The following is a 57,671-nucleotide window of genomic DNA, read 5'->3' on the forward strand; positions in this document are numbered from 1 at the left end:
TAGCCCGCAACTGTTTCATCGATCCCTCGCTTTGCTCTTGTGTGGTGTGCTCCTCGCGGCCTGTGGCAAAGAAGGTGACAAGGTCACTGGAAACCCTGTCCGCTCCAGCCCTCATGCGGTACCGCATGCCAGTATTCTGCTTACTGAGCTGCCGGAAATGCGACAAACCATTTACTTTGAAAAAGACAGCTATGCGCTTGAATCGGACAACCAACGAATACTGGACCCTATCGCGATTCGGCTGCGACAGCACCCCGATAGCTATGTCATCGTCATTGGGCACAGCGATGATAGTGGGACTGAAGAAGAGAATATTGTCTTATCTTACGAACGAGCTTTTAGCGTCGCGATCTACATTGCATCTGTTTTCGGAGTTGAAGAAGAAAGAATTCAGTTAGTTGCAGCAGGTGAGAGTGACCCGGTCACTGCTGGAAATACAGAAAAAGAGAGGCAGCAAAACCGACGCGTCGAAGTTCTTGCCCCACAGGTCATTGTCAGAACGCTGAGCCCGACATCAGAGCCCGCTTTTTGAAAGGAAATGATGGCAGCAGTCATCAAGAGTGCTGCCAGACATTTTACTGTTTTTTCAACGCCGGGAAGGCATACATTTTCTTCAGAATCGCAGCAACGCCATGCGGCAAGCCGGCCAATTTCTCTGCGAAACGGGCTTTTTCTGAATCGGTTGCCGTTTCATGTTCAATTCCCGCAGCGATATAGTTCGCCGGAAAGAGATAGTAGTTCGCTGCAATTTGCTGATCAATCGTTTCAGCCAAAGCTTCCGGCGTGTCCGCCGGCGACTGGATCACATCGCCAAAGCTGACGTGGATACGGCGTTTCTGGCCAACGATTCCCTGCACAATGCTCTCAATATCCTCGAACTCGCCCTTTTCGTAACGACCCAGCGTTTCTTTCTCATAAAGCTCTTTGGCCTTAGCCACATCACACGGATCATTCTCGTACGAAATCGCAACGGGGACAATCTTCAGGCCAGCCATAAATTCACTGAACGACTGTTTACGTTTCCGGCCTTCCATATAGAACATTTTAAGGATTGCAGGATCGGTTTTATCATCTCCGTCTTTTGCCCGACCTTCCTTCTGGGCGATCCAGATCGAATTCCCCGTTTCAAGGGAGTGAGAAATATAACCGGACAATAACCCCAGAGCTTTCATCATCTCTCGGGGTGCTTTCGCCGAACGCTTCACAATAAAGCTTTTATTGAGTCGCATCAGCTCTGTCGCACAAGGCTTTTTCAGCAGATTATCGCCAATGGCAATACGGACGGTGTTGAAATCATTTTTATACAGGCACCAGTTCACCATGGCCGGATCCATCGCGATATCGCGGTGGTTGGAGACAAATAAGTAGGATTGATTCGGATCTAGTTTCTCCAAGCCACTTTGGGTGACACCGTCACATGAATGGTCAATCGTCGCTTCCATATAACGTGCAACTTGCTTCTGCACGTCAGCCACTGTCTTCACATTCGACCATTTCCAGATCAGAAAGCGCTTGATTAAAGGGATCAGCAGCCACCCCAATACACCGGAAAATTGTGGAAAGCGATAGTTCAGAATCGCGGTTGTGAATTCTTTATCATTCACTAGACGCTCAATCGCTTCACTGACCTCTTCATCGTTGTAAGGTCGGATTTCTTTATAAATGTCGTTATTTGTTTGCACAATCATGTTTCATCTGTAATAAAAACCGCGCCATTTTACGCAGATTTATCGGTTTGCCCAATGACATGGCTCCAGATCACAAATGGTTGGAGGTCATACCACAATACAATGGATAGATTTCAGGCACCTTACCCCAGTTTTGAGCCTTGTGTCTGTTGTTAGCGTAGCAATTTCAGCCAAAAAAGCGCCAATTAAGGACAGATACCGGCGGTGTTATTGACGGTTTAGAGAAAACAGAACAATATGTGCGTGCTTTTTTGCCAGAGACTTACTATGAAACAAGCTATAGAATTTTCGCATACGCTTCAGCAGTTCCTCCACGTAGGCGCTCGTCGTAAGAGCCATATTTCCTATATGATTGTCGTTCATGAAGGTGCTGCGCTCATCCGGCTGGGTAAACAAGAATTTTTAGTACCCAAAGGCAAAGGATTCTGGATCCCTTTCAATTGTCTGCATGCCCTGACAGTGCTACCCAGCACACGCTATGACACCGTTAAATTCTCCGCTCGATTGACCACACCACAGTGTCAGGAAGCCGGTTTTTTCGCTGTAAGTCCATTAATTAAAGCACTGTTAAGTGAGTTACAACGTCACCAAAGCAAGCAAACTTTCCAAACAACACCAGGGGTAGAAAAAAACCTGCTGAACGTTATGGCCGATCAAGTCACGGCTCTGGCGGTCCATACAAACGCCATCAGTCCCGACCTGCCGCAGACAGAAATAGCTCAACTTACACGATTAATGAAAGGTGACAAGATCGCAGAGCCTTCAGCTTTGGATGTGCATCTGGGATGCTCGGTAAATGAGTTTGAAGCATGCTTGACCATGCGTGAAGCCCTGCGCTTGTCCCGCTCAGGTCGTAAATTGGATCAAATCGCCGAAGCGCTCAATATCTCCCCGCAAACCCTTGTCGCACTCGCACAACCGATCTTGGGCCACCCATTATCTTAGAGTGGCTCATCGAATGGTCTCGGTGACAATCGCGCCGAGATTCATTATTGGAAAGGGATTTCTACCTGTAAAAACAGATCGTCAAGATTTTCTTCGTGCCAGCGATAATCAACCCGAAACCTAGCAGAGCGACCATCCTCACCGCCAATACCCAGGCTCATTTGCAGACCATGGTTTCGAATCCATTGCTGCGCATCTTCAAGGGTCAGTACATCAACATCCTGGTATTTATCCGGCAGCCAAACACCGACGCCATAATAGGCTGATTTCGTATTTGAGGACAATACCGGGGACTCACTGTATCCGGACCAATTATCCCAAAATCCTTGTTCGCCCCGTTGTTCCTCCGCCAACGGCATAATTTTCTGGGTCGAGCGTTGACCTGCATCCGGGAAAGGAATCGCTTTCGCATGGCAAGGTTTTGAGTAAATCACTTGCTCCTGTACTGTCAATTGCAGAGATGCGTTTACAGACACGCTATTACAGCCCTGTGCCCACACCATGCCCATGGGCAACAAGCTGCCCCCTAACACGGCGGCATGGAAAATCCACTTACAATTCACCAAACTCATGCTTTTCTTACAACACTACAAACTACGGTTCCGGGTCATATTGAAAACGGTAACGTTCTCTGTCTTCGAGCATTTTAGCGACTCGTGGGGTCGTTAAATGTGAAACAGGCCTATTATTGACAATATTATCACGAATTTGAGTGCTGCGGATATTGACGGTTTCCGGACAGGCGAGTACCTGCCATTGGCTCAAAATCTCTTCTGCCTTAAAGAACTTCTCGAAATTCAAAAAGTTATCCGGCCCCACGACAAAAGTCAGTTGGTCAGCCGGCTGCCGCCGCTGCAATTCAGTTAATACGGCAAAAGTCGTGATGGATTCATTGCCTTTCGCCATCTCCTGCTCCATCCGGGATAACTCAAGATTCGGCAATCCTAGATCAGAAATAAAGGCCTCAACCAGATCACAACGGGCCTCAAAATCGATCATCACCTTGCCCCAAGCGTGTGCAAAACTTGGCAACAGCAGTACCCGGTCAAAATGTTTCAATCGCTCCAGTACAGTTTTATGACCTAAACTCGGCGGATTAAATGCACTGCCGAAGACGGCAATCGATGCTGACATAGCTAATATGGCCCTTTTTTATACCGATTTTTGATTTATTTGATTTTATCGTTTGTTCAGGATTGATCCTCTTAGAGAGTTATCGCATGATTTTGAGAAAGGTTTAATGCCAAGATTGAATTTTTTACAATTCGTCTGGCTATTTGATTAGAAAGCGGGCAAGGCCCTGAGGATTATCCCACCATGGAACAGCTTATTCGCGCGGAGATGCGCGTTTTACCAGAAATTGATGTCGATTTTGAAATTCAACGCCGTATCAGCTTCATCCAGAGTAAACTGAAGCAAACCGGTTGTAAATCCCTGGTCCTCGGGATCAGCGGCGGAGTCGATTCAACCTTGTGTGGGCGTCTGGCGCAGCTCGCCATCAACCGGTTAAACGATGAAAGCAACTCTCAGGACTACCAGTTCATCGCCGTGCGCCTGCCATACGGTGAGCAGCATGATGAAGACGAAGCCCAACTGGCGCTTTCCTTTATCCAACCGACCCACTCTGTCAGCGTCAATATCAAGAACGGTGTTGATGGCCTGCATAACAGTACGCTGGAAGCGCTAGAGAGTACCCCGCTGGCTTCGGAATGCCACCTCAAGCAAGACTTCGTCAAAGGTAATGTAAAAGCACGTGCCCGTATGGTTGCTCAATACGAGATTGCCGGCTTGGTGGGCGGTATGGTGCTGGGCACCGATCACTCTGCTGAGAATATTACCGGTTTCTATACCAAATTTGGTGACGGTGCCTGCGACTTAGCACCACTGTTTGGTCTGAATAAGCGCCAAGTTCGTCTTCTGGCTGCAACCCTGGGCGCGCCGGAAGTGCTTGTACAAAAAGTACCAACCGCAGATCTGGAAGAACTGGCACCGCAAAAGCCTGATGAGCACGCGCTGCTGGTTACCTATGATCAAATTGACGATTTTCTGGAAGGCAAGCCGGTTGAAGAAGAAGTTGCTGAACGTTTGGTCGAAATCTATCAGGCAACCCAGCACAAGCGCCAACCGATCCCGACCATTTATGATCAAGACTGATACCTATCTGAAGCGATATTTTCAGGTATCAGCAGTTTTAAGTTTTGATATTCAATAAAAAAGGGGCGTATAGCCCCTTTTTGATGTCGCAGCTCAGGATGCCTGGGAGCGACTCATTAAATTGTCCAATTCCCACCAAATTGCTTCACACAGTCCCTGACGATATACGGCCTGCTTAAAGCTCGAATGCTCTTCCTGATACACAGTGAAATAGGCTCTTTTACCATGCAAGCTGGCCCGCACATTCGCGAGCCGATCACAAGCTTTCACGATCAGAGCGATTCTGGCCGCTTCCTCGTCAACATTTAGCGCAGCCAGGCGCTGATGAATTTCCGCTTTTCGTGAATATCGATCGTCGAGTTTAGCATCACTGATATAGGCAACCGCATCCGCGACGATAGAGCCGAAATCAGCAGCCAGCTCATCCACACTGGTTGGCGTATCTTCAATGACATCATGGAGCTGGGCAACAACCATCGCATCAGTCCCGAACGGACTGGCAAGGTGAGAAACCGCTTCAAGGTGGACATAATACGGAACATTGCCATACATTTGGCCCTGATGCTTGGCTCTGGCTAACGTACGCGCTTTCAAGTACCGATTATTCATCCGTCCCCCTGCGTTAAAAACAATAGAAAAAATTACGTTTCAAGTGTATTTCAGCCTTGACGAATTTGCTAAGCCCTATTGATACAGTTGAGATTTTACGCACAATTTGATGGAAAAACAGGCACCGCTTGGTGCCTGTAAGAGGAACGTCCATCGCTGTTAATCAGCGTCTTCGTCGGTTACCTGTGCTTTTTGTTTCGCATCGGCTTCACGAATCTCATTCGCGACCATCATAATCGCCTGCCCACTGCTCATCCCCTGAGCCATGAGTTCATGGATTCGTTCAGCGGCTTGTTGCTGCTGCTCGTGCGTCAATGTTGGCGTATTATTCAGCATGACTGTTATTTCTACTCATGAAAAATGGAGCAACATTCTAGGCATAAACCGCTCTAATGTCACTAACCCGGTCGCCCGTCTACTCGCGGCCGAGTCAGGATCGGGGAATAAACCACCGTAAAGATCCCAAATGCACCCGCCCATAACAACGCTGACAGCACATATCCGCTAATTGCCATCGCCGGGAATAACATCAACAGTAGCGTGCGTGTCAAAGCCGAAAGCACAATCAGCACAAATCCTGCCACCATCCAACGCCGAATTTTCAGCGGGCGTCCGGTATGGCCCAGCGACACCCGGGCAATCATGGCCAGAATCATCGCACCTATGCCGCCGACCGTCAGAAAATGTAACGCGACGCTGTAACTAATGGAGCCAAACATTTGGTTCACGGCAAGGAGCAACAGGCCAAGGATCATAAACAGATAAGCAAAGTGAAGCAGCCACAATAGCGGTACTTTCAGCGTCGACCAGGTGCGCCAACGAGCAAACCGGATCAGGTTAAACACCCCTGTCGCGATTAACAAGCCGGGTAATGCGGTCTGACGAACCGCATCAGGGATGGGGAGCAACACACAGGCCAGCAACAGCCAACAAGGGAGCAGTGAGCAACGCTCGAGCCAGGTGACTCGGGTGATCTGCTCGGTTTGGGTACCGCGCCAGGTAAAGAAAGGGATCACCCTGCCCCCAACAACCAGTACAATCACAGAGATAGTGACAATGACCATCATGGATACGTTGTGCACGGTATCACTTGATACACCCATCGCTATCAAGTGAAAACGCGCATTGAGATAGGTCAGCAATAAGATCAAAGGCGAGAAAAACAAATTATTCCATTGCTTACGGACAACGATGGGCTTGGCCAGGAAATAAGCAGCCAGCGGCATCCACAATAAATCGAGCCCCATCCATAGATAGCTCGGGCTGGCAAAAAGTAACCCGGCCCGCGCAGCAAGCCAACAGGCAAAAATGCTGGCAAGGCGCCATCCTCTAACACCGGGATTACCGGTCCAGTTTTGTACCGCAGTCAGCAGAAAGCCAACAATAATTGCGCCGGTAAAGCCAAACAACATTTCATGGCTATGCCACCAAACCGGGTTGCCATACATTAAGCCGGATAGATTGATACTACCGGACCAGAACATTGCCCAGAGCAACATCGCGAGTACTGAAAATCCGCTCCCGGCAAGAAAAAACGGCCGAAACGCCAGACGGAACAACGGCGGAATTCGCTGCTCTTTGGCTTGGTCAATAATCTGCATCATGTGGCTACCTATCGAGTCACTTTAAACATGCATACATAATACACCTTAAAAGGTGTAATGAAAATACATCTTTAACAACAAATGGAAACCTGACGCCAGGAATCGCCTAGCAGATAAAACAATGCCACGCAGGCAAGGGAAACTTGCCGGCGTGGCATCATATTGACCAAGAAATCAATATTTCGGGTTAAAATCCAGGGTAGTCGACTGGACGGGTGATGCGCTGAATATCAAGAATTGCGATACTGCCTTGCCAGCGGCTCTCAATCAGGCCGACACTCAGCCAGTAGCGACCATCTGCGACATCAATCTCAGGTAAGGTTGTTGGTAAACGGCCATCGACATTTTCGGTCCACAGCGGTGTCCAACTGGTGTCATTGAGATCATACAGGCTCATCGACAGCACTTCCGACGGACAGGCCGGGTTAGGCAGGCCCCCCTGTTCGATTCGCCAGTTTTTACTGTCTTTCCAGCCAATCCGCTGCTTCGCCGAAGGCGAAGTCAGAACCACCCATTGATTGAGAGTCTCATCCTGGGCGGTCGTGATCGTCAGCTGATACAACCCTGCTTCAACAGGCGCTTCCAGCCGACGGGCTTCGGCATTGAAATAGCCTCCTTCAGCAACGCTCGGCGTCGCAACAATCAGATCCAGATCCGGCCAGCGCGATAGACGAACTTCTCTTAGCTCTGTTCGACTCGTCCCGTTGATCGAGAGCTTTAGCAACGTTTGATTCACACTTTGAATCACTTCCCGCTGAATCGCCAGGTTCGGTAACCAATCCGGCATGGCGACCTGAGACAGACTACGACCACAATCTTCCGTAATCGCCAGCCGCAACAACTGATTCAAGTTATCTTGCTGGGTTTCATCCGGTTGTTGTTGCCAGGCTTGGACAATGCTGCCAAAACTATCTGTCGTTTTACCTTCCAGTAAACGCTGATGAGCGACCGTGTAAACGTCCTGCCCAGTAAACCATCCAGCGGCAAAACTCGGTGCCGACAGCACTGAGTTCAAGAGCAGCAGTGAACAAGTGAAAGAGAGCTTTTTTTGCATTACTTCGATGATTTCATCCGGTAGCCGACACCTCGCAAGGTCTCAATTTCAATACCCGGTAACTTTTGTCGCAACTGCAAAATATGAGTATCGACCGTCCGCGTCGTCGGGTAATGATTATAACCCCACACCTGATCCAACAACTCATCCCGGGTAAACACGCGCCCGGAGTGCTTGGCCAAAAAGACCAATAGCTCGAACTCGGTCCGAGTCAGCACAATGACTTCTTCCCCTTGCCGCACTTCCCGACTGTCCAGGTCGATATCGATCTCACCGACAGAAATCACATTAGCGGCCTGTACCGGTTGTTCATCCCCACTACGTAAATGAACCCGGATCCGAGCCAGCAGCTCTTCTTCGGCAAATGGTTTGGTCAGATAGTCTTTCGCGCCAGAATCCAGGCCGTCGACTTTATCAGTAATAGACACCATCGCGGTGAGCAGGATCACCGGGACATGCTTACTCTCAAGCCAGCCATTCAGGTAATCTAACGAATCACCTTCAGGTAATTGGCGGTCTAAAACCACCAGATCAGCCTGAGACCATAAATCGGCTACTTTTGTTGCACAATCCGCGTAGAGGCATTCATAGCCTGCTTCTCGCAGGCTCTCGAGCAAACCAGCAGCTAAGTTTTGGTCATCTTCAACCAGAAGCAGAGTTTGATTCACACGGTATCTCCAAAATAAAAGTGGTAGGCGGACCTTGTAGTTTCATGCGTCCCCCCATTCTACGTATCATCGATTCTACGATTGTAAGACCTAGCCCCAAGCCTTTTTCGCTCACGAAGGGCTTTCTTAATCGAGCCCAGTCTTTCGACCCAAGCTGTCCCTTATCTTCAACTCTTACAATCAACTTTCCATCACGAAACGATGACGATAATGTGATTGGCGCAGTGCCATATTTCTGGGCATTGGACAATAAATTGTCGATACATGTACCCAGCCAATAAATATTGACGTAAACGGAACGGTCTTCATCCAACTGTAACGACACGTCTTCATAGGGTTCACTCAGGTATTCCATCCATTCATTAAAGGATTCAACCTGCTGAACACTTAATTCTTGCTGATTTGCCTGTAAATAATCTTTACTGGCCTCTGCCAGCTGGCGCAATCGCCTGGCGTCGTCAGTCAGCCGCCTGAACTCATCATATAGGCTTTCAGGCAAAGCATCAAAGTGCCGCCGAAAGCCTTCAACCGTCATCCCCAAGCTGGCAATCGGCGTTCGTAGCTCGTGCGTTAAGATCTGTAACACCAACATCCGCTCTTGCATGGCCCGGCGGCGGATCCGTAACCGGTAAACACCCCAGCCAACCAACAAGGTGATGTTGCCGACCAACAAGCCAACCAGCAGATAAAAGGTCAGCTGAGATTTATCTTCTTCCTGCCAGCAAATATTCCCGCTTTTGACCAGACAGAAGTCCGTTTGGTTCAACCGGATAAAATGCATGTCATATTTATTCAGCGCCAGCGACCAGGTCGGCTGATCATAAACATGGTATTCATTACCGTTTCGAATCCACAACTCGCCATTGGAGATAAAGGTTTTCGCCCCGGCAATGTAAACCTGGATTTCCTCACTACTCATCCGCTGCAACCGGCCCAATGCGGTGTTCGTCGGTGCCAGACCTCGCTCCTGAATATGCAAATAGCCGTTCAGCGACGCCTCCGCTTCCGGATGCTTTTCTATATACCGGAACGCATAACTACCACCGCCCGGATGAATATAGCCTGAACGGACAAACCAGCCCCGAGGTAAATTAGTGTTATTACAAATCGCCCGCGTAAAGACAACCGGATGCGTCACCAGCGGACTGACCGGCCAGGGCCCTTTACAGCTGATAGCATTGGCGTAAAGCCGTCTCAGGGATTTAAGCGGATATGCCGAAGATTGCGGTAATAAGCTAGATGGCAGCAGCAGAGGGTTGGGAAAACGACTTTGTAACTGCCTGAAATCATACGTCGCCAGGGGTTCACTGTTGAGCAACTCAGAACGGACTGCATCGATACGATCAGACAAGGTATCCGTTGACGCGAGGCTTCCCCCTGAAATCAACAGTGAAAACAATAAGGCATACTTTTTCATGTCGGCAAGTGTATCACTCAATTCAGGTGATATGTCAGCAAATTGTCATTCATCAAAAAGATTCATGCCCCTTTGCCCATAAAAAGTGCAATTGTCACGATTCCACTTTAAGAACAACGCATTAACCGCATCTTTTCCGCGATCAAAAAGGGAGCCCGAAGGCCCCCTCAAACACTTGATGAATGCTTGAATAACTTAGATATGCTCAAGGATCTTGTTACAAGACTCTTTCGCATCACCGAACAGCATTTGCGTGTTTTCTTTAAAGAACAGCGGGTTTTGAACACCGGCATAACCCGTATTCATTGAGCGCTTAAACACAATCACATGCTTGGCGTTCCAAACTTCCAGGACCGGCATTCCGGCAATCGGACTGTTTGGATCTTCCTGCGCTGCCGGGTTGACTGTATCGTTCGCACCAATCACCAGAACCACATCGGTCTCTTCGAAATCATCATTGATTTCATCCATTTCCAACACGATGTCATACGGTACTTTTGCTTCTGCCAACAGCACGTTCATGTGCCCTGGCAGACGACCAGCAACCGGATGGATCCCAAAGCGGACGTTGACGCCTTTCTTGCGCAGTTTCTCCGTGATCTCATGAACCGGGTACTGCGCCTGAGCCACGGCCATGCCGTATCCCGGTGTGATAATGACGGAACGCGCATCTTTGAGCATCTCTGCCACTTCTTCAGCAGAAGCTTCATGGTGCTCGCCCTGCTCTTCATCCCCGGTAGATGCTGAACCATCGGTCCCGAAACCACCGGCAATAACACTCACAAAGGAGCGGTTCATCGCCTTACACATAATGTAGGACAGAATCGCACCCGAAGAACCAACCAGCGCACCGGTCACAATCAGCAGATCGTTGGCCAGCATAAACCCAGCCGCAGCAGCAGCCCACCCCGAGTAGGAGTTCAACATGGAGACCACAACCGGCATGTCAGCACCACCGATGGAAGCTACCAGGTGATAGCCGAACGCAAATGCAATCAGGGTCACGACAATCAGTGCGAACATGGAACCTTCAGCGTTGACGAACATCATCAGCAACAGGAAGGAAACAATGACAGCTGCCAGATTCAACTTATGTCGGTGCGGCAGCATCAGCGGCTTGGACGAAATCAGTCCTCGAAGTTTACCAAACGCAACCACAGAGCCTGTAAAGGTAACGGCACCGATGAATACGCCGAGGAAGATTTCAACCAGATGGATGTTGAGCATCGCCCCGGTCAGGTCCCCATGATCCAGGAAGGTGTTGAAACCGACCAGCACCGCAGCCATCCCGACAAAGCTGTGTAAAATCGCGACTAGCTCAGGCATTTCGGTCATTTCAACTTTCTTGGCAAAATGGATACCAATCGCACCACCAATGATCATCGCCAGAATAATCCAGCCGGTGCCTTGCGCATCCGGACCGAAAATCGTAGCAATCAGTGCAATCGCCATCCCGGCGATCCCGTAATAATTCCCTGCGCGTGCTGTTTCCTGCTTGGAAAGTCCCGCCAGTGACATGATAAAAAGTACCGCAGCAACAATATATGCCGCTTGTACGATTCCTGCAGACATTTGTTACTCCTTTATTGATCTTTACGGAACATTTCAAGCATGCGCTTGGTCACGGTGAAACCACCAAAAATGTTGATGCTGGCAATCAGCACGGCAATAAATGCCAGGAAAGTCACCACCCCGATCCCCTGCCCAATCTGCAGCAAAGCACCAACAATGATAATGCCGGAAATGGCATTGGTCACAGACATCAACGGGGTATGCAGCGCATGAGTCACATTCCAAACCACGTAGTAGCCGACCACACAGGCAAGAACAAAGACGGTAAAGTGGGACAGGAACTCAGCCGGGGCAACATTCGCAACCCAACCAAAAGCGGCAATCCCCGCCGCCATCAGGCCGTACTTTTTCGCAGGCGAAACTGGCTCTTCTTCTTTTTTCTCAACAACAACTTCTTTCGTTGCTTGCTGAGGCTGAGCCACTGAAACTTTAATCGGCGGTGCCGGCCAGGTCACTTCGCCTTCTTTGATCACCGTCAGACCACGCAGCACTTCATCGTCAAAATCGATGTCGATCGTGCCGTCTTTCTCTTTACAAAGCAGTTTCAGCAGATTAACCAGGTTAGTCCCGTACAGCTGCGAAGATTGCGTCGGTAAACGACTGACCATGTCGGTATAGCCAATAATCTTGACGCCGTTTTCAGTGGTCACCACTTTATCGGCTTGCGTATACGCACAGTTACCACCGTTGGCGGCCGCCAGATCAACGATCACACTGCCAGGCTTCATCGAATCAACCATCTCCTGGGTGATCAATTTCGGCGCCGGACGACCCGGGATCAAGGCTGTGGTGATGATGATATCAACATCTTTAGCTTGCTCGGCGTACAAACGCTCTGCTGCCTTGTTGAAATCATCAGACATCTCTTTGGCATAACCGTCCCCGGTACTGGTATCTTCCTGAAAATCAACTTCCAGGAATTCCGCACCCATGGACTCAACCTGCTCTTTCACTTCAGGACGAACATCAAACGCGCGTACGATCGCCCCGAGGCTTCCCGCCGCACCAATCGCAGCCAAACCGGCAACACCAGCCCCAGCCACCAGAACCTTGGCTGGCGGCACTTTACCGGCCGCTGTAATTTGACCGGTAAAGAAACGACCAAACTCATGTGCTGCTTCCACGACTGCACGGTACCCAGCAATGTTTGCCATAGAACTCAGCGCATCCAACGCTTGAGCACGCGAAATACGCGGCACAGAGTCCATCGCCATCACATTGATTTTTTTACTCGACAGTTTTTCAAGCAACTCCGGGTTTTGCGCCGGCCAGATGAAGCTGACCAGGCTCGCGCCTTCTTTGATCAGTTCAAACTCATCAACTCCGGCATCCGGATCGGCCAAAGGCGCATTGACTTTCAGGATCAAATCTGACTGCCAGACTTCCTCTGTGGACACCACACTCGCACCCGCAGCTTGATAAGCCGCATCGTCGAAGCTTGCATGAATACCAGCATTGTGCTCTACCGCAACGCTGAACCCCATTTTTAATAACTGTTCGACCGTTTTCGGCGTCGCAGCCACTCGCGTTTCATTGGCGAGTATTTCTTTTGGCACACCAATTAGCATTATTATTCCCTGAACATTGGCAAAGAAGTTCTATTTTTGTATCCAACCCACTCGGTAATATCAAGTACCTTGTAGGAATAATACAAAACTTTCAAACATAAACGTCTCTATCGAACCCGGATGTTATCTTACAACCGAAATAAAAGAACGTTTAATACAGATGGACAGAGGTCAAACCTCAAATGAAGTTGGTAAATTTTCATCAAAAAGACGAATAAACTGCCAGTTCATTACAGGTAAACACTCAAATCATCCAAAAAAGTATTCTGAAACATCAAAATACCCGTTTTAAACACATCGAAGGGAGATGGCACAAGGCCAGAATTGTACGCTGCAACCAATCTTCCCTGATGCGCTATCCAACACGATTACTTCAGTTATTGCGCCTGCCTTATCAAAGCAATATGCCGGCGGCAGGTACCGACATATTTTTCACTCAAAAATCAGAACATACTCTCGCCGGTCTGATCAATGAACATTTTGGCTTTCTCGATCATGAAGATTTCCGCATCTTGCTTTGAAGCGAGCAGATCAGAACGAATGAAAGTATGGGTCTTCACCTCGCCATCAATTTCCTTACAAATCCGTCCCGCAATGCGGTACTGGCCATTTTCTGCGATCGGCTCAGGGTAAATCCGGTACCCTTCATATTCGACCGGCTCCGCTTCAACAACCTTCGGTTCTTTGTCTAATCCAAATAACTTTGAGAAAAAACCCACCTAAATATCTCCGTGGCTCGTACATATACTTTGGTATAATGCCATATTCTCATGAAAAGTAATTAAACGCAGATGAAAATCTCGCGAAAAACTCCACCATCATCACACACCCATCAGTTCAACATTTCATTAACACCCAGGAAAAATTTTACAAATAAAAAAACGCCAGCAGATGCTAGCGTTTATAAAATTAAGTGGCGAATGCTACCTTAGCGATATAATCCAATATCTTTTTGCAAGTGGGCAGGAAGCTCCGAAACGTTATATTGTTTAGGTGCAGACTCGCCGCCAAATAAAATATCCAATGCGTGTGCAATCAATCCTTTGATGTTAACCGCATAGGCCTTTTTCTCCATTACAACATTCGTAGCGATGGTATCAAAATTCAGTGCCTGTGCCATGATTGCCTCTCTTTGTTGTCATTCTGAACTGGAGTCATAATAACCGCTTCATTTTACTCGTAAAAATGACAATATTTCGATGTCAACATTAGATTTTCTAATTAGTTAACAGGCCGTTACAAGCATTTTCAACCCAACAAATAAACCATACACACAGATGAATAATTACCCACAAAACACGTCTTACGCTGAGATTTCAGGCACCCTCTTGCATTCATCGAATATTTTGTATAACAATATCGCAACAATCAATCAAAAGTTTAAACTATGCTAAGCCTGCTCTCGAAACACTCTTCATCATTACTGATTTTTGCAGCAATCATGGGCTTCCTCTTCCCGAGCGCTTCGGCTGAGTTGTTCCCCTTCTTACCCTACGTCCTTTTCTGTCTGATGTTATTCACCTTGATCGGGATGCATCAGGGTATGCTGATAAAATTGCTTGCAAAAGCAGAAATTTGGCTTTATGCCCTGTTCCATTCTATCGTCCTGTCTGTGATAAGTTGTACCATTGCTTTCCTTCTGGACGCGAGCAACTCGCTCTTACTGGCCATCTCAGCGGTTGCGGCCACAGGATCGTTGTTTGCAACCCCTGCGATTGCACGTTCAGTTGGGCTTGAGCCTTTAAAAGCGATGGCAATGACCATCGCCTCCACACTGCTGATGCCTGCCGTGCTGTATATTAACCTGCTGCTTTTTCAGGATGACAGTGTCACGCTCGATCTCAGCAGTTATATCCAGCGCCTGCTGATCTTTATTTTTGGGCCGATGCTGTTCTCTGCCCTCTGTTACCGGTTTGTGCCACATCAGGTTTTGCATCGTATCCACGGCAAACTATCCCAGTTCACCATCCTGTTGGTACTGGCTTTTCCCTTTGGACTCATCGGCTCGTTTCGTGAAACATTCGATCAATCAGTCAGCAGTGGCGTATTTTACCTGCTGACAGGCCTAGCGATTTGTGCGCTGTATTTTATCGCAGGCTATTTCTGTTATCGCCGCTTGGGTATCAACGATGGACTGTTAGCCGCGATAACTTCAGCTAATCGAAATACCCTACTTACTTTTACGGTTGCCGGCAGCTATCTTGGTCCGGATTTCCTGATCCTGATGGCCGCCATGCAACTGCCGACTTACTGCCTGCCGATGCTGGTCAAGAGCCTGTCACGACGCCTGAAAAAAGCGGAATCATTCAGCACGGCAGAGAGTACTGTACCTGAACATTCAGCCACAAAATCAGAGGTGAATTAGTCAACGCCCAGCTGTACACGAAGTCATCAGCCGGCTACTGAGTTCAAACTTATTACGTAAGATCAGCGCTTTCTCTTGCGTCAGACGAATGAGTTTTCTAAGATGCCAGAGCATTCTCAGGGCGGGGTGAAATTCCCCACCGGCGGTAGTTCAGGGTTCAAAAATGCCTGAAAAGCCCGCGAGCGCTTAATGACTTGAACGTGATTAAGGTCAGCAGATCTGGTTCAGTGTTTAAACAAGCATGATTCCAGAGCCGACGGTTACAGTCCGGATGAAAGAGGATCAGTGGAGGCTTATGCCTCAGCTATACATGACATACTGACGCTGAATTGCGTCGGCTTGCTCGCACCTATCTGTAGCACTATTTCAGTTGATCTGAAACGCTGAATTTCCATGCCCTGATTCTGGTATCTTTTATTTGGAGCTTTTTACCATGAATCAGTCTTTACTCTCCCCGATGGGGTCCCCATTTGAACGTGTTGAAGCCGGCTTACAGGCGATCCGTGAGGGCCGTGGCGTCCTGGTTGTCGACGATGAAGATCGCGAAAATGAAGGGGATATTATTTTTGCCGCTGAAACATTAACTCCAGCGCAAATGGCCATTATGATCCGTGAATGTTCGGGTATTGTCTGCCTGTGCCTAACCGAGGAGCGTGTCCAGAAACTCGCCCTGCCGATGATGGTTGAGAACAATACCAGCGCCAACCAAACGGGCTTTACCGTCACGATTGAAGCCGCAGAAGGTGTGACGACCGGCGTCTCGGCTGCTGATCGTGTCACCACGATTAAAACTGCCATTGCGGATGATGCAAAACCATCCGATCTCAACCGCCCAGGCCATGTCTTCCCGTTGAAAGCGAACCCGGACGGTGTTCTGGCGCGTCGTGGTCACACGGAAGCAACAATTGACCTGATGCGCCTGGCCGGCAGAAAGCCTTATGGTGTGCTGTGTGAGCTCACTAACCCGGACGGCACCATGTCACGCCTACCGGAAGTGATTGCATTTGGTGAGAAGTTCAATATGCCGGTGCTGACCATTGAAGATCTGGCCGCTTACCGACTAGCCAAAGAGGTTGCTAATTCGGAGCAACCTCAGGCTGTGACGGCTTAATCAGCACCAAAGCTCAAGCCGTGTTCTCATGCAACACGGCTTGTTTATCTGTTACCGCCACCACAAATCACAGCAGTTCTAAAGAATCCCGATAGCTATCTGATGAAGTAGATGATCTACTTTTTCATGACAGTAAATGGCCAAGTGTTTAATGAGATTAAACCCCAACGGCAGGAATAAAGTAAATCAGGATTGACCAGGCCGAAATCCAGCCCGTCACCATCGCAACATCTAACCAATCTTTGTTCATCACCCTTCTCCCTGTTGCCTTGTTCTGACATTCTTCTGACATTCTTCTGACATTGATATATATCGACCATCAATAGATTTCATTAAGGCTTTTTTTGCTTATTTTTTATTTCGCAAGGAAATACTGGCAATAATGGGAGATGGATCGAAAAAAGCGCCACAACCCTGACACTTCTGAACGATGAAACCCTGTTTTTCTGACGGTTATTCGACGCCCATCAATGATGGTGGCTGAGTACCTGTGCAACGGAGTCAGGCAACATCCTCCGAGCACTGACAAGGAATATAATGAATCAGTGACTCTTCCGGGGCCGTCAACGTCTGCCGTTCTGCCGCATAGTCCGCAAACGCATCTGCCATCGTCACTTCCAGCGCCTGTGGTTCAGCAATACAATCCAGTAAGGCGTCGTAACCCTCCTTTCCGGTTGCCGTATAACCGGACGAGATCGAGGTATATGTCACTTCATCTTGAACAGCAATCCAGTTGCCATTGCGGTACGTTTCAAGTTGCTCAATCCGACGACCAGCTTCGCCGCAACAGCGGTAGGTAAATCGTAAATTTGCTGTATATGGAAAGCTACCGGTTCCGGTCCCTTCGACCCCGTTATCAATGGCATTATTAATCGCACCTTCAAGCGCTTCCCGCACCCGGATCCCTTTGACCTGATAAACCATCAAGCCGATGGCAAACGGCAGTAGCTTACCGGCAATATCAGCAGAAGTGATCGGCCCCGGGTTCAGCGACGATCTCACGCCACCCGCATTGTGGATTGCGAAATCCACCTCATGGCCCATTTGGCGTCCCTTCCAGAGGAAACTATCGACCACCAACGGTGCAATATGACTCCCGCCGCGGCTATCTGGGATGCGGACGTGGCGCAGTGGCTCTCTAACTTCAGCAATATGCTGGGTCTGAAGTTCACGAACTGCCGGCCGGAACTGGGTGTTCAATACATTTTCAATGAACGGGTCCTTAGCACAAAAACGCACATTAGGCTGCGATTTCAGGTAGGCTTTTACGGCATCATGGATACTCTCTTCAAGGTGTTCACTGCGTGAAGCATCAACCGTAAACTGCCGGCCCAGCAATAGCTGGTTCACCCCACCCGCGCTGGCCACCGTGCCATCGGGGTTAAAATCCAGTTCCAGTTGCCCTAAAGCCAATGCGTTGCACCCAGCCTGAACAACACAGGTTCCGTCAACCATTCGGGCATACCCATCAGTGACACCGTAACCAATATTAGTGAAGTCACCTTGCATAGTATGGGTGTGGCCACCGATAATGGCTCCCAAGCCATCAACCTGCGTCGCAAGTTCCAGATCGCGCTCATAACCGAGGTGGCTCAGCAGAATGATTTTATTGATCCCTTGCTGGTGAATCGCGGCTATCGTTTTTGTCGCCACTTCTACCACGCCAAGAAAATCTGTATCCGGATCCGGATTGGCGATCCCCGCCATGTTTTCAATGGCCAGACCAAACAGGGCAACCGGCTCGCCAAACACCTCTTTGACGATATAACGGGCATGCCCGGCACGTTGGTCAAAAGCATAGACGTTGTCTTTATCGCGCAGCGGGTTTGGCTTCGTTTGATTTTCCCGGGACAAGTCCCAGTTTCCGGCCAATAACGGGAATTGAACCTGATCCATAAAATCAGCGACCGGCCCATTGCCCATATCCAGCTCGTGATTGCCTAGCGCCATTGCATCAATACCGATGGCATTGAGCAACTTGGCATTGGCGTAACCTTTATACAGAGAAAAGAACAGCGTGCCCTGAAAACAATCTCCGGCGTGGACAAACATGAACTCACGCTCTTTCAGATGGGCTTGTCGTTGAACATCCTTAACCGCTGAAGATACTCGGGAAAACCCGCCACAACTAGCATAAACCGATGTTTGCCCATCCAGAATGGACGCAGGCAGACTCAAAGAAATCGATGAAGGTTCAAAATGCGAATGTGTGTCGTTGATGTGGGCGATGGTAATTTTCGCTGAGCGGTTATTTGTCATATAGGCTAATGAACTCCGTATGCTGCTGTTGCTGCCTATGATAATACAATATGATGCAAATCACATAATTTCCTGCAACAATCTGTCGCTGAGGCTCTATTGATGATTATAGTTAGTCGAAGATAACGACAATTTGATGACAAGTGTGACTGGTTTGTCATGCCGGTATCCGGCTGAATGGCAAAGATGCGGATGACGTCCTAGAGAATGGTGATGAAATTCGATAGTACCGCGCGGGTACTATCGAAACGAGTTCGCTTACTGATAGCGACCGTGGCGCTGCAGAAATTCAATCTTATAGCCATCCGGATCCTGGATAAAGAAGAACTTAGCCAGCAATTGTCCTTCACGGAAAAACTCTTTAATGTCAGCAGGCTCATAACCAAAGTCAATCAGCTTTTCACGTTCCGCTTCCAAGTCGTCAACCGCAACCGCGATATGACCATAGCCGCTACCATGCGTATATGGCGCTTCAGTCCCGTGATTCCAGGTCAACTCCAGCTCCATATCGTTCTCTTCATTGCGCAGGTACACCAGGGTGAACCCCTCAAAATCCAGGCGCTCTGCAATATCCAGATCCAACGCGTCTTTGTAAAATTTGAGTGATTTATCCAGATCCATAACACGAACCATCGCGTGGATAATCTTAGCCATCTGACATCTCCAGTGGTGATTGTTGTTTTTCTTTCCCTTAAAGCCTCTGAATCCACAGATGAGCCTGGGGCAGTTCATTTGCCGGACTATAACAATCCCCTTTGCCGACAACAAGTGGTTGTCGGAAAATGGCGCTAATCACATGAAGGATAAAGACTTCTTTTCAAAATGTGAACTTTGCACCCCTGCTTCCCGATCGGGTGCTGTAAGCTAGAAGTAGAGGTGAGGTATGCATTTAAAGCGAATTGAAGTTTCCGGATTCAGGGGTATCAAGCGCCTGTCATTAACATTGAACGAGCTGACTGTACTCGTGGGCGAAAATGCCTGGGGTAAGTCATCGCTCCTTGACGCGTTAAGCATCGCGCTGTCGCCCGACGCCCAGCTTTATAATTTCAAATTTTCTGATTTTCACGTCGACTATGCCACCGGCCATACCAAAATGACTCAGTTGCAAATCGTATTGCATTGGGTGGAAGACTACCCCGGTGAGTATCAATTGCGCAAATACCGTGGATTCTCCCCTGTGTGGATCACAGATGCTGAAGACCGGCGTCACCTGTATTATCAAATCAACAGTGTCGTGAAAGACGATAAGATCACCACCTATCGTGATTTTCTCAACGACAAGGGAGAGCTGATCCCGTGTGATGAGACGGAAAAGCTTGCCCGTCATCTGATGGTGTTACACCCTGTCGTCCGGATCCGAGATGCCCGCCGGTTACGCAGCGAAGCTCACAAAGAGAACGGGCAAAACGGGAAAGAACGTGATGAACGCGCCCGGATCCAGCGCCGCCTCGATAATACCTGCGAGCGTCTGATGACCCGTCCCGGACATGTCAGCTCTGGCGAGCTCAAAAGCAGTATAAAAGCCCTGCGTAGCTTGATGGATCATTACTTTGCCTTTACCCCCCATAGCCGGGAGGCTAAGTTTGATCGCTCGCATTTCCCTGATCGGGCCCAGTATATGACCAACCCGCTTGATCAACTCACCCAGCCACAGATGACCAAACAAGGTCGATTAATCCTGATGGGCTTGCTCAACGCTTTTATTCGTGCCCGTGGTCCAGTCGAGCTGAAACGGATCTCCCGCCCCCTAATGATCCTCGAAGATCCGGAAGGCCGGCTTCATCCCACGCTATTGCACCAGGCATGGACATTTATGGCCAGCATGCCGATGCAAAAGATCCTGACCACCAACAGTGCGGATTTGACTACAGCCGTTCCCTTACGCTCGATCCGCAAGTTGATCCGTCAGCCGGATCGAACCTATGTTTACTCCATGGAGCAAACCCGGTTGAGCCGGGATGAAGAGCGACGGGTCACGTTTCATGTTCGGTTGCATCGCCCGAGTGCCTTGTTCGCCCGGGTATGGTTACTGGTTGAGGGAGAAACCGAAGTCTGGCTGTTTAACGAATTTGCCCGGATGAGTGGCTATAACCTGGCAGCGGAAGGCGTTCAGATCATCGAGTTTGCCCAGAGCGGGCTCAAACCTCTGATCAAAGTCGCACGCAGCTTGGGAATTGAATGGCATCTGGTGGCCGATGGCGACTTAGCCGGGAAAAAATATGCCGAAACAGTTCGCAATTTACTCGGCACAGATGCCGAGCGTCATCGCCTGACAGTGCTTCCGAACCGGGACATCGAACATTTTCTGTTTCACAATGGCTATGAACCGCTGTTCCGTCGGCTGGCTAATATGCCCGACAATAATCCCGCCTCACCGAAAAAAATCATTATGCGAGCCCTGAAGCGCCATGCCAAGCCGGATGTTGCTTTGGCCATGGTCGAGTACACCAGCGAGGATCATATTGACGACATCCCATTACTCCTACGCTGGATCCTCAAGCGTGTGGTAGCAATGTCACGAGGCATGGTTTAGCCGGGAAGCGCACCTTGAACCTACGACCGTTTCATAAAAGAAGCGCACAATGACGAAATACTGGACCGGCAAGCGCTACTGATCGCTATCGCTGGTCTGCTTTTCAAAAAACAGAGTGATGGTGCCGACCGTAACCCCCCATTTTTTCATCGTCGCGCGATTAAACACCCGCAGGTTATCCTGACGATACATCCAGTCATCAATGCTGATATCGTAAGTGGTTTCGCCAACCGGCACACGCAACACATATTGCCAGCGCAAGGCATGGCCAACCGATTGACCCGTCGCTTCACCGATCACATCCCCGGCACGCCCCACGTACTGACCACTGTCGAGGCCACGGTGAATCACCCAGGTCCGCTGTTGTTCCTCACCATCATCAAAGCGAAAGTCTTCATATAACGTCAGCTGATCTCCGGCGACCACACCGCGAATGTCAACCTCAAATCGCCGGGTCAACGTCCCCTGCCAGTCCTGCAACATCCCCCAAGCTTTCACTTGTCCGTCAAAGTAGTCATAGAGCTGAAAATCCGGGCTGGTTCCGCGGTAATCTTCAATTGATGAGGAGCACCCGGGCAAGCCGATAAAGCTCAGAAGCCCAATCAATACCACCCAGGCTTTCACGATTTTCCACTGCATAACGTCTCCTCAATTTACGTTATACCAATCAACTGACGACGTAGCTTCGGATAAGCGGTCTTCGGAGATAGCCAGATCTGAATAAATGATCGGGACATCTCCTTATCAGGCACTGTACCTATGATTCGGTTATCCTGATAGAAAACGCCGCCATCGCGATTAACGACAAAAATGAGCCGATCTCCTTTGCGGACATCCGGCCAGATATCAGCCAGCCGTGCCAGCCAGCGTTGACGCTTCTCTGCCGCGATCCCCAGGTGCTGCCACTGCTCATCGGTTGCTTCCAGTAAATCTTCCTGATCGATCTGACGCTGGTACTTGATGACTAACGCCAAGTCTTCCATCCCATGCTGATACTGACCACTTGGCGTTCTCAGCTCAGAATCGTAAATCACCCAAGGCCCCCACGTCAGCGTAGCATCCCCCACTGTTGGCCAGCTTTGCCAGGGTGTCATCGCCGCGGCCTGGAACCAGTACAGCAAACCAGCCACAATCAAAACACGCCTGACAATATGGTCCACGACAAAGCGAGCTGTACATTTCGTGTGAGCCCAGCCAGTTCGAATGAAACGATTCATAACGCCTCCTGTTTCGACACACCAGTAATACCAATCAAAGTAAGTGTTCAGAAATAGCGCAGGAAAAATGTTTGAGGACAAGGCAGAATTTTTGGATAAGTAGTTATTTTACAATCAAAAGTTCTAACGTCGTTATCGAGCATTTGAACAAGCTAGGATGACCCCTTATTTACTGCGATTGGTATAACTAAGCAGCTTCAACACCAACACGGAATACCCAAGCCAGCAAACCGTCAGAGCAGCCAGCGTTGGCAATATTCCCTGGGGCCAGGACACCGCACCCAGACGGTAACCGGCAAAATAGCTGACAACCCCGCCCACACCACCCAGCAAGACCACCAGCCCCGGGTGATAACGGAGCACAACCTCACGAATCATCCACACAAAAGTCCCGAAACCAAACCAGAGCAAGACCAGCCAAACCGGGATCCCCGGGGTATCAAACGCAAAAATGTCCAGCTGACTCAGGATAAAGTCCATCAAGATCCCGCAGAGCGCCAACGTTGTCGCAAATTTCCAGGTTGCCCGCCTCAGCCACCAGCTCATAAATAGCAACGCAACGAGAAGCCAGAGATAAGCGTTCTGCCCAATCACAGCGAGTAACCAGTACAGGTTAAACAACACACCAATCAAGACCAACTCACGGGTTGCCATCTTTCACCTCACCTTACTGACCCAACTGAAGTTCACGCGCAGCAGGTCACGACTCACGCCAGGCGGGCCGGCTGACCAGCAGTTGCACGGTACTGATACTGCGCTCTAAAAAACCGCCTTCGCAGTAACAGAAGTAATAGCGCCACATCCGAATAAAAGCTTCGTCATACCCTTGCCGGGATACAGCCTCAAGGCTGCCATTAAAACGCTGGTGCCAGTCCGCCAGAGTCCGGGCATAATCCATTCCAATATCTTTCAAATCCCGGATCACGAAGTCACTATTGGCTGTCATCTGTTGCGCCAGGACGGTCACGGATGGCAAGAATCCCCCGGGGAAGATATGCTTTTGAATAAAATCCACCCCTTTGCTGTAGCGCTCAAACCGCTGATCAACCATGGTTATCGCCTGCAATGCCAACAATCCATCCGGTTTGAGCAGGGACTGGCATTTTTGAATGTAAGTCGCCAGATATTCTTTCCCGACCGCCTCGACCATTTCGACCGATACAATTTTGTCGTATTGTCCGCTCAAATCGCGATAATCACTGCGCAGCAAACGGATTTGTTCGCTCAACCCTTCGTCTTCAATCCGCTGCCTGGCCCAGACATACTGAGCCTCAGAAATTGTCGTGGTAGTCACCCGGCAGCCATACTGTTTCGCCGCATAAATCGCCAGGGCGCCCCAACCGGTTCCTATTTCTAACAGATGATCCGACGGCGACAATCGTAGTTCTCGACAAAGTCGATCCATCTTGTGGATCTGAGCGTCTTCAAGTGTCGCGTGTTCGCTGTCATAAATCGCGGCGGAATAAAGCATGTTGTTGTCTAAGAAAATACGGTAGAAATCGTTGCCGAGATCATAGTGCGCCAGAATGTTTTGTTTCGCGGCCGCCTTATTGTTACGGCGGGTAAAATGCAGCCATTGATGACGCAAGGTGCTGAGCCAGCTCACCTTGGATTCAATCTGTTCCAGCACCGGCAGATTACGGGCAATCACCCGGATGACCTGAGTGAGATCCGGCGAATCCCACCACCCATCGATATATGCTTCGCCAGCAGCGATACTGCCGCCACCCAGGAGCCGCTGATACAATCCAGCATGGTGCACAATCAGCTGAGCCTGGCAGTTTGCTTCATGCTCACCGAAGAAGTGGGCTTCCCCTTGCTCGTCGACCAGCGTCAGCCCCGCCTCCTGCAATTGTTGTAGCCCTTTAAATATCACGTTTCGGGCTATCGCATGACGGCCTGAACGATTCAGTGCAAGCGGCTGTGATTCACTCTTAAACATGGTTATCCCTCAACGTTTGATTTCACGACGAACGCCGTGCTGCTTTCCGGTTTGTTCTCTCAGTTTTATTTCGCGTCGCATGACTATAAAAAGGCACCCGTTTCAGCCACAGCCGCAATGCCTGCCAGTAAATTCCCGCCACCACTTTCACCGTCTGAATCGGCGTTGATGCAAGTAGCCGCCATAGTGTCCGGGTGTTAAACGGCTGACGTTTCATCGCCATCGTGGCATCCAGCACTTTTTGCAGGCTGTGTTCAGATAAAATATCAATGTGAACAAACAAATGTTCATCGGGCGCTTTCAACTGCCATTGATAGCGTTGGGTGATCGGATTAAACGGCGAAACATGAAACGCTTTTTCGTGCTGCCAGGTTTTATCCATCCAGGTTGATTTGGCCGGAATGGCATAATAATGCCGTTCATTCCAAGGGGTATTACTGACCTCTGCCAGCACCCACTGCCATTGGTCCCGGGCGTCATAGAGGTAATACAGGTTCAGCGGACTGAAATAGAGACCGGCATACCGAAGCTGACAGAGCAGCATCACCCGCCCCTGCATCCGCTCTCCCGTCAGTTCAAAGACCTTGTCGATCACTTGTTGCTTCAGGGTACCGAGGCCCGGTTTTTCGTGGTGATCTCGTAAATGATGATCACGCAAGTAATCAGCCCCCCGGAAACGGGCCACATTCAGCAGACCGGTGCCAAATCCGGTGACCTGCTGCTGCAGTACGTCCAGCTCATCGAGATCGATCCACGGCATAAACATCGGGTAGCTGAAATTGTGGCTGACCGGGGTAAAACGGCGATGTCGAATACTGCCGACAAACAGGGCGCTGTTCATAACACCATTCCTGAGCTTTCAGGGTGGCCGGTCGGGTGCGGTTGCTGGGCCCGGGCTTCTACTCCGGCAACAACATCCAGCGCACTACGCACGCCATCTTCATGAAAACCGTTGTACCAATAAGCGCCGCAGAACCAGGTGCTCCGTCGCCCATTGATGACCTCGCGGGACTGCTGCGCCAGCATACTGGTGGTGGTAAACACCGGGTGGGCGTAGGTAAAGCGGCGCAGAATTTTTTCTTCCGCAATCTGACCACTCTGATTCAGGCTGACACAAAATGTTTCCGGCGCTGACAAACGCTGCAGAATGTTCATGTTGTAGGTCAGGCTGGCCAACTGATGTTCACGCTCTGCCGTTGGTGCACCGAGATGATAGTTCCAGGCCGCCCAGGCAGACTTGTTGTCGGGGAGCAAACGAGTATCGGTATGCAAGATGACCTCGTTATCCTGATATGCCATCGCCCCGAGGATCCGTTGTTCATCTTCCGTCGCATCGCCCAGTAAAGCCAGAGCCTGATCACTGTGGCATGCCAGGATCACCTGGTCATAAATATCGCTGCCATGCGCTGTGACCACTTTCACTTTGCCCTGATGACGAAAAATCTGCCGCACCGGATGAGAGAGCAACAAGCGCTCTTGGAAGGGGGCCACCAGCCGGTGGACGTATTCTCGCGAACCACCGGGAATCACGAACCATTGCGGCCGGTTAGTTACTTCCAGCAAGCCGTGATTACGGAAAAAACGAATAAAAAATTCCAGTGGAAACGCCCGCATGTCCGACAGGGTCGACGACCAGATCGCAGCCCCCATCGGCAAAATATAGTTTTCCGAAAAGTAAGTGTTAAACCGATTCTCCTCGAGAAACTCCCCCAGGGTACGGCAAGTCGCCGTCTTGAGGTCGACTTCGCGAGCCAGCTTGTTAAACCGCAAAATGTCGGCAATAAAGCGATAAAACCTGGGGTTGAGGTAATTTCGCTTCTGGGCAAACATGGATGAAAGGTTGTGCCCGTTATACTCCAGGCCATGTTCATCATTCTGTACGCTAAAGCTCATCTCGGTCGGCAAGCCTGCAATCCCCAGCTCTGCCAGCAAAGCCTCAAACCGGGGATAGGTCCGATCGTTAAACACGATAAATCCGGTATCAATGGCGTACTCCCCGCTGGGCAGGCTGACATCGACCGTGGCCGTATGCCCACCGATGTAGGCATTGGCCTCATACACCGTAATGTCATGATGGCGATGCAAATGCCACGCGCACGTCAGTCCGGAAATCCCGGAACCGATAATGGCTATTTTCATGATGTTTTCCCTGTCATTCGTTTGATGGCGGCGTACTGAACACGAAGCGGTAATAAAGCCAGCACTTTCAGCATCAGGCTAAATCGAAGTGGAAAATGGATCTCGTTTTTTCCCGCAGCGATCCCATGGCGGATCTTCTCGGATGCATACTGCACCGACACCAGCATCGGCATGGCAAAGTCGTTTTTATCGGTCAGCGGTGTTTTGACAAACCCCGGGCTGACCAGGCTTACTTTCACGCCACGCTGCGCCAAATCAATCGCAAGCGTCTTGGTAATATATGCAACGGCAGCTTTGGATGCGCCATAAGCCTCTGCACGAGGTAAAGGAAGATAGGAGGCCGTTGAGCCGACAATCACCAAATGGCTATTGGCATCAAACCGAGCCTGCAATGCTTCAATACAATTGAGCACCCCAAAAACATTGACCTCGAATACTCGCCGGCACAGTGCCACGTCAATCTGGCCATGCTCGATATACTCGCAAGTCCCGGCATTTAAGATGATGAGTTCCGGGAGTTGCGACACCCCCTCAAAAGCTTGCGTCACTGCCTGCAGGTCAGTCACATCAAAAGCCAGAGGCTGAATATTGGCACGGCTTCCGGCAAGTTCGACTAAACGTTCCTGAGACTGCCCGCATGCCAGCACCTGCCAGCCCTGCGCCGCATAATCTCTGGCTAACTGCGCGCCAATTCCCGAGCTTGCACCGGTGATCAATACCTGTCGCATGACTATAGCCTCGCTTTTATTTGACGAACCGCAGCGCCCAGTACCGGAACGCCCTCGTAAATCATTTCACCCATGTCGAAATAATCCCGATGACGGCTGATTTGGTTCTCCTGAATTTCAAGCCTCGAGCAGCCATGAACAGTACGCGACCGACCACCAGCTAAGCGCGGATGGCTAAAAATCATCTCCCACTGGACATAGGCTATTTGGCCATCGGTGAGGGTATCTCGGATCACAAACTGACATTCACGGACCGTACTGAACAGCCGGGTAAAGTAAGCATGAAGGTTGTCCCAGCCAATCACCTGATGCGCCGGATCTTCGAAGATCACATCCGGGTGATAGAGGTTCTCCAGAACCGAAAGGTGGTCTTTCGATAATTGACTGTAAACCTCAACAAATTGGTGGATAACATGATCCGGCTTGTCCATGGTGCACGCTCCTTAACTGGCGGCTTGCTTCATCGGCGTTCAGGCCTGTGCTTTTGCGGCCTTAAATTCCTCGATGGCCCTGAGCCGCGCCGCTTTGTGATCCACAATAGGTTTGGGATAATTCAAACCATTCGCCTGTGGCCATCGATGGGGCTCGTGGATATATTTATCCGGCACATCTTTGAGTTCATGTACCCATTTACGGATAAATTCCCCCTTTGGATCAAACCGTTCTCCCTGAGTGGTCGGATTAAACACCCGAAAATAAGGCTGAGCATCCGTTCCGGTTGAAGCTGCCCATTGCCAGCCGCCATTGTTCGATGCCAGATCGCCATCAATCAAATGAGACATGAACCACTGCTCACCGGCTTGCCAATGGATGAGCAAATCCTTGGTGAGAAAACTGGCGGTGATCATCCGCAAACGGTTATGCATCCAACCGGTTTCGCGTAACTGGCGCATTGCCGCATCAACAATCGGAAAACCGGTTTCCCCCTGCTGCCAAGCCGACAGCAACGCCTCGGATTCCTGCCAGCGCACATGCCTGGTCCACGGCTGGAAAGGCTGATCCCGGCTAATTTTCGGCCAGGCGACGATCAGGTGGCGATAGAACTCCCGCCAGATGATTTCGTTACACCAGCTAAACTCGCCACTGTCCGGCTCATCCAGACAAAACGGGTATTCCGCAAATAAGGCTGACAGGCACTGGCGTGGAGACAGTGCGCCTATTGCAAGATATGGCGACAGGCAGCTGGTGCCGTCGACCGCAGGAAAATCCCGGCGTTGATGGTAATCCGGCGCTTTCTCCAGACAAAAAGTCCGTAGGCGCTGGATCACGGCTTCCTCATCCACCGGCCAGTCCACGCTACTTTTTTCTGGGTATGTAAATGACACCGGTTGATCTGAGAACAACGCATCCGGCAAATTTTGCACAACCGGAGCCGGGCGGGCTTCCGGCTGGGGCGGTTGCTGGCGATATTGCGTTAACCACTGGCGGCGAAACGGCGTAAACACCTTGAACGGGTCGCCATTGCGGGTCAGTACCTCGCCGGGGGCAATCACACAATCATGATCAAACGCACTGAAGCACACCTGATGGCGGTTCAACAAACGGGCGGTTAAATCATCGCGCTGCCCTTCATTCCATTCATATTGCTTATTGGCAAAAACATGGTTGAGCTGATGTTGCTGGACCAACGCCAGCACTGCTTCCGGGATTTGATGAAAATCCGCTAATTCCAGTACAACCAGCGGAATATTCAGTGCTTTCAGTTGCTGACGTAACACCTCAAGCCGCCGCCGGATCAGATCCACCTGGATCGGGGACGTCTGGTGTTCATGCCATTGCATTGGCGTGGCAGTATAGAGTGCGATCACCCGCTCGCAACGCTGACAAGCCTCGCGCAACGCCTTGTTATCCACGACTCTCAAATCAGCCCGAAACCACACCAAACCACCAAGACCGGGCTGATGAGCTGACGGGCTCTCATGTACCGTTTGATTTGCCATGACGGCACTCCTCAACTTTGCTGAACCAGAACATCGTGGTGAATGGTGGCAATACTGCCCATCAACTGGATACTACAGTCAAGCTGACGCTGTAACGACACCAACTGGGACAACCCCTGCTGGCTGATCCGCTGCTCACCAAAAACAAATAAGGCCTCAACCTGAGATGCGGTCATGGCAGCACTAAGCCCCATTAACTTACTCTCCAGGTTCGGGAGAATTGTGACATCGTAACCCTTCTCTGCCAGCAGCCAGGCTTTTAGCCAGAGGCGGTAATGGACATGCTGGTCAAAGCTAATCAGGAAGCAGCGCTTCGCTGCGCGTTTTCTGGCCTTGGTGACTAATGCGAGGCACCGCTCGGTCATGGCAGATTGCCACAAGGCTTGCTGAATATTGGCTAACGGGTTATCAGCCCGCCCAATGGCCTGCTCAACCGGGTTCACCACCTGTTTGATAAAAAGCTCAGATGGATACTCCTTCATCAGCTGAGTCAGGAGCTGGTCCAGCTTTTTGCCTCGACAATCGAATAAAGCTGAAGTCACCGCCTCAAGGTGTTGTGCAGCCTGAGGTTCTGCTTGCGGTTTTTCCCCTTCGGTCGATTCATGCTCATCCAGCAATGGCCGCACCTTACTGATCGCCACGCCTTTTTCCAGCCAAACGACAATTTGACGGATTTTGTCGATATCTGCCTGCGAATACACCCGATACCCCTGCTCGGTGCGCATCGGATTCAGCAGTCCATAGCGACGTTGCCAGGCCCTGAGCGTGACCGGGTTTACCCCAGTCATTTCAGATACTTCTTTAATCGAAAAATATTGTTGTTCACAACCCATAACGTAACTTCAATTCCTCGGGATATGGATTTAAAAAGGTTTGCAACTGCAAATACGGATCAGGATATTCTTTGAGGTAATGCTGTATCAGCGCCAGCGGGGCCAGGATCGGCTGATTCCCCTCGCGATAACTCATAATCAGTGCTGCCAGCTCCTGCTTTTGCCCCTTGGTCAATGAGCGTTTGAAATAGCCCTGCAGGTGCATCAGCACATTCGTTTTATTGCTTCTGCTGGCGCGGTTTTTAATGGCATCCATAAACTGCTGACGATACTCAAGATAAAACTCATCCAGATCCCAGTCTTTGATCGATGCCACCATCCGGCCGAGCGCCTTATAAGCCGCCGGGCTGTGCGCCATCAGCACCAGTTTGTAGCGGGAGTGGAACTCGATAAAAGCATGGATAGATCGATGTTCCCGAAGCGACTGATAGAAATCATTCAGGGCATATATCCGGAAGACAAAGTTTTCTCGCAGAACCGGATCTTGCAGCCGGCCATCTTCTTCAACCGGAAGCCAGGGCATCCGCTGCATCAGCTCCCGCGTATACACGCCGACCGATCCGCCGGGCACCGTATTACCATTCTCGATATATAGCTTCACCCGCTCCATGCCGCACGTCGGTGACTTAGCACACACGATATAACCGCACAATGAATCAAAAGCGGGAATATGCTGATGGGCAAAAGATTCCATCGATTCGGTATAGTCGATCGACTTGTCTCTACTCGCAACCAGCCGCTCACTGCCATCGGATAATTGCAGTAGCTGAATCGCCGGACGAGGAACAGGCATGCCAATCCCAACTTCAGGGCAGACCGGTTTAAAGTCAACGTACTTAGCCAATTCATCCACCACAAAACGATTCTGTTTGTGGCCGCCATCAAACCGGACCTTTTGGCCAAGGACACATGCACTGATACCCACTGAGATAGCCATATCTAATCACCTTGTACAGAATAGAAACTTGTACAATAAAGCTAGCGCAACATCACGCCTTATACAAGATAATTTTTTGTATAACCATAACCTCTTAATGCTGTCATCAGTTGTTCTGTAAACGTCGCTTTGCGCAAACAGTTCAGTGGTGGCTGACTCAACCGCCACAACACCTCGGTCTGGTTAACACGACTTGATGAATTTATATTCCACCTATTACAGTGCTACGAGGATGGGATGAGTTAAGTTATTAGCATGGTGTGATTGATCCAAGATAAAAAAATACAAGCAAAATAATCACCTAAGTCTAAAATTTTAAGAGATAGGCATATTAGTGCGGTCGCATAAGCGACAGGTTTTGTAAAGGAGCTGACTCATGCGTTTATTTATCTGGGCACTGATATTGTTACCGACTCTATTCAATGCGGCAATCGCATCAAACCGGCAGCAACCTTCATCAGTGGTGTTCTACTACAACACCATTGACTCCGTTCGAGAGCTGATGAACTACGACCGGGCCGTCGTCACCCCGGCGCTGATCACACAGCGGCAAATCGACACCCTGCACGATGCCGGAACCCAGGTGTTTGCCTATCTCAGCGTGGGAGAATATGACGGCAAAAACCTCCCTGTTCAGCTGCAGGATGCTTCTCCGGTCCGTAACAACAACTGGCAAAGCCATGTCATGGATTTATCTTCCGACGCCTGGCAAGCACACTTGCTCGCATTCGCTGGAGAGCATCTGGCCAAAGGTTTTGACGGCCTGTTTCTGGACACGCTCGACAGCTACTACCTATTTGCCAAGAGCGAAACGACACAAGCCACTCAGCAGCAAGCACTGATACGGATCATTGATGCTTTATCCAAGCTGGAAGGGAACCCCAAACTCATCCTTAACCGTGGCTTTGAAGTCTTGGAACAACTGAACGCTCCCATCCAGGCTGTTGTGGCCGAGTCGCTGTATCACAGCTACCACCCGCTTGATAACAGCTACCATGACGTCAGCAAAACCGACACCGAATGGCTAAGCAAACAGCTCGCACAAGTCAAATCCCTCGGACTTGAGGCGATTGTGATCGACTATATTCCCGGCCAGGATCGGGATGCCCAGAAAGCAGCAGCGAAGCGCTTATTAGCTGAAGGCTACACCCCGTATATCAGCGACGGCATGCTGTATGAATTTGGTGTCAGCACCATCGTCCCGGTTGCCAAGCGGGTGCTTGGCGTATTTGACGGTACAGAAACGTCTTACAACCGTTCCTTGTGTCATCGAATGATCGCCATGCCACTGGAGTACAATGGCTACGTGCCCGACTGTCGGGACATTAATACCGTGAACTTTGAGCGTCTAGACAGCAACCGCTACGCCGGCATCGTCGTCTGGCTTGAAGAGAGTACCTATAACAAGCATCCCCGCTTCCAGCAGTGGCTGGCTCAGCAGCTTCATCAGCAACCGCTCCTGTTTCTCAAGTCTCTGCCGACCCTTGCCTCCCTCAGAGCCAAATTAGGGTTACGCGAATCCGGTGAGTTCAATCCCCGGGTCCAAATCACCCAGGGCCAGGACTGGCTGACTTCGCACTATCCACTGCGCTTCAGTCAATTCGAGACCTATCCGAAATGGGTCAGTACCCAACCCGCGGTTCAGCCGCTGATTGAAGCCACTGACGGTACTACAACCCCCGCAGGGCTCCTGTTCAAAGCCCCCTGGGGCGGCGCCGCTCTGCTGCCGCTGCCTGTCACGGTGTTGGCCAATCAAAAAGAGGCCTGGTATATCGACCCGTTTCGGTTGATCGATGAAACCCTCAACTTACCCCCGATTCCGGCTGCGGATGTGACCACTGAAACCGGACGGCGGATCCTGACCAGCCATGTTGACGGTGACGGTTTCCCCTCAATCGCCTGGTTCCCGGGTAAACCTTACACCGCTGAAGTGCTGATGGAACACGTATTCAAGCCCTATGCGATCCCGCAAACAGTCTCCGTGATTGAAGGGGAGATCAGCAAGGATGGGCTGTATCCAAAGATAAGTGCCGAGCTGGAAGCCATCGCCCGGCAGATCTTTGCTTTGCCCAACGTTGAAATTGCATCGCATACCTTCAGCCATCCATTTTTCTGGGATAACTCAGTCAGCGTTGAAGAAAAACAATACGGCGATCACTTGCCGATTCCCGGTTATAACGTCGACTACCGTAAAGAAATTATCGGCAGCCTGGACTACATCAACCAAAAACTAGCGCCCAAAGGGAAAAAGGCCAAGTTGATTTTGTGGTCAGGCCGAGCCGACCCGGATGAGAAAACTCTGGCCATTGCCGAGCAAGCCAACGTGCTGAATGTCAACGGCGGCAACACCTATGTAGTCCAGGGCAATCAAAGCCTTACTCAGGTCTCTCCAACCATTGCCTGGTACCCTTCCGCAGTACATGTCTACGCCCCGGTGCTAAACGAAAACCTCTACACCAATTTGTGGACGGAGAACTTTGACGGTTATCGCCGCGCAATTGAGACCTTTCAACTGTTGGGCAGCCCGCGCCGTTTAAAAAGCATCAGTATCTATTACCACATGTATTCCGGCGCCTATCCCGCTTCTCTGAAAGGGTTGACGGAAGTTTATGACTGGGCAATTGAGCAAAAAGCCACGCCGTTGTACTTAAGTGAGTATGCCAAACGAGCCCAAGCCCTGTATGAAACCGGTCTTGCACAAACCCTGAATGGTCGATGGCTGATCACCAGCTCCGGTGTGCGAAGTATTCGCCTGCCGCATGCCCTGGGTACCCCTGTGATGCAGCAAAGTTCCATTGCAGGCTGGGAGCACGGTGAGGATGGAAAATATCTGATCCTCTCGCAACCCAGAAGCACTTTGACCCTGAGCACTACAGGTGACACCGCGATCCGTTTGAAAAATGCCAACGGCCAGTTAATCCAATGGCAACGCAAAGGGGACGTGATTCACTGGACCCTGAAAACACATATTCCGTTGAAACTCGAGCTGGCCAATGCCTCAGCTTGCCAGCGCAACACTGAGGCGGCGCTGCAAGAAACTCAAGCGGACAACCTGATTCGTTACACCAGTCAACAAGCCGGACAATTTAGCGGAGAGCTACGTTGTCCATCGATAACACATACGAACTAACGGGCCGCGAAACCTTTACCCACTTGATGACGAGAAAGCAAATGGCGGTATTTCCTAAACGTCCATCCGACACCGGTAATCAGCCGAACTCCAGACTTCACCTGGTGAGTGGCCGGACATTAGTGATCTTAACGCTCACATCACTCTGGGCATTGTGGTTATTGGCACCAGATCAATCCATGCTGATCCGACTGATCACCCAATCCACCTCTCCCCAGGTGTCTTTGGCGTTTCTACAGGAAATCCAGGCCCGGGAGCCCGATAACCGAGCCGTCAGTAAACTGATCATCGAAAACTACTATCAAATGGGAGAACTGGACAAAGCGATTTCAGTCTCAGAATCAATGATTGACCAAGATAATTTGTCCCTCGACTGGCCGTCGCTTGCTACTTATGTCAATTTGCTCCAGGACAAATACTATCAAGCCAAAGCGACGGCTGGCGCAGCGCCGGACGTTGAAGCGAGGCTCCGGCAAGTTATTCATGGCATTGACTATATTCCGGATGCCAAACTGGCGAGAGACTTAGCTGACACCGCCATCTCTCTGTCAATGACGCAAAAAGGCTACGATTTTCTGGTGCCTCATCTGCAAAGCGGCCGCACCAATCGCCAGGAGCTCGTATCACTGGCCATTCAAAATTCAGACTACGACAACTCGCTCAAACTCCAGAAGGAGGCATTTAATCAGTCGGAATCACTGGAATCGGCGACAGCCTTACTCAATTTATACCTGACAACAGGACGTGCCGCGCAAAGCCGCGAGTTTATTGGCAATTATCAGGGACAACTGAGCGAAACCCCTGACTTTCTTCGCCTGACTATCGCTCACTCGACCCAAATAGGGAATCTAGAAACGGCGCTGAAACAGTCCGGCAAGCTTCTGGCTCTCATCCCCAGCACCGAACTCAGAGTCGCTACAGCAGAACTGGCCATCGCAACCGGACAGCTGGCACTGGCGACCACGCTACTGACTGAGGTCACCAGAGTGGATGACAACCCCGCTTATGTGGTTCGACTACATGATCTTCACCGCTGGCAAGGAAACATCGAGCAGGCCGCCCAGCTGAGTCAACGTCTACTGGCGATGGGACCGACTGAAGACCAAATCCGGGATGGAATTGCCGAAGCCCGGGCACTCGGGGATATTTATCAAGAAGGGATTTATTTCGACAAACTTGCATCCAACAACCAGCTGAGCGTCGTGGAATACGCCGACTGGCTTAATGCTGTGGAAAAATCCCAAGGAACGGATGTCGCGCTCCAAAGTGTACAAAACCTCGCTGCCCGGCGGCCAAAAGATCCCGAACTCATTGTCCATCAGGCACGCCTCTATGAATATCGCAGCGATCATTCCAAGGTCATCGAGCAATGGGAAAAACTCCAGTCATTACGTCGTCCGAGCCAGGCAGAGGCGATGCGGTTTGCCAATGCTTACATCATGAACCGGCAACCTGAGCAAGCGCTGGCCGTACTCACCGCTCCCAAAAACTGGCTACAGGCCGATGACGATTACCTGGAATCTGTCTCCACTCTGGCCTGGGAGACCAGTAACCGCCTTATCTCCCGTCAGGTTCAGGAGCAACTTATCGCCAGAACCAGCGGCAATATTGATGTCTATCGTTACCTGAGAACCCGCGATCCGGTCAAAACCAAAGAAGACATCGACAACCTGGTCAAACTATATCAGCATTCAGGCAATGCACAGCCTTTGCTGGCTGCCATGCAGGCCTCTCGTGCCAACCAGGATCAACCGACCTTTGCCCACCTGGTCGATCTGGCGACCCGGGATTCGGCGCTTACCGACCATATCGGGGTGTTACTGTATCGGGCGCAGCTGGCCAAAGATAACCAGGCGCAAGAACAAGCCGCCGATTTCTATCGGCAAGTGCTCCAACAGGCGCCTTACCATGATGGGGGGATTAACGGTCTGCTCTGGCTGGCCATCGAGGCCAACGACCAGGATGCCATGGCTTCACTGTATGATCGTTATAAGCGCTCATTGCAGGACAACGCAGCCTTATGGCTGAGCTTTGCCACCGCAGCACAGCAGATGGGCCAGTTGGAAGAAGCCGATCTCTGGTACCAGCAACTGTTGTTGCACAATGAGACATCCGGTGACATTGATGCTGCGGTCTTGCTGAACTACGCGGCTTTGCAAGAGCGACAAGGCGAGTATGCCAAAGCCCGCCGCCTGCACCGCTACCTCGCCAGTCAACTGAGCGACGAGCTGCTCTCGCTCGAAGAAGGCGACATCGCCTACCACTCCCTGGTGGCCTTATTTGTGGGCGAACAAGCGGCACAACAACTGGCGGAGCAAGCCCTGATCGAACAGCCTGATCAGGGCCATGCTGAAGATCTGTTCCGTTATTACCTGGCTGCGGGCCAGCCCGACAGCCTGATCGCCTGGCATCGACACACAGCGCTCAGCCGCTATACCCTGCCTGACTGGCAGCAACTGGCCATCGCCATTCAGGAGAAAGACCGGCCAACGATGGAGCGCCTGCTGGAACAGTCATCCAACCTACCCGAGGCTGATAAGAATACCGCCCTCCAGCTCACCGGACAATACGCCAAAGCCTGGCTGCACGGCGAGCAACAACTCGGGCAACTCAATGATCCCGAAGCGGAGCGTCAGCTACGCCGGGTCCATGTGGCCCAGCATCCGGACCAGACTCACAGCGTTCGCGCCCAGGCGACCCATCACGCCGAGTGGGATATTTCCCGCTATAGCCTCGACTATTACGCCCCACATCAGCAGGGGAATTGGCGTCTGGGAACCGACTTCCAGCGTGCAGACACGCCGGATCAGCTCAAGGGAATCAAGATGCAGGATGAAACCCGGCTGCGCGGTACCTATCAGTCCCGGCTACCCGATGCGCGTTGGTCTCTGGGATTTGACCTGGCGGATGGCTTAGGCGAACAGCGTCTGGGCTTCTCTACCAGCTACCTGCGCTCGTTGAATGATTACTGGGACATGTCTTTACAACTGGGTATCCAGATGCCGATTGAAGCCAGCCAACTCCTTTTTCTGACCGGGGAGGATAATACCGCAGGCTTCAGTGTCAGCTACCAGCCCACCCCCCGCGAATCATTGTCAGCACAGCTCAACTGGCATGATATTTCAACCCGCTATGGCGATGACATCGGCCAAGGCTGGGATCTCAGCTTACGTGCTGCAGAGCAGCTGTTTTTCAACGATCCAGCCTGGCAGATCTACGCCAGCTACAGTCTGCAGGATGTGAGCCTGAGCAACAATCCACTCAATGGGATCAATAGTCAGCATCAGAGGCCGGCCCCATTAGTCAGTGGTGATTTTATCGACGAAGAATATCAGCGCATCGCTATTGGCCAGCACCTGTGGCACGGCACACCAGGGCAGCCCGGACCGACCTTGCCTTCACCACGCTACTGGCTGGACACCTCAGTTGGTTACAACGTCACCACAAGTCAGCCGGATATCACCGTCACCGCTGCGCTTGGCTGGCAGTTGCTCGGCAATGATGAGCTTTATTTCTCGGCCGACTGGCAAAGCCAGGATAGAAATGGCGATGAATCTTTGAAACTGTCACTGGGATACTTCTATAGTTTTTAAAGGGATAAGCATATGAAAAAGAGATGGTTACTGCTATCAGCGCTGACACTGGGCGCCTGCACCAGCTACCAGGTACCCGACAGCCCGAATTTTCCGGCCAACAGCCGCTGGGTCATTATGCCGATGATCAATCACTCCAACACCCCGATGGCTGCGGAAAAAGCAGAACAGATCCTCAGTGCTCAGCTCTATGCCAAGGGGATCAACGCCAGGATTTATCCGGCCAGCGAAGTCAAGGATTTAGCCAGTATTTTAGACCGTAACGCCAAACGCAGAAATGCCCAGGCCTGGCTGGCGAACCAGAACGTCGACTATGTCATTAGCGGCTCGGTTGAGGAGTGGCACTATAAAAGCGGGCTTGACGGTGAACCGGCTGTCGGCATTACCCTGGAAGTTCAGTCTGCCCGGAGTAAAGCGACTCACTGGCGAGCCACGGGTACCCGTAGCGGCTGGGGGCGGGAAAGTGTCAGCGGCACCGGCCAAATCGTCATTGAGGAACTGCTTGACGGCCTGAACATCGAGCAACCATAACGAGTCACCAGAACGGAATCTGCCAATGAATACATTGCGCAACCGGATCATATCCGGATTTAAGCAAGACGGAGCCGCCTGGCTGGAAACGTTCATTGTTTCTGGCATCGCCACCTATTTATGGCTTCACTCCGAGGCGCTCACAGCATTATCACAAGAGCAGCACTTTTTCTGGCCATTATTTGGTCCGTTGCTCGTCGCCCTGCGCTATGGTTTTGCTAAAGGCTTTACTTGCGCCCTATTGATCACGGCCGGACTCGCCAGTGTTATGAATGCCAACGGCACGCTCTCGATGTATCCCCTGGCGATGGTCGTTGGAATGGCTTTAGTCACCATGATTGCTGGCGAATTTCATGACCACTGGCATGCCAAGACCCAGAAATACATCTTGGATCACCAGTATATGAAGCAGAAACTGGACAGCTTTACCCATAATTACCATTTGCTCAAAGTTTCCCATGACCAATTAGAGCAACGAACGGCTGGCCAGACCGTTAGCCTGCGTGCCAGTATCAGTAACCTCCATAAAATCGCTACCTCGCACAATTCAAACCGACTGGCACATATCGGGCATCCGCTGTTAAACCTACTGGCTGAAATCGGCGGATTGGAAGTGGCCGGGCTTTACGCAGTCAAACGAGGGAAGGTTGACCCTGTTCCACAGGCAACGATCGGCGATCATCATCAGTTGGTGGAAACCGATCCCATGCTACAGGACATGGTGAAGCAACGGACACTCTTGTCGGTTGCAAAACTGGCGTCTCACCGCGAATCCCGCTACCAGTTGTGTATCCCGCTGTTAGATACCCAGAAAACCCTGCAGGCTATCGTCATCGCGGAAAGTGCTAAGTTCTTTTTACAGACGCCTGCCAACAATGCTTTGCTCGCCCTGGTTGCCAACCACGCGGCCAACCTGATCAGCAACAGCATTGTCACGCCGCTCATTCAGCCGCAGCAAAGTGATCTGTTCCTCAGTTACTTAAGCCAGGCAGAACATAACCACCGCCAGCATAGTGTTGACAGCCATCTTGTCGTCTATACCGCAGCCAGCCCCTCGCAGAAAATGCGTTTGGAAGCTATCACCAATCACCGCCGTGGCGCTGATATCTACTGGCTCTGTCAGTCCCCGCAAGGAAAACCGGCACTGCTGGTGTTACTGCCACTCTCTTCAAAAGCCAATGCTCAGCAATATATCCAACGGGTTGAGCAATTATTTGGCCTGAACACCGGAACAACATCTGACTTTGGCATTCAGGGGCCGCTATCTGTCGCAAATGAATTGCCGCAAATCAAATCACTAATATACGAATATGGAAGGTTCGATGAAAATCTGGCTATTCATTCAAGCAGCCACTCTTGAGAGCTATGGCATTCATCTGCTTTTAGGCGAGAACTGGACAGCCACCAGTTGGTCCTCCCTCATCGCAGTGCATACGATCGCCTGTGCCAGCTGCACTATGGCAAGCTGGCTGATGCTGCCAGGCAATTACCGTGCCTCTCGGATTAGCACGGTTTCATTCCTGTTCGCGTTTCATTTTCTCTTGCCGGTGGTGGGAATGCTCGGGACCAGTTGTGCATTATTACTTGGCCTGCATTTTCCCAGAAAACAGCATCACATCAGTTGGCAGCAGAGTGAGGCGCTAGCCTTGCCCCAGAGTCCGGGCGATATACTCACCAATACCCCATTCGGCTCGGGCGCACTTCGCGACATTCTGGTTCATAATGACGATCCGGGACAACGCTCGCTAGCCGTCTCGGCCATCTGTCATCTTCCCCGCCAACAATCTGTGCCCCTGCTACAGCTGGCACTGAAAGATCTCTCGGATGATGTTCGCCTGCTCGCTTACGCTGCACTGGAAGGTATTGAAAGTGAAATTAACGACATGATTGCCAGCCATAAGAAAAGTTATGCGCAGCACCACAATGCTCAAACGTCTTTTGAAATCGCACAACAATACTGGGAACTATGTTATCTCGGTATTGCTGAAGGGATACTGAAAAAGCATTACCTCGAACAAGCTGAGTACTATCTCAATCAATCCGTCCAGAACAAACAACGCGCTTCCAGCAGTTTATTGCTTGGCCGGGTCTTGCTGGTGCAGCAGCGTCCGGAAGAAGCCGTCCCTTACCTGACCTATGCGATGGAAAACGGTTTACGGACCACGCAAGTCGCTCCCTACCTGGCCGAAGCCGCCTATCGCGTTAAAGATTACCGCAAGGTACGCAAGTACCTCGCCTATTTCCCTACGCAGCAAGGCGAAGTACTGAGCCAGATTAAGGAGCATTGGCTATGACCAAGAACGTTGACATCTGTCTGCTATTAGAAGGAACTTACCCCTATGTCCGGGGGGGCGTTTCCAGTTGGGTTCACCAGATGATCCAGGGCTTGTCGCAATATCGCTTTCATCTCATTTTTCTTGGCGGCAGCCCGGACGCCTATGACCAGCCTGCCTATGAATTTCCTGACAATGTCGTCGGATTTGAGACTCACTTCCTACTCAGCGATCCCGGCCGGCTGTCCCCCTCGCCCCGCTCCGGAAATGGTGAACTGTTTACGCAATGGGCACAATTCCTGTCTTATTTTGAAAAAGAAAAAAACCCGATCCCCAGTGAACTCTTGATTTCTATCTCCGATGCCCTGGGTCAAAAAAACAAGATCTCCATGGCGGATTTCCTTTACAGCCGTTCATCCTGGGAGGTGCTGACAGAGCGCTACCTCGACGTTTCCGCCAACAAATCCTTCGTCGATTATTTCTGGACTTACCGCAGTATTTACCAGCCCTTATTTACCCTGGCCCGTATTTCACAAAACCTGCCCGATGCCAAGCTATTCCATAGTGTCTCCACGGGATATGCGGGATTTCTGGGCGCATTATGTAAACAGCAAACCGGCCGCCCGTTGCTCATTACAGAGCACGGGATCTATACCAAGGAACGCAAAATCGATCTCTCTCAGGCCAGCTGGATTGACGATCGTCACAGCCTCATTGATATCAGTCTGCATAAAAAAATGGATCAAACCCGCAAAACCTGGATCCGCTTTTTCGAGCAGCTGGGCCTGACGGCCTACGACCAGGCAGACCACATCATTTCCCTGTTTGAAGGCAACCGGCAACGTCAGCATAGCGACGGTGCCCCCAGCGACAAAACACAAGTGATTGTGAACGGCATCAACCTGAGCCGATTCGACTCCGCCTATGCGAGGCGGCCAGCCGGTCCGCCATTGGTGGCCGGGCTGGTCGGACGGGTGGTCCCCATCAAAGATATCAAAACCTTTATCCGTGCGATCCGTGGCGCCGTTGAATCACTGCCGACACTGGAAGGCTGGATTATCGGCCCCACCGAAGAAGACCCCGCTTATGTCCGCGAATGTGAGCTACTGATCGAAAGTCTTGGGCTCACTGAACATGTCAAAATGCTTGGCAGCCGGAATGTCGCCGAAATCATGCCGGAGTTGGGCGTGATGGTGCTCACATCGATCAGTGAAGCGCAACCGCTGGTACTTCTGGAGGCCATGGCTTCGGGGATCCCCTGTATTGCCACAGAGGTGGGCGCCTGCCATGAAATGATTGACGGCAGGCCTGGGGAAGACGCCGAGCTGGGAGCCGCCGGCACGATCATTCCAATTGCCAGCCCGCTCCAGGCGACGCAGGCGATCATCGACACCCTGACCAATACCGAGCAATGGCGTCAAACCGGCGATAACGGTAAAGCGCGGGTCACCCGTTATTACAACGAAAAAGATGTGTATCACGCATACCAGACACTCTATGAGGAGGCTATCAGTGGCAGGGATCGGCTTTGAACTTCGCAGAATACTGGAGAAAAACACCCTCCTTTCCGTCCTGGAAGCCTATGGCCTGGCCGGATTAATTAGCTCCGGCCCGTGGGTGATCTCCATTCTGGCCTTACTGACCATCGGCATACTCAGTATCGGGACGGTTTTTCCGCTCTACGATCTGGTGCAATTTTTAGTCCTCGTCACCTACCTGATGGCGGGCTCGCTCATTATCAGCGGGCTGTTCCAGTTACTCCTGACCCGGTACATTTCGGACTTACTTTTTGCAACCGAGGAGCATCGGATTGTACCCAACCTACTCGGGGCCATGTTGATCACCAGTGTAATCGCCGCCCTGCTTGGGGGCGGCGTCTTACACAACGCTGACGGACTCACACCAGCGGTAAAGCTTACCGTATTCACCTCGCTGGTCCTGTTGTGTAATCAGTGGCTGATCATCATTTTCCTCAGTGGAATGAAAGAGTACTACCGGATCCTGAACACCATGGCATTTAGCTATGGGCTGATGATTGTTCTGAGCCTCACAGTCCCCGGATTAAACTTACTCGGGCTATTGCTTATTTTCTGTAGCTGCCAGGCAATCGTCACCTTCAGTTTCCTGTTTTTCGTGATCCGGGATTTTCCGGCCAAGCAATTGGTCTCCTTCGATTTTTTAAATCCCAGCAAAGTCTTCTATTCGCTGATGGCTTGCGGCGTACTCTATAACCTTGGGGTTTGGTTAGATAAATTTGTCTTCTGGTTTCGGGATGAAACCTCACATATCGTGGTCGCGCACTTTCGTGCTTCCTATATTTATGACTTACCCATCTTTGTCGCCTATTTGGCAATTATTCCGGGCATGGCCGTCTTTATGCTGCGAATGGAGACCGATTTCGCCAAGGCCTGCCTTAAGTTCTACGATGCGGTCAGAACAGGCGCAACCCTCGGTTCGATTTACCTCCTCAAAGATAAAATGGTACTTGCCTGTCAGCAGAGTATTTATGAAATATTCAAAGTTCAGGGCATGACCCTGGCACTGTTGCTGCTCTGGGCCGAGGACATTCTTCTCGCCCTGAAGCTCGACCTCGCCTACCTTCATTTGCTCTACGCCGACCTGATTGGCGTCAGCCTCCAGGTCCTGGTGATGTCAATTCTCAACGTGATGTACTATCTGGATAAGCGCTATGCCGCACTTATACTAACCGCGCTGATGGCTGTCTCAAATTTTAGCCTCGCCCACTACAGTATCGATTTAGGACCCACTTTCTACGGCTATGGTTTTGCCATCACCATGCTTATCACCACCATCGTCGGCCTGATCATGTTGAATCGACAATTCAATGAACTGGAGTACCAGACTTTCATGCTTCAACGTTCCTAATCATTCAACCAGAACATCACTTCAACACAACAAATCGGGGCGACATCTTCTGATGTCGCCCCGGATCTTTTGAGAAGAGTAAGTAGTTATTCTACAATCAAAAATTCTAACGCAGTTATCAAGCATTTGAACAAGCTAGAATGACCAGTTATTTACTGCGATTGGTATGATCATTGTCTCTCATGAAAAGTAGATCACCTATTTCATCTGCAAGCTGTTAAGGGTAATCGATGGGATGTTCTGGATCCGAAGACGCTTTCTGAGAAGACCCGCCTTGGCCCTTCTCCGGCTGGGAATCGGGCGTCTTCGACGGATGCATCAACCCACCGAACTTATCGACCAGATCGATCGGCATCGGGAACACGATCGTTGTCGTGCGGTCATTCGAAATTTCGGTCAAGGTTTGCATATAACGTAATTGCACTGCATTCGGCGCTTGATTCAAAACTGTTGCCGCTTCACGCAGCTTATTGGACGCTTCCAGCTCCCCGGTGGCGTGAATCACTTTCGCCCGCCGCGAGCGTTCAGCTTCTGCCTGACGAGCGAGTGCCCGCACCATGCTCTCATCGAGGTCGACATGCTTGATCTCCACGTTGGCGATCTTGATCCCCCAGTTGTCAGTGTGTTGATCCAGGATCGCCTGCAGATCTTTATTCAGTTCATCCCGGGCAGACAACAACTCATCAAGCTCATGCTGCCCTAACACTGAACGCAGTGTCGTTTGCGACAACTGGCTGGTCGCTTCCAGGTAATTCTCAACATTGTTGATCGCCATTTTCGGCTCAACGACGCGAAAATACACCACCGCATTCACTCGCACGGACACATTGTCCCGGGTGATCAAATCCTGCGTCGGCACGTCTAGCACAATGGTCCGCAAATCCACCCGGACCATTTGCTGTACAATCGGCACAATAATGATCAAGCCCGGGCCTTTGACTTCATAAAACCGCCCAAGCAAAAACACGACAGCCCGCTCATATTCACGAAGGATCTTGAACATGCTGATAATGAGGATCACCACCAACACAATAATTGTCGCAAACGAGTAGGTAATCATAAATCAGTCCTTATTCAGATCAGCCGGCTCAGCAAGCCCGCTTTCTACAATGAGATACAACCCTGAAATACTCTTCACAGTCACCCGCTCTCCTTTTTTCAGCGGCCGGTCACAACGCGCCTGCCAGATTTCACCGTCCACCAACACCCGTCCTTCGCCGGGGAAACCGCCCACCACCGTCGCCGTTTCACCGAGCAGCACCTCAACTCCTGTGGTGACAGGTTTGCGCCGGGTCCGCAATAACAGTGTCAGGATCACAAAGGTAAACAGCGCTGAAACCACAGTCAGGCCAACAATCAATGGAATCGCAATCTGATAACCGGGCGTTTCCGTATCCATCAACATAATAGAGCCCAGGACAAACGCAACGACGCCACCAAGCCCCAGGATCCCGAAACTCGGGCTGAACGCTTCGGCGATCATCAACGCAATCCCGAGCAACAATAGCCCTAAGCCAGCATAACTAACCGGCAGCATTTGCAAGGAGTACATCGCCAATAGCAGGCAAATGCCGCCAAGCACACCGGGTAATCCGACACCAGGATTATAAAATTCCAGCAGCAAACCGTAGATCCCAATCAACATCAGAATGTAGGCAACATTGGGGTTGGTGATCACCGAAAGCAGTTTAAATCGCCAGTCCTGTTCCCGTTCGACATACGCAACATTGGCCAGTTCAATCGGACTCTGAATCCCATTGATTGCCACGGAACGGCCATTGGACTGATCAATCAAGCTATCTAGGTTGGGGGCGATGAAATCAATCACATTTTCTTTCAGTGCACTTTCGGCATCCAGACTAGCTGCTTCTGTCACCGCTTTGGCCGCCCAGGCTTCATTGCGCCCGTGCAGCTTAGCCAAACCCTGAATATAAGCCGTGGCATCATTGATGACTTTTTTCTCCATCGCACTCTTTGCCGGCACACGTTCACTCTCTTCAGGTTTTGCCGCCCCCTGCTCGTCATCTGACTCGCTGGCCGCTTTTTCTTCTTTCTTTTCCTTTGGGGCGAACGGGTTGCTGCGCTCATCATCTTTCCCGGCCGGGCCGGTCAGTGAAACCGGCGTTGCCGCACCTAAATTGGTCCCCGGCGCCATCGCCGCCACATGGCTGGCCAACAGGATGTAGGTCCCCGCACTGGCTGCCCGCGCACCCGACGGTCCCACCCAGGTTGCTACCGGTATCGAAGAAGTCGTGATCGCACGAATAATATCGCGCATGGATGTATCCAGCCCGCCGGGGGTATCCATTTTCAGCACAATAAAAGCAGCCTGGTTATCTCGTGCATCCTCGATCTCGCGAACGACGTAATCGCTGGTTGCCGGCCCTATTCCCCCTTTAATCTCGATAATCCACACATTGTCAGCAGATGCAGCACCTGCCATCAACCACATCACTATCCATAACGCAAAGTAAGAGAAGCGTTTCACCTCACTTCCTCCCCAGGAGAAAAGCGCGAGTAATTCAATACCCTGATACTTTTCCTGTGCACGTTTCAACTGCTATAAGCATAGCCCACCCGTTCAGCACACTGTGTTTATGAGCAACACCATGCAAAAATAAGACAGCGCCATGAAACAAAACTGACATTTATACTTAATCTGATTGCAATCAATCAGGAGCATTTATGGCCAGCTTTTTCAAATCGTCCTGCCTGTTTTTCCCCCTGCTGATGCTGCTCCTCTGGGCATTCCCCTGCACCGCTACAACCGCCGTGAAACCCATCGTCCAGGTTGGCAGCTACCACTGTCCGCCATTTGTGATCAAACACGAAGACGGTACATTCTCCGGACTCAGCATTCTGCTGTGGGAGCACATTGCCAAACAACTGGGCATCCAGTATGAAATCAAAGAATATGAGCTAAAAACACTACTGGATAAAATTGCTGACAACGAGGTGAATATCGGCGTCTCCTGCCTGTCGATCACCCCTGAGCGCGAGTTACGTTTCGATTTCTCTCATTCTTTTTATGAAACCCACCTGGCCATTGCCGTCAAACAAAAAAGCTACGCCTCTGCCGCGGCAAACTTTCTAACAAACAAACAGTTACTGACAGTACTCGGATTTATCTTTATTGCCGCAGCTCTGGTTGGTGCGATTTATTACCTGCTCGAACACAAAGTCAACGATAAGCTCTACTCCATGCCTTCTCGCCGGGCCAAACTCATCGAGGGGTTTATTCTCGGCTTGCTCTTCATCACCAAAGGGCCGTTCAATTACTTTGAGTTTAAAACGCTGACCGGGCGTGTGATCACCGTGATGCTGGCCATCGCAACCACTCTGTTTATTGCCAGTATCACGGCATTACTGGCCAGTACTTTCACCCTGGGTTTGTTAAGTTCTGAGATTAGGGGCCCGCAAGACCTGGTCGATTTTCCGGTTGGCGCCAAAGCGGCTTCAACCTCATCGGTCTATCTCACCAACCGCGGCATTGTGCACCGGCAATACCGGGATAATCACCAGTTATTGGAAGCGTTGGAGAAGGAGGAAGTTGAGGCGGTTGTGGCGGATAATGCTGTCCTGATGTACCTGATCAAAAATGCCAAAGAACAAGGTGAGTTTCAGCAGTTGATGGTTCTGCCTTATCCGTTTGAAAAGCAGAACTACGGCTTTGCGATTGAAGATAAAAGTCCGTATACCGAGGCGCTGAATCGGGCGTTGCTTCATGTTCGCAGAACCCCGGCCTGGCGACAGGCGCTGCATGAATACTTTGCTGAAAAGTAAAAAGTCGTGAGCGGCGAACAAAAAAAAGGCGGTGATCAATCACCGCCAACGACAAGACAACTAGAGATTTTATTATTTTAGTGTGGAATTCGGTTCAACATCGGCAGCACTTATTTCCATTTCAACAGTCGGCCCAGCTGAGACGGATGATAAGACCAACAGTGATCGAAAATCGTCATCAGTTCCGGGTTTCCATATTTAGATAAATTTACCGCATGAAAACGGTTCTTATGTTCTTTCAGCTTCTGAATCCGTTTCATCATCGCATCCGGTTGTGACGGTGCAATGAAATCGGATAATACAACCAGATCGGCATTCTGGTATTTCTCACTGCTCATCAGCGCAATAGACTTGTCCAATACCGGCCCCAAATCTGTCCCGCCATGGAACGAATAAGACAGAAAATTCAGCACCTCCCGCAAGCCGTCCTGCTTGGTTAACTCATAGGTGATCTGCTGGGTAGAAAACATGATCACATAACAGTCCCGTTCTTCCGCCAGCGCGATCTGCATCAGGCCATAAGCCAAAGCCTTCGCGCACTGCTCCGGGAATCCGTTCATCGAGCCGGACGCATCAATACAAACAATAAACGGCCCTTTATCCTGCTCGACCTGCTTGGTTTGCCTTTTGTAGGCTTTCACCTTGCGAAGCTTGCGCTGCGCCCCTTGCATGCGGTAGTTCATCAAACGCTTATCCACCAGATGCTTGTAGAAAACCACCTCCAGCTCAGGATAGGCCAGGAACATCGCTTCGTTGGGCAACAGCTTAGCCAGATCGTCACTCTCATGCACGCCGACAATATCATCAGTGACGCTGTCACTCCTCTCTTCAACCATCTTCAGATCTTCCGACCGAACACGTGCCTGATTGGGGTCATCTACTTCATTGGCCATGCGACCCAGCTTCTCGGCAATCTCTTGCAATCCTCTGTTCTTTTTCAGGAAAGCAGCCATCGTCTTTAAGCTCTTCACATCTGTCCGGGTCAGCTTGGCTTGCGCCATATCCCATAAACGGCCTGCTTTTTTTTCATCGCCGGCTTCAGTGACTTCGTTCATCTGCTGCATGGTTTCAATGCGCTGATACAGATCCGCCAGCAGCTTTTCCTTGTGCTGCTCCAGCTCTGTAAGTTGGGCTTCGGTCAGCGACTGCGTCAGAGCCTGATACCACTGGTTGCAGAAATAGCTCTGAAACATCAGGTTATGTTTCTGATGCTCCCGATCCAGTAAGCTTTTGGCTCGGAAATAGAAAGAAGAGTACCCCTCAAGCTTTTTAACCACACCGTCAGCGTGCTCAAAGAAGTAATCCGGATCCCATTGGCTCACCTGTTGGTAGAGCTCAATTTCCCGCAGGAATCGCTCTTCGACACTGACCCGGCTGATCCGCTGCTGAACCTGCCCCCGCCATTTCATGATCTGATTTTTCATCGCCGATTTTATGCCCGGATTCTGCTCAGCTGCGACCATCAATTGCGGACGGACCATCAGTTCCTGCACCGCATTATCAATGATGCCGGACTCAGAGAGCATCAGGGCCAAATTTATACTTTCATTCACTGGCATCGTTTACGCTCCCGATTCAAGAGAAATATTCGGACAGGTGAGCAATACGGAAGACGCTTTTATCAATCACAATCTTCAGCTCAGTCACCGCATCAGACGCCGTGGAAATACTCTGCTCAATCAAGGCCGGTAAATCTGCCTCAATAAAGGTGTGTGGCAACGCACCATGGAAACTACTGCGTGAAATCTTGAGCAAGTGCTCAGCTTCAGAGACTTTGCTCAGTGCCTTTTCCGCTTCCAGCTGCCACAGCTGTTGCTGCGCATTGGTGATCCCACCACTGCCGGCTAAACCAACCAGAACAGAACGGTTTGCGATGTCTTTGATCACCAGCTGTTGCTGGGCATCAATTTCAAATTGTAAGCGACACAAATGGGTGTTCTTGTTCACAAACCCATAGATATCACATTGGCCGGTTTTGATTTTTTTCTCAAATTCATCCCCATCGACATAAACCCAGCGGCTGTCCCCGCTTTCCTGTTCAGACACGGACGGGTTTTGCTGCAACATCACCAGTTTAATCATCCGCGGATTATTGTTGACGTTATAACGCCGTGCCGAACTGAAATCATATTTAAACCATTCTTTGCGCATCATGGTTTCGCGAGAGAAGGTCATGCACAATGCCGTCGCGATATCTTGATGAACATCGTCGATAATGGTCTGCGCTTCAGTCGCACTCGCCTGCGCCGCCTCCTGATCAAACGCTTTCTGTGTTGCAAACTGACGGATCAGTTCACGAACCACGTGCCGTGATTCCGGGCTATGCCACAAGCAATCCTGTAACAGCAACAAATCAAGTGGATTCACAGCATCCCGGCCGTTAAAGAAAGCACTGGCTTTCAGTAAACGAACCGACTTCTTCCAGCGCCGATCCGAGATATAAAGCTCGCTCTCTTCTGCGGCAAAATCTGCACCGCTCTCGGCGCGTTGCTCGATCATGGTTTTCAAGGCATAAATCTTCTCAAAGATCGCCTCACCCAGACGAATATCATCAATATGTTGCTGCCAGTTGTCGTATTCTTCATCCGTAATCGCCAATCCGGGCTCTAACTCCTGAATGCTCGGACCTTCCCCCATCAGCATGGCTTTGAAGTTCTGCTTTTCCTGGATCCGGTTCACAAACACCCGCACCAGCATTCGGTCAAACAGGGCTTCCAGTCCGCTGTCTTCCTCAGGTAGTTCATTTGAAGCAGTGATCAGCAGACGCATCGGCACCGGCAGCGTGTCCTGACCATTTTTAAATGTGCGTTCATTGACAACGGTCAGCAAGGTATTGAGGATCGCCGGGCCGGCTTTCCAGATCTCATCCAGAAAAACAACCTGCGCAGTCGGCAAGTAACCATCAATCAGGCGGACATATTTCCCGTTATCTTTCAATTCCTGAATCGACAATGGCCCGAAAACTTCCTCAGGGGTTGAGAAACGCGTCATGAGATAATCAAAAAAGCGGCTGTTATCAAAGGCCTGGATCAGCCGTTTCGCAATCAGACTTTTCGCAATCCCTGGCGGCCCAAGCAAGAAAACACTTTCGCCGGCGAGCGCGGCAAGCAGGCAGAGTTTAATCGTTTCTTCCCGTTCATAGACACCGTTTGACAGCGCCTTGATCAGCTTCTGGATACGCTCAGAAACGAGCGCTTTGTTTGGTTGCGCCTGGCTCGCCATTGACAGCATAGGATGACCCCTCTGAATGTTATGTCCATGTGCCGATTGCACAACAATTCCTAATCTTCTAAAGAATAGACATAAAACACACGTTGTTACAATATTGTTAACTGAAATGTTTTGTTACAGTCCTTGTATATCAAAGAGTTTGTTCCATCACTAGAAGTGAAACTTTGTTTTCAATAATGATGTGTTGAAAACACCCTTGCATTTATAGGGACTAAAGAACCTTCATGTTACTAACAGAATATTTATCAGAGTTTTATACTTAATGATAAGGCGATCACGCGATGAAGAAACAAAATGAGAAAAATGACGAAATTCACACTTTTAAACCAATTTAGTTAACGAGTGGTTAATTATTATACATCGTGTGTTTTTGAATAATGGCTGCTCACTTCGTTGGCGGGTCAATATCGCCACAAACCTCCTGCCACCCTGTATTGAAACCGGAAACACTCAGGAATCCTCATAAAAGCTACGGAAATCACTTGTCTGACCACGCCCTCTCTGAGATCATCCTCCCCAACTCCGGCTCTCTGTTTTCCCCTATCCTGGCTTATGAAAAACATTTCCCAATTCCCGATTCACCTGACAGCCCTCGTATGCGCCGGCATTCTGCTTTCCGTGTTCATTCCAACCAGCCATGGGTTGGATATTCCGGTTTCGATACTGACCCTGGTACTCCTGGTATTACTGATCCGAGAGGCCAGCGGCACCGAGATGCGGGGATGGCTGATACTGTCGCTGGGGACATACGGCATCGGGCTACTGGCGGATTTGCTGGATGAAATACCGGAGCTCAGTGGAAACTGGCTGCTCGAAAATGCAGAAAACAGCTTTATGCACATTGGCGTCTTCCTGCTCTGCTTTTGTTTCAACAAACTACTCCAACGTTACCGAGCGCTGACCAGTAGTCTCAATGCTCAGATTCACAAAGCCAGAGATCTGGAAACCAAGCTCAGCCGCATGGCGCTGGAAGATGAGCTGACCGGATTGCAGAACCGTCTCGCCCTGTTCCGCCGTTTTGACTACATGGCGATCAACAACCAGCGAGGGCTCCTGGCCTATATTGACCTTGACAATTTTAAGCATGTCAACGATCAGTACGGGCACAAGCAAGGAGACGAGCTATTGCGTGAAATTGCGGCTCTGCTGGTCAAAACCGCCCCCACCGGGAGCCAGGCCTACCGGATCGGCGGGGATGAATTTGTGGTGTTGCTGCCCTGTGAAGATCAGCAGCGATACAATCGGTGGATCGAACGGTTGTATCAAAGCGTGAAACCAATAACTGAACGATTCCAAATTGATTTAAGCATCGGGCTGGCCGTTTATTATTCCGGCAACTTGAGTGATCCGGACAGCTTGCTGGCCACCGCGGATAAGAATATGTATTGCGCCAAAACCCCTAAGCCTGCGACGACTCCTGCAACCTAGATGAAATTCCTGTGGATTGAGGGATATACACCGCATTTTCACATTATTGTCATGTTTTCGTCATAAGCTATGCGGGTCTTTTACTGGTTTATTTTGGAGAAACATAATGTTGACCAGGGCAACTACCCTTTGCGCCATTTTCGCCAGCCTTGCATTTCATGTCCAAGCCAAGCAGACCGTGACGGTGACTGGCTCGACCTCTGTCACCCATGTCGTGGAGGTACTGGCTGAAACTTATTCTAATACACATCAAGATACTTTCATTGCTGTGCAGGGCGTAGGGTCTTCGGCCGGTATTGCCGCGGTAAAAAAAGATGCTGCTGACATCGGCATGAGCTCCCGATACCTGAAAGCTGCGGAGATCAACCCGGATGTCACCACCGTAACCATCGCGCATGACGGCATTGCACTGGTAGTGAACAAAAACAACCCGGTTCAGAACCTCACTCGGGAGCAAGTCTCTCAGATTTATCATGGTGAAATTACCAACTGGAACCAGGTTGGGGGGCCGGACCTGCAAATGGCTGTCGTCAGCCGGGAAAGTGCATCAGGTTCCCGTTTTTCTTTCGAAGATTTCATGGGACTGACACAACAGATCGCTGGTCAGACGGTATCTGACATCAATCCTCAGGTGCTTGTCGTAAACACCAACGGCATGGTCAAGAGCCTGGTTTCGCGGAATGTTCATGCCATTGGCTACATGTCACTGGGATCGATCGATGATTCCGTCAAACCGCTTGCATTCGATGGCGTAACCCCGACCCTGGAAAATCTTGAATCCGGCAAATACAAGATTTCGCGCCCATTCATGATGCTCTACAAAGCACAGAAAATTAAACCCGCAGCCAAAGACTTCATCAATTTTGTAACCTCAGATAAAGGTCAGACCGTCATTGACCAACGCGGTTATATTGCTGTCCATCAGCAGTAATTAACTGACCAACAGAACAGACAGGCCAGCTTTTGCTGGCCTGTCTGTTTTCTCATCAATCGCCGCTCTGAACAACCGGATATTTCAATCCGCTTCCCCACTCACTCCACGAGCCGTCGTACACCGTCAACCGCTTCCGGCCCGCCAACTCAGCTGCCAGCGCCAGGGTACAGGCAGTCACCCCCGAACCACAGGTAAAAATCAGCTGCTGCTCTTGATCGCTGAGAGCATCAAACCGTTGCCGCAACAGCTCAACGTCGAGAAAATAACCCGCTTTCACGAGCTGAGTAAATGGCAGACTTTTGGCCTGAGGCATATGACCGCAGCGGATCCCTGCCCTTGGTTCTGGCTGCGTGCCGTAGAACCGGGCCGCTGGGCGTGCATCGAGCACCTGACATCCCTGCTCCTCAAGTTGTTGGTGTAGAGTATCCGCATCGATCACCCACTCAGGCTGATACACCGCCCGAAAAGTTGCAGGTTGCGGTGCCACGGGCTCACCAGACTCGAGCGGATATCCGGCGGCTTCCCAACCGGGTAAACCACCATCCAGCACGGCAACGCTATTGTGTCCCATCGCGCGAAACATCCACCACACTCTGGGGGCTGAGAACACGCCCTGGCTGTCATACACTACAATGGTGGCATGCTGCGCGATCCCCAGCTCTGATACGGCCTGAGAAAATTGGTTTTCATTGGGCAGCATATGTGGCAGATCGGAATCTGGATCCGCAATTTTGGTATCGAAATCAAAATAACGTGCGTCGGGAATACGCTTAGCTTTCCATTCCTGCACAGGATCCCGGTCGGTTCCTGGAAGAAACCAGCTGGCATCAAGGACAACAAGATCAGACTGATCTAAATGCTCGAACAGCCACGTCGCCGTGACCAGGGGAGAGGGTAAGATTGTTACCGACATAGTGCGTTCCTTTCACTGGAAAAACTTTATGCTTCGTGTTGTATTTATCACTCACATGCTCCTTTTATCACCTGTGACTTTTGCTGGCAACTCGGGCAGTGTGTCCGTTACTTTGGATAATGACGGCATACTCGGAGCGGACAAGAACTATACCCATGGTTTCTTTGCCAGTTACCACACCCCTGCCAGCAGCGCTTTCCAGCAACGGCTACCCTCGGCCCTGGCTTACGGAGCTGACGCGCTGCTGTCCAATCGTCTGCTCTTTGATGATCAAAGCCTGAAAGGCTGGAGCGCTCGGCTCGGTTACCAAATCTGGACCCCCGCAACCCTGTCCAGTGATGTCCCGCTTGCTGGCGAGCGGCCTTATGCCGGATTACTGTTTGTCGAGGCTGCGCTCTATCAATTCTCTATGACAAGGTCAGATACCCTGCAAGTCATGGTGGGAACCCTTGGCCCGCATGCGCTTGCCAAGGAAGGACAGAGTGTGACCCACAATCTGATTGGCTCAGAACAGCCCCAAGGCTGGGATTATCAAATTGACAATCAACCGGTATTCACCCTGAGCTACCAGAGCAATCGGCGGTTTCTTCATGGCCAGCTGAACCATTCACAGACAAGACATCACCTGGAAGATCAAACCTCGGACAGACGACTCTCCATCGTTCGTTACGATCTGAGCTATACCGGCCGGGTGAGCATCGGAAACTATCAAACCGAAGTTGCCGCCGGCCTGATCGCGCGACTCGGTACTGACCTGAACAGCCCGAGCGGCAGCATTACCTTTGAGTCCGGACATGGCTTCAACCCCGGTATGCGGGTTTCTCACAGCCCCGACCAATTCCTGTTCATGGGCCTGGAAGGACGTCGCCAGTTCACAGACCTGACGATCGAAGGCACCCGCCACAGCCATCAAGTGCCAATTCCCCCAACAACTCTCGAGCCCTGGCAAGCAAGCCTGCAGTTTGGTGGCGCCTATTTGCTGCCAGACTGGGGGGCTGTCGCGAGCCTTACGTTGAATACCCCAGACTTTCAGCAGGACAGTCAAAACGGATACGCTTGGGGATCACTCATGGTATTCTTGCACTGGTGATCTTGTATTTTCAGGGAACATGTTTCTCTTACCAGATTTTCCGACTATAACTCAAATATACATAAAAGCGCATATTCCGTGTTGAAGAGATTCCTTTATGGACAAAAATAAAACGTTAACATTCCCGCTGTTAGCGGCACTCTCCCTGGCTTCACCACTATCTGCCGCGGAACCCTTCGCGGAGCAAACAAGTCCATCCGTCCAGCCTAAAGTCCTGAACGGTGAAACCGCTGCCCTGCTCGCGGAACGCTTACTGCCCTGGCAAGCCGCCATTTTAAGCCTGGATCTGGGTGATGGCACTGTTGTGGCTGGCTGCGGCGCTGTTGTCATTAGTGAATACTGGGCCGTAACGGCCGCACATTGTGTCATGCCACATGCATTTCTCGATGATATCTTGGTGGCCGGCGTCGACACCATTCCTGCCGGGCAAGCCAATACGGTTAATAGCAATTATCAATTTACGATTGTTCAAAAGATTGAGCATCCCGATTATCAGGACTCTTTATTCACAGAAGGTGGTTTAGATCACGATATCGCCCTGATCCGCGTCAACCGCTCTATGAGCGATGTCGCAACCCCAATTCAAATCGCGACCCTCACCGAGCAAACGCAAGCCGATAGCAGCTTTAACAATACCTGGAGCGCCACCGCCTATTCAACAGGCGATCTGATCGCTTCCGGCTGGGGCAAGGTTGCACCGGATTTTATCCAGCCCGATGAACTGCAAGTTGTTAAACTCGGCGGGATCCCCGATGACCAGTGCGACTCCGGCTACGTGACGACAGCCAACTCCCACTTTGTTTGTGCCGATTCAAACAACCCGGAAATCAAAAAAGATGTCTGTGCCGGTGACTCCGGCGGACCCCTGATTTGGCAAAACCCGGATCGCATCAGCGATTCAGATTTCGGCCTGCGGGTTGTCGGGGTGACCAGTAATGGCCCGGCCTGCCAGGAGAAATACCAGGGATTGGAGAGCGGTCAGAGTAACGGGCTGTATACCGAGCTGAGTCAATATAGGGACTGGATTGAACAGGAAACAGGTCTGACTCTCAGTGATCTCCCAACCCCGAACTTTCAGCATGACCCCTTTACCTTAGTGAAAGAAGATGAAGTGGTCGCCAAATCAAACACATCGGGCTCAAGTGGCGGACTGGTACCGACGCTCTCGCTGACCATGATGTCGCTGGTTGCCTGGTGGCGACGAAAAACACAAGCGCGCTAATGCAAGGCTTCCCCCATGAATAAGGGCTCCGTTCGGAGCCCTAGATCGTTATGACAAGTGGTCACACCTCATCGAGTACTTCGAGTTTTGTCGAGCCACCATGAAATTTTTCCCGCCGACGCTGAACAAAAGCGTAGAAGCCGGGGATCAGCAAAGTCCCTGCCAGCAACACGCACAACAGCCCCCCGGTAAGTGACACACCCAGCGAGTTCTGACTGATGTGACCCGCTCCAGAGGCAAAGACCAGTGGCAGAACTCCCAGTATGAACGACCAGGATGTCATGTTAACCGCACGGAATCGCAGGATCCCGCCGCGTACGGATGCCTTATCAATCGATAGATCTTGCTCTTCGCGCTCATTCTTGGCGAATTCCACAATCAGGATGGCATTCTTCGCCGCCAGTGCTATCAACAATACCAGACCAATCTGAGCATACAAATTCAGCGGTGTTCCGGTGGCAGCCAAAGCCAGGAACGACCCCAAGGTTGCCACTGGCACCACCAGAATAATCGCCAGTGGGATCCCCCAGCTTTCATATTGCGCCACCATGAACAGGTAGATAAAGATCAGGGCAAGTGCGAACGCGTAAATTGCCTGATTCCCCGCGGCAACTTCCTGATAAGCCATGCCGGTCCACTCATACTGATAACCCTGGGGTAAGACTTCTGCCGCAACCCGCTCCATCGCTGCAATCGCATCACCACTGGCGTAACCCGGTGCCGGGCTGCCTTGAATGATCGCCGCGCGATACATATTGTAACGCCATGCAACATCCGGCTCGAAGACCTGCTCCACTGACACCAGGGTGCTGAGCGGGATCATCTTGCCGCCGGCAGAGCGAACATGAAAACGCTCCAGCGAATCCAAATCGCTGCGATACTGGCTGTCAGCCTGAACGGTCACCCGGAAGTTCTTGCCGAACATCGTAAAATCATTGATGTACATCGAACCCAGGTTACCCTGTAGCGTCTGGAAAATCTCTGTCAGCGGGATCCCCAGCTGCTTGGCTTTGACCCGATCCACGTCCACATAGAAATGCGGCACATTGGCCCGGAACATGCTGAAGGTATACTGGATCTCAGGCTGCGCATTCGCCTTTTGGATCAGCTCATTCATCACCTTCGCCAGCTCGGTCCGGTCACGGCCCAGACTGTCTTCCAGCACGAATTCAAACCCCGAGGCCGGTCCCATGCCGGGAACCGCCGGCGGTCCCATGGCAAAGACGATCGCTTCCGGTACTTCCACCGCTGCACGAGCATTAATACGTTGCGTAATTGCGAACGAAGAATGATCCCCTTCCAGCGCCTGGCGAGCTTCCCAATCTTTAAGTTTCACAAACATTGAGGCCCCGTTGGAAGCAGCTGCGCCAGTCA

The 57,671-nt window shown here is 50.8% G+C and carries 50 protein-coding genes and 1 riboswitch (1 of these 51 only partly in view); of the genes, 18 read left to right on the forward strand and 32 right to left on the reverse strand.

From position 1 onward, the window contains the following. Positions 1–157 precede the first annotated feature (157 nt). Positions 158–532 (forward strand): OmpA family protein, encoded by a 375-nt coding sequence (locus NNL38_RS23985; RefSeq protein ID WP_255391386.1) that lies wholly within the window; start codon positions 158–160, stop codon positions 530–532. Between the two features lie 43 nt (positions 533–575). Here the strand turns inward: NNL38_RS23985 and NNL38_RS23990 are convergent, their stop codons facing one another. Then, positions 576–1,682 carry a 1-acyl-sn-glycerol-3-phosphate acyltransferase gene (locus tag NNL38_RS23990; protein WP_255392327.1) on the reverse strand — a complete coding sequence of 369 codons (1,107 nt, stop codon included), beginning with the start codon at positions 1,680–1,682 and terminating at the stop codon, positions 576–578. A gap of 273 nt (positions 1,683–1,955) precedes the next feature. Here NNL38_RS23990 and NNL38_RS23995 point away from each other — a divergent pair, with 273 nt between their 5' ends. After that, positions 1,956–2,633: an AraC family ligand binding domain-containing protein gene (locus NNL38_RS23995; RefSeq protein ID WP_255391387.1), complete on the forward strand. Its 678-nt coding sequence runs from the start codon at positions 1,956–1,958 to the stop codon at positions 2,631–2,633. Positions 2,634–2,677: 44 nt separating this feature from the next. On the opposite strand, the gene NNL38_RS24000 is transcribed toward NNL38_RS23995, so the two are convergent. Together NNL38_RS24000 and NNL38_RS24005 are read right to left on the reverse strand one after the other, a co-directional pair. Next, on the reverse strand, positions 2,678–3,205 hold the full coding sequence (locus tag NNL38_RS24000; RefSeq protein ID WP_255391388.1) for a hypothetical protein: 528 nt from the start codon (positions 3,203–3,205) through the stop codon (positions 2,678–2,680). 22 nt (positions 3,206–3,227) lie between these two features. Beyond that, positions 3,228–3,767 carry a nicotinate-nicotinamide nucleotide adenylyltransferase gene (locus NNL38_RS24005; protein ID WP_255391389.1) on the reverse strand — a complete coding sequence of 180 codons (540 nt, stop codon included), beginning with the start codon at positions 3,765–3,767 and terminating at the stop codon, positions 3,228–3,230. A gap of 183 nt (positions 3,768–3,950) precedes the next feature. Between NNL38_RS24005 and nadE the strand changes: the two genes are divergently transcribed. Beyond that, positions 3,951–4,787, forward strand: coding sequence for an NAD(+) synthase (nadE, locus tag NNL38_RS24010; protein WP_255391390.1), 837 nt, complete (start codon positions 3,951–3,953; stop codon positions 4,785–4,787). A gap of 93 nt (positions 4,788–4,880) precedes the next feature. Here nadE and NNL38_RS24015 read toward each other — a convergent pair whose 3' ends face one another. The 10 genes from NNL38_RS24015 to NNL38_RS24060 form a co-directional block, all read right to left on the reverse strand. Further along, on the reverse strand, positions 4,881–5,396 hold the full coding sequence (locus tag NNL38_RS24015; protein ID WP_255391391.1) for an HD domain-containing protein: 516 nt from the start codon (positions 5,394–5,396) through the stop codon (positions 4,881–4,883). Positions 5,397–5,555: 159 nt separating this feature from the next. Further along, the gene (locus NNL38_RS24020) at positions 5,556–5,732 is read right to left on the reverse strand and encodes a YoaH family protein (RefSeq protein ID WP_255391392.1); all 177 of its coding nucleotides are present in this window, start codon (positions 5,730–5,732) and stop codon (positions 5,556–5,558) included. A 62-nt stretch (positions 5,733–5,794) separates the two neighbouring features. After that, the gene (locus NNL38_RS24025; RefSeq protein WP_255391393.1) at positions 5,795–7,000 is read right to left on the reverse strand and encodes an NnrS family protein; all 1,206 of its coding nucleotides are present in this window, start codon (positions 6,998–7,000) and stop codon (positions 5,795–5,797) included. A 187-nt stretch (positions 7,001–7,187) separates the two neighbouring features. Further along, positions 7,188–8,054: a DUF2861 family protein gene (locus tag NNL38_RS24030; RefSeq protein ID WP_255391394.1), complete on the reverse strand. Its 867-nt coding sequence runs from the start codon at positions 8,052–8,054 to the stop codon at positions 7,188–7,190. Beyond that, positions 8,054–8,722, reverse strand: coding sequence for a response regulator transcription factor (locus tag NNL38_RS24035; RefSeq protein ID WP_255391395.1), 669 nt, complete (start codon positions 8,720–8,722; stop codon positions 8,054–8,056). Before NNL38_RS24035 ends, NNL38_RS24030 begins: the two co-directional genes overlap by 1 nt. Then, a complete protein-coding gene (vxrA, locus tag NNL38_RS24040) occupies positions 8,697–10,139 on the reverse strand; it encodes a sensor histidine kinase VxrA (protein ID WP_255391396.1) in 1,443 nt (480 codons plus the stop codon). The genes NNL38_RS24035 and vxrA overlap by 26 nt, the downstream gene beginning before the upstream one ends. A gap of 195 nt (positions 10,140–10,334) precedes the next feature. Next, complete coding sequence (pntB, locus tag NNL38_RS24045; protein WP_255391397.1) at positions 10,335–11,711, reverse strand: Re/Si-specific NAD(P)(+) transhydrogenase subunit beta; 1,377 nt, start codon at positions 11,709–11,711, stop codon at positions 10,335–10,337. 11 nt (positions 11,712–11,722) lie between these two features. Continuing rightward, complete coding sequence (gene pntA / locus NNL38_RS24050) at positions 11,723–13,279, reverse strand: Re/Si-specific NAD(P)(+) transhydrogenase subunit alpha (protein ID WP_255391398.1); 1,557 nt, start codon at positions 13,277–13,279, stop codon at positions 11,723–11,725. 443 nt (positions 13,280–13,722) lie between these two features. Further along, positions 13,723–13,998 carry an HlyU family transcriptional regulator gene (locus NNL38_RS24055; RefSeq protein ID WP_255391399.1) on the reverse strand — a complete coding sequence of 92 codons (276 nt, stop codon included), beginning with the start codon at positions 13,996–13,998 and terminating at the stop codon, positions 13,723–13,725. Positions 13,999–14,207: 209 nt separating this feature from the next. Further along, positions 14,208–14,399, reverse strand: coding sequence for a hypothetical protein (locus NNL38_RS24060; protein WP_255391400.1), 192 nt, complete (start codon positions 14,397–14,399; stop codon positions 14,208–14,210). A 267-nt stretch (positions 14,400–14,666) separates the two neighbouring features. Between NNL38_RS24060 and NNL38_RS24065 the strand changes: the two genes are divergently transcribed. After that, entirely contained in the window at positions 14,667–15,644 is a 978-nt protein-coding gene (locus tag NNL38_RS24065; RefSeq protein ID WP_255391401.1) for a hypothetical protein, read from the forward strand. 108 nt (positions 15,645–15,752) lie between these two features. Continuing rightward, a riboswitch (FMN riboswitch) is annotated at positions 15,753–15,931 on the forward strand. A gap of 146 nt (positions 15,932–16,077) precedes the next feature. Next, the gene (gene ribB, locus NNL38_RS24070; protein ID WP_255391402.1) at positions 16,078–16,755 is read left to right on the forward strand and encodes a 3,4-dihydroxy-2-butanone-4-phosphate synthase; all 678 of its coding nucleotides are present in this window, start codon (positions 16,078–16,080) and stop codon (positions 16,753–16,755) included. A gap of 501 nt (positions 16,756–17,256) precedes the next feature. On the opposite strand, the gene NNL38_RS24075 is transcribed toward ribB, so the two are convergent. Together NNL38_RS24075 and NNL38_RS24080 are read right to left on the reverse strand one after the other, a co-directional pair. Beyond that, positions 17,257–19,014: a bifunctional metallophosphatase/5'-nucleotidase gene (locus NNL38_RS24075; protein ID WP_255391403.1), complete on the reverse strand. Its 1,758-nt coding sequence runs from the start codon at positions 19,012–19,014 to the stop codon at positions 17,257–17,259. Positions 19,015–19,272: 258 nt separating this feature from the next. After that, the gene (locus NNL38_RS24080; RefSeq protein WP_255391404.1) at positions 19,273–19,668 is read right to left on the reverse strand and encodes a VOC family protein; all 396 of its coding nucleotides are present in this window, start codon (positions 19,666–19,668) and stop codon (positions 19,273–19,275) included. A 229-nt stretch (positions 19,669–19,897) separates the two neighbouring features. On the opposite strand from NNL38_RS24080, the gene NNL38_RS24085 reads away from it, so the two are divergent. After that, on the forward strand, positions 19,898–21,547 hold the full coding sequence (locus NNL38_RS24085; protein ID WP_255391405.1) for an ATP-dependent endonuclease: 1,650 nt from the start codon (positions 19,898–19,900) through the stop codon (positions 21,545–21,547). 75 nt (positions 21,548–21,622) lie between these two features. Here the strand turns inward: NNL38_RS24085 and NNL38_RS24090 are convergent, their stop codons facing one another. From NNL38_RS24090 to NNL38_RS24140, 11 genes are all read right to left on the reverse strand, one after another. Next, the gene (locus tag NNL38_RS24090) at positions 21,623–22,186 is read right to left on the reverse strand and encodes a DUF3833 domain-containing protein (protein ID WP_255391406.1); all 564 of its coding nucleotides are present in this window, start codon (positions 22,184–22,186) and stop codon (positions 21,623–21,625) included. A 14-nt stretch (positions 22,187–22,200) separates the two neighbouring features. Next, complete coding sequence (locus NNL38_RS24095; RefSeq protein ID WP_255391407.1) at positions 22,201–22,764, reverse strand: chalcone isomerase family protein; 564 nt, start codon at positions 22,762–22,764, stop codon at positions 22,201–22,203. A 165-nt stretch (positions 22,765–22,929) separates the two neighbouring features. Then, complete coding sequence (locus NNL38_RS24100; protein WP_255391408.1) at positions 22,930–23,418, reverse strand: DUF2878 domain-containing protein; 489 nt, start codon at positions 23,416–23,418, stop codon at positions 22,930–22,932. A 46-nt stretch (positions 23,419–23,464) separates the two neighbouring features. Next, positions 23,465–24,706, reverse strand: coding sequence for an SAM-dependent methyltransferase (locus NNL38_RS24105; RefSeq protein WP_255391410.1), 1,242 nt, complete (start codon positions 24,704–24,706; stop codon positions 23,465–23,467). Between the two features lie 22 nt (positions 24,707–24,728). Continuing rightward, on the reverse strand, positions 24,729–25,547 hold the full coding sequence (locus NNL38_RS24110; protein WP_255391411.1) for a DUF1365 domain-containing protein: 819 nt from the start codon (positions 25,545–25,547) through the stop codon (positions 24,729–24,731). Continuing rightward, entirely contained in the window at positions 25,544–26,845 is a 1,302-nt protein-coding gene (locus NNL38_RS24115; RefSeq protein ID WP_255391413.1) for an NAD(P)/FAD-dependent oxidoreductase, read from the reverse strand. The genes NNL38_RS24110 and NNL38_RS24115 overlap by 4 nt, the downstream gene beginning before the upstream one ends. Further along, complete coding sequence (locus tag NNL38_RS24120; protein WP_255391414.1) at positions 26,842–27,573, reverse strand: SDR family NAD(P)-dependent oxidoreductase; 732 nt, start codon at positions 27,571–27,573, stop codon at positions 26,842–26,844. The genes NNL38_RS24115 and NNL38_RS24120 overlap by 4 nt, the downstream gene beginning before the upstream one ends. Positions 27,574–27,575: 2 nt before the next feature. Next, the gene (locus NNL38_RS24125) at positions 27,576–28,004 is read right to left on the reverse strand and encodes a nuclear transport factor 2 family protein (protein ID WP_255391415.1); all 429 of its coding nucleotides are present in this window, start codon (positions 28,002–28,004) and stop codon (positions 27,576–27,578) included. Positions 28,005–28,043: 39 nt separating this feature from the next. After that, on the reverse strand, positions 28,044–29,513 hold the full coding sequence (gene phrB, locus NNL38_RS24130; protein ID WP_255391416.1) for a deoxyribodipyrimidine photo-lyase: 1,470 nt from the start codon (positions 29,511–29,513) through the stop codon (positions 28,044–28,046). An 11-nt stretch (positions 29,514–29,524) separates the two neighbouring features. Then, positions 29,525–30,346, reverse strand: a complete 822-nt coding sequence (locus tag NNL38_RS24135) for a MerR family transcriptional regulator (protein ID WP_255391417.1) — start codon at positions 30,344–30,346, stop codon at positions 29,525–29,527. Further along, positions 30,336–31,283: a YbgA family protein gene (locus NNL38_RS24140; protein ID WP_255391418.1), complete on the reverse strand. Its 948-nt coding sequence runs from the start codon at positions 31,281–31,283 to the stop codon at positions 30,336–30,338. The genes NNL38_RS24135 and NNL38_RS24140 overlap by 11 nt, the downstream gene beginning before the upstream one ends. A 376-nt stretch (positions 31,284–31,659) precedes the next feature. Between NNL38_RS24140 and NNL38_RS24145 the strand changes: the two genes are divergently transcribed. The 7 genes from NNL38_RS24145 to pelG are packed head-to-tail and all read left to right on the forward strand — an operon-like array spanning position 31,660 to position 43,696. Next, positions 31,660–34,413: a bifunctional glycoside hydrolase/polysaccharide deacetylase family protein gene (locus tag NNL38_RS24145; protein WP_255391419.1), complete on the forward strand. Its 2,754-nt coding sequence runs from the start codon at positions 31,660–31,662 to the stop codon at positions 34,411–34,413. Positions 34,414–34,454: 41 nt separating this feature from the next. After that, positions 34,455–38,006 (forward strand): tetratricopeptide repeat protein, encoded by a 3,552-nt coding sequence (locus tag NNL38_RS24150; RefSeq protein WP_255391420.1) that lies wholly within the window; start codon positions 34,455–34,457, stop codon positions 38,004–38,006. A 12-nt stretch (positions 38,007–38,018) separates the two neighbouring features. Continuing rightward, positions 38,019–38,537, forward strand: a complete 519-nt coding sequence (locus NNL38_RS24155; RefSeq protein ID WP_255391421.1) for a hypothetical protein — start codon at positions 38,019–38,021, stop codon at positions 38,535–38,537. A gap of 25 nt (positions 38,538–38,562) precedes the next feature. After that, entirely contained in the window at positions 38,563–39,897 is a 1,335-nt protein-coding gene (locus NNL38_RS24160; protein WP_255391422.1) for a PelD GGDEF domain-containing protein, read from the forward strand. After that, positions 39,860–40,831: a HEAT repeat domain-containing protein gene (locus NNL38_RS24165; RefSeq protein ID WP_255391423.1), complete on the forward strand. Its 972-nt coding sequence runs from the start codon at positions 39,860–39,862 to the stop codon at positions 40,829–40,831. Before NNL38_RS24160 ends, NNL38_RS24165 begins: the two co-directional genes overlap by 38 nt. After that, a complete protein-coding gene (gene pelF / locus NNL38_RS24170; RefSeq protein ID WP_255391424.1) occupies positions 40,828–42,342 on the forward strand; it encodes a GT4 family glycosyltransferase PelF in 1,515 nt (504 codons plus the stop codon). Before NNL38_RS24165 ends, pelF begins: the two co-directional genes overlap by 4 nt. Continuing rightward, positions 42,323–43,696 carry an exopolysaccharide Pel transporter PelG gene (pelG, locus tag NNL38_RS24175; RefSeq protein ID WP_255391425.1) on the forward strand — a complete coding sequence of 458 codons (1,374 nt, stop codon included), beginning with the start codon at positions 42,323–42,325 and terminating at the stop codon, positions 43,694–43,696. Before pelF ends, pelG begins: the two co-directional genes overlap by 20 nt. Positions 43,697–43,913: 217 nt before the next feature. Here the strand turns inward: pelG and NNL38_RS24180 are convergent, their stop codons facing one another. After that, positions 43,914–44,756: a slipin family protein gene (locus NNL38_RS24180; protein ID WP_255391426.1), complete on the reverse strand. Its 843-nt coding sequence runs from the start codon at positions 44,754–44,756 to the stop codon at positions 43,914–43,916. A 3-nt stretch (positions 44,757–44,759) separates the two neighbouring features. Next, a complete protein-coding gene (locus tag NNL38_RS24185; RefSeq protein WP_255392328.1) occupies positions 44,760–46,148 on the reverse strand; it encodes an NfeD family protein in 1,389 nt (462 codons plus the stop codon). A gap of 233 nt (positions 46,149–46,381) precedes the next feature. Between NNL38_RS24185 and NNL38_RS24190 the strand changes: the two genes are divergently transcribed. Continuing rightward, on the forward strand, positions 46,382–47,479 hold the full coding sequence (locus NNL38_RS24190; protein WP_255391427.1) for a transporter substrate-binding domain-containing protein: 1,098 nt from the start codon (positions 46,382–46,384) through the stop codon (positions 47,477–47,479). A gap of 110 nt (positions 47,480–47,589) precedes the next feature. Here NNL38_RS24190 and viaA read toward each other — a convergent pair whose 3' ends face one another. Together viaA and NNL38_RS24200 are read right to left on the reverse strand one after the other, a co-directional pair. Continuing rightward, positions 47,590–49,038, reverse strand: a complete 1,449-nt coding sequence (gene viaA, locus NNL38_RS24195; protein ID WP_255391428.1) for an ATPase RavA stimulator ViaA — start codon at positions 49,036–49,038, stop codon at positions 47,590–47,592. 16 nt (positions 49,039–49,054) lie between these two features. After that, on the reverse strand, positions 49,055–50,710 hold the full coding sequence (locus NNL38_RS24200) for an ATPase RavA domain-containing protein (protein ID WP_255391429.1): 1,656 nt from the start codon (positions 50,708–50,710) through the stop codon (positions 49,055–49,057). A 618-nt stretch (positions 50,711–51,328) separates the two neighbouring features. Between NNL38_RS24200 and NNL38_RS24205 the strand changes: the two genes are divergently transcribed. Continuing rightward, a complete protein-coding gene (locus NNL38_RS24205; protein ID WP_255391430.1) occupies positions 51,329–52,138 on the forward strand; it encodes a GGDEF domain-containing protein in 810 nt (269 codons plus the stop codon). Between the two features lie 106 nt (positions 52,139–52,244). Further along, the gene (locus NNL38_RS24210; protein ID WP_255391431.1) at positions 52,245–53,069 is read left to right on the forward strand and encodes a phosphate ABC transporter substrate-binding protein; all 825 of its coding nucleotides are present in this window, start codon (positions 52,245–52,247) and stop codon (positions 53,067–53,069) included. Positions 53,070–53,124: 55 nt separating this feature from the next. Here the strand turns inward: NNL38_RS24210 and NNL38_RS24215 are convergent, their stop codons facing one another. Further along, positions 53,125–53,985, reverse strand: a complete 861-nt coding sequence (locus NNL38_RS24215) for a sulfurtransferase (protein ID WP_255391432.1) — start codon at positions 53,983–53,985, stop codon at positions 53,125–53,127. A gap of 28 nt (positions 53,986–54,013) precedes the next feature. On the opposite strand from NNL38_RS24215, the gene NNL38_RS24220 reads away from it, so the two are divergent. Both NNL38_RS24220 and NNL38_RS24225 read left to right on the forward strand, forming a co-directional pair. Continuing rightward, positions 54,014–55,075, forward strand: coding sequence for a lipid A deacylase LpxR family protein (locus tag NNL38_RS24220; RefSeq protein WP_255391433.1), 1,062 nt, complete (start codon positions 54,014–54,016; stop codon positions 55,073–55,075). A 97-nt stretch (positions 55,076–55,172) separates the two neighbouring features. After that, the gene (locus NNL38_RS24225; protein ID WP_255391434.1) at positions 55,173–56,297 is read left to right on the forward strand and encodes a S1 family peptidase; all 1,125 of its coding nucleotides are present in this window, start codon (positions 55,173–55,175) and stop codon (positions 56,295–56,297) included. Between the two features lie 61 nt (positions 56,298–56,358). Here NNL38_RS24225 and NNL38_RS24230 read toward each other — a convergent pair whose 3' ends face one another. After that, positions 56,359–57,671, reverse strand: the end of a protein-coding gene (locus NNL38_RS24230) for an efflux RND transporter permease subunit (RefSeq protein ID WP_255391435.1). The gene runs 1,840 nt beyond the window's last position; only the last 1,313 of its 3,153 coding nucleotides appear in the window; its start codon lies off the right edge, out of view; the stop codon is at positions 56,359–56,361.

The sequence above is a fragment of the Photobacterium atrarenae genome (genome assembly GCF_024380015.1).
GTDB classification, from domain to species: domain Bacteria; phylum Pseudomonadota; class Gammaproteobacteria; order Enterobacterales; family Vibrionaceae; genus Photobacterium; species Photobacterium atrarenae.

Excerpts from the sequence above, each read along its gene's own strand:
- NNL38_RS23985 (WP_255391386.1), top strand. The coding sequence starts at position 158 with ATGCGACAAACCATTTACTTTGAAAAAGACAGCTATGCGCTTGAATCG.
- NNL38_RS23995 (WP_255391387.1), top strand. The coding sequence starts at position 1,956 with ATGAAACAAGCTATAGAATTTTCGCATACGCTTCAGCAGTTCCTCCAC.
- NNL38_RS24000 (WP_255391388.1), bottom strand. The coding sequence starts at position 3,205 with ATGAGTTTGGTGAATTGTAAGTGGATTTTCCATGCCGCCGTGTTAGGG.
- NNL38_RS24005 (WP_255391389.1), bottom strand. The coding sequence starts at position 3,767 with ATGTCAGCATCGATTGCCGTCTTCGGCAGTGCATTTAATCCGCCGAGT.
- nadE (WP_255391390.1), top strand. The coding sequence starts at position 3,951 with ATGGAACAGCTTATTCGCGCGGAGATGCGCGTTTTACCAGAAATTGAT.
- NNL38_RS24015 (WP_255391391.1), bottom strand. The coding sequence starts at position 5,396 with ATGAATAATCGGTACTTGAAAGCGCGTACGTTAGCCAGAGCCAAGCAT.
- NNL38_RS24020 (WP_255391392.1), bottom strand. The coding sequence starts at position 5,732 with ATGCTGAATAATACGCCAACATTGACGCACGAGCAGCAGCAACAAGCC.
- NNL38_RS24025 (WP_255391393.1), bottom strand. The coding sequence starts at position 7,000 with ATGATGCAGATTATTGACCAAGCCAAAGAGCAGCGAATTCCGCCGTTG.
- NNL38_RS24030 (WP_255391394.1), bottom strand. The coding sequence starts at position 8,054 with ATGCAAAAAAAGCTCTCTTTCACTTGTTCACTGCTGCTCTTGAACTCA.
- vxrA (WP_255391396.1), bottom strand. The coding sequence starts at position 10,139 with ATGAAAAAGTATGCCTTATTGTTTTCACTGTTGATTTCAGGGGGAAGC.
- pntB (WP_255391397.1), bottom strand. The coding sequence starts at position 11,711 with ATGTCTGCAGGAATCGTACAAGCGGCATATATTGTTGCTGCGGTACTT.
- pntA (WP_255391398.1), bottom strand. The coding sequence starts at position 13,279 with ATGCTAATTGGTGTGCCAAAAGAAATACTCGCCAATGAAACGCGAGTG.
- NNL38_RS24060 (WP_255391400.1), bottom strand. The coding sequence starts at position 14,399 with ATGGCACAGGCACTGAATTTTGATACCATCGCTACGAATGTTGTAATG.
- NNL38_RS24065 (WP_255391401.1), top strand. The coding sequence starts at position 14,667 with ATGCTAAGCCTGCTCTCGAAACACTCTTCATCATTACTGATTTTTGCA.
- ribB (WP_255391402.1), top strand. The coding sequence starts at position 16,078 with ATGAATCAGTCTTTACTCTCCCCGATGGGGTCCCCATTTGAACGTGTT.
- NNL38_RS24075 (WP_255391403.1), bottom strand. The coding sequence starts at position 19,014 with ATGACAAATAACCGCTCAGCGAAAATTACCATCGCCCACATCAACGAC.
- NNL38_RS24080 (WP_255391404.1), bottom strand. The coding sequence starts at position 19,668 with ATGGCTAAGATTATCCACGCGATGGTTCGTGTTATGGATCTGGATAAA.
- NNL38_RS24085 (WP_255391405.1), top strand. The coding sequence starts at position 19,898 with ATGCATTTAAAGCGAATTGAAGTTTCCGGATTCAGGGGTATCAAGCGC.
- NNL38_RS24090 (WP_255391406.1), bottom strand. The coding sequence starts at position 22,186 with ATGCAGTGGAAAATCGTGAAAGCCTGGGTGGTATTGATTGGGCTTCTG.
- NNL38_RS24095 (WP_255391407.1), bottom strand. The coding sequence starts at position 22,764 with ATGAATCGTTTCATTCGAACTGGCTGGGCTCACACGAAATGTACAGCT.
- NNL38_RS24100 (WP_255391408.1), bottom strand. The coding sequence starts at position 23,418 with ATGGCAACCCGTGAGTTGGTCTTGATTGGTGTGTTGTTTAACCTGTAC.
- NNL38_RS24105 (WP_255391410.1), bottom strand. The coding sequence starts at position 24,706 with ATGTTTAAGAGTGAATCACAGCCGCTTGCACTGAATCGTTCAGGCCGT.
- NNL38_RS24110 (WP_255391411.1), bottom strand. The coding sequence starts at position 25,547 with ATGAACAGCGCCCTGTTTGTCGGCAGTATTCGACATCGCCGTTTTACC.
- NNL38_RS24115 (WP_255391413.1), bottom strand. The coding sequence starts at position 26,845 with ATGAAAATAGCCATTATCGGTTCCGGGATTTCCGGACTGACGTGCGCG.
- NNL38_RS24120 (WP_255391414.1), bottom strand. The coding sequence starts at position 27,573 with ATGCGACAGGTATTGATCACCGGTGCAAGCTCGGGAATTGGCGCGCAG.
- NNL38_RS24125 (WP_255391415.1), bottom strand. The coding sequence starts at position 28,004 with ATGGACAAGCCGGATCATGTTATCCACCAATTTGTTGAGGTTTACAGT.
- phrB (WP_255391416.1), bottom strand. The coding sequence starts at position 29,513 with ATGGCAAATCAAACGGTACATGAGAGCCCGTCAGCTCATCAGCCCGGT.
- NNL38_RS24135 (WP_255391417.1), bottom strand. The coding sequence starts at position 30,346 with ATGGGTTGTGAACAACAATATTTTTCGATTAAAGAAGTATCTGAAATG.
- NNL38_RS24140 (WP_255391418.1), bottom strand. The coding sequence starts at position 31,283 with ATGGCTATCTCAGTGGGTATCAGTGCATGTGTCCTTGGCCAAAAGGTC.
- NNL38_RS24145 (WP_255391419.1), top strand. The coding sequence starts at position 31,660 with ATGCGTTTATTTATCTGGGCACTGATATTGTTACCGACTCTATTCAAT.
- NNL38_RS24150 (WP_255391420.1), top strand. The coding sequence starts at position 34,455 with ATGGCGGTATTTCCTAAACGTCCATCCGACACCGGTAATCAGCCGAAC.
- NNL38_RS24155 (WP_255391421.1), top strand. The coding sequence starts at position 38,019 with ATGAAAAAGAGATGGTTACTGCTATCAGCGCTGACACTGGGCGCCTGC.
- NNL38_RS24160 (WP_255391422.1), top strand. The coding sequence starts at position 38,563 with ATGAATACATTGCGCAACCGGATCATATCCGGATTTAAGCAAGACGGA.
- NNL38_RS24165 (WP_255391423.1), top strand. The coding sequence starts at position 39,860 with ATGAAAATCTGGCTATTCATTCAAGCAGCCACTCTTGAGAGCTATGGC.
- pelF (WP_255391424.1), top strand. The coding sequence starts at position 40,828 with ATGACCAAGAACGTTGACATCTGTCTGCTATTAGAAGGAACTTACCCC.
- NNL38_RS24180 (WP_255391426.1), bottom strand. The coding sequence starts at position 44,756 with ATGATTACCTACTCGTTTGCGACAATTATTGTGTTGGTGGTGATCCTC.
- NNL38_RS24185 (WP_255392328.1), bottom strand. The coding sequence starts at position 46,148 with ATGTGGTTGATGGCAGGTGCTGCATCTGCTGACAATGTGTGGATTATC.
- NNL38_RS24190 (WP_255391427.1), top strand. The coding sequence starts at position 46,382 with ATGGCCAGCTTTTTCAAATCGTCCTGCCTGTTTTTCCCCCTGCTGATG.
- viaA (WP_255391428.1), bottom strand. The coding sequence starts at position 49,038 with ATGCCAGTGAATGAAAGTATAAATTTGGCCCTGATGCTCTCTGAGTCC.
- NNL38_RS24200 (WP_255391429.1), bottom strand. The coding sequence starts at position 50,710 with ATGCTGTCAATGGCGAGCCAGGCGCAACCAAACAAAGCGCTCGTTTCT.
- NNL38_RS24210 (WP_255391431.1), top strand. The coding sequence starts at position 52,245 with ATGTTGACCAGGGCAACTACCCTTTGCGCCATTTTCGCCAGCCTTGCA.
- NNL38_RS24215 (WP_255391432.1), bottom strand. The coding sequence starts at position 53,985 with ATGTCGGTAACAATCTTACCCTCTCCCCTGGTCACGGCGACGTGGCTG.
- NNL38_RS24220 (WP_255391433.1), top strand. The coding sequence starts at position 54,014 with ATGCTTCGTGTTGTATTTATCACTCACATGCTCCTTTTATCACCTGTG.
- NNL38_RS24225 (WP_255391434.1), top strand. The coding sequence starts at position 55,173 with ATGGACAAAAATAAAACGTTAACATTCCCGCTGTTAGCGGCACTCTCC.